This window comes from Paenibacillus mellifer (assembly GCF_023195895.1).
Lineage (GTDB): Bacteria > Bacillota > Bacilli > Paenibacillales > Paenibacillaceae > Fontibacillus > Fontibacillus mellifer.
In genome coordinates, this window is record NZ_JALPRK010000013.1 from 1 (window position 1) to 57,671 (window position 57,671).

General features: G+C 53.8%; 49 protein-coding genes and 1 pseudogene (1 of these 50 running past the window's edge). 16 read left to right on the forward strand and 34 right to left on the reverse strand.

The window, feature by feature from the left end:
* Nucleotides 1-540 precede the first annotated feature (540 nt).
* The gene (locus M0651_RS14385) at nucleotides 541-1,122 is read right to left on the reverse strand and encodes a spore coat protein (protein WP_248552439.1); all 582 of its coding nucleotides are present in this window, start codon (nucleotides 1,120-1,122) and stop codon (nucleotides 541-543) included.
* 166 nt (nucleotides 1,123-1,288) lie between these two features.
* On the opposite strand from M0651_RS14385, the gene M0651_RS14390 reads away from it, so the two are divergent.
* A complete protein-coding gene (locus M0651_RS14390; protein WP_248552440.1) occupies nucleotides 1,289-1,738 on the forward strand; it encodes a MarR family winged helix-turn-helix transcriptional regulator in 450 nt (149 codons plus the stop codon).
* An 88-nt stretch (nucleotides 1,739-1,826) separates the two neighbouring features.
* Here M0651_RS14390 and M0651_RS14395 read toward each other — a convergent pair whose 3' ends face one another.
* The 4 genes from M0651_RS14395 to M0651_RS14410 all read right to left on the reverse strand — a co-directional run bounded on the left by M0651_RS14395 (nucleotide 1,827) and on the right by M0651_RS14410 (nucleotide 6,315).
* Nucleotides 1,827-2,096, reverse strand: a complete 270-nt coding sequence (locus tag M0651_RS14395) for a hypothetical protein (protein ID WP_248552441.1) — start codon at nucleotides 2,094-2,096, stop codon at nucleotides 1,827-1,829.
* A gap of 69 nt (nucleotides 2,097-2,165) precedes the next feature.
* Nucleotides 2,166-3,716 carry an acetate--CoA ligase gene (locus M0651_RS14400; protein ID WP_372490964.1) on the reverse strand — a complete coding sequence of 517 codons (1,551 nt, stop codon included), beginning with the start codon at nucleotides 3,714-3,716 and terminating at the stop codon, nucleotides 2,166-2,168.
* A gap of 256 nt (nucleotides 3,717-3,972) precedes the next feature.
* A complete protein-coding gene (locus M0651_RS14405) occupies nucleotides 3,973-5,148 on the reverse strand; it encodes a glycosyltransferase family 4 protein (RefSeq protein WP_248552443.1) in 1,176 nt (391 codons plus the stop codon).
* A gap of 18 nt (nucleotides 5,149-5,166) precedes the next feature.
* Nucleotides 5,167-6,315 carry an NAD-dependent epimerase/dehydratase family protein gene (locus M0651_RS14410; protein WP_248552444.1) on the reverse strand — a complete coding sequence of 383 codons (1,149 nt, stop codon included), beginning with the start codon at nucleotides 6,313-6,315 and terminating at the stop codon, nucleotides 5,167-5,169.
* Between the two features lie 190 nt (nucleotides 6,316-6,505).
* Here M0651_RS14410 and M0651_RS14415 point away from each other — a divergent pair, with 190 nt between their 5' ends.
* Nucleotides 6,506-7,735 carry an aminopeptidase gene (locus tag M0651_RS14415; RefSeq protein WP_248552445.1) on the forward strand — a complete coding sequence of 410 codons (1,230 nt, stop codon included), beginning with the start codon at nucleotides 6,506-6,508 and terminating at the stop codon, nucleotides 7,733-7,735.
* 59 nt (nucleotides 7,736-7,794) lie between these two features.
* On the opposite strand, the gene M0651_RS14420 is transcribed toward M0651_RS14415, so the two are convergent.
* The 3 genes from M0651_RS14420 to M0651_RS14430 all read right to left on the reverse strand — a co-directional run bounded on the left by M0651_RS14420 (nucleotide 7,795) and on the right by M0651_RS14430 (nucleotide 9,918).
* A complete protein-coding gene (locus M0651_RS14420; protein ID WP_248552446.1) occupies nucleotides 7,795-8,559 on the reverse strand; it encodes a MerR family transcriptional regulator in 765 nt (254 codons plus the stop codon).
* 113 nt (nucleotides 8,560-8,672) lie between these two features.
* Nucleotides 8,673-9,614, reverse strand: coding sequence for a glutaminase A (gene glsA / locus M0651_RS14425; RefSeq protein WP_248552447.1), 942 nt, complete (start codon nucleotides 9,612-9,614; stop codon nucleotides 8,673-8,675).
* A gap of 22 nt (nucleotides 9,615-9,636) precedes the next feature.
* Nucleotides 9,637-9,918, reverse strand: coding sequence for an alpha/beta-type small acid-soluble spore protein (locus tag M0651_RS14430; protein ID WP_248552448.1), 282 nt, complete (start codon nucleotides 9,916-9,918; stop codon nucleotides 9,637-9,639).
* A gap of 146 nt (nucleotides 9,919-10,064) precedes the next feature.
* Here M0651_RS14430 and M0651_RS14435 point away from each other — a divergent pair, with 146 nt between their 5' ends.
* The 4 genes from M0651_RS14435 to M0651_RS14450 all read left to right on the forward strand — a co-directional run bounded on the left by M0651_RS14435 (nucleotide 10,065) and on the right by M0651_RS14450 (nucleotide 14,955).
* Complete coding sequence (locus M0651_RS14435; RefSeq protein ID WP_248552449.1) at nucleotides 10,065-11,189, forward strand: GerAB/ArcD/ProY family transporter; 1,125 nt, start codon at nucleotides 10,065-10,067, stop codon at nucleotides 11,187-11,189.
* A gap of 15 nt (nucleotides 11,190-11,204) precedes the next feature.
* On the forward strand, nucleotides 11,205-12,746 hold the full coding sequence (locus tag M0651_RS14440) for a spore germination protein (RefSeq protein WP_248552450.1): 1,542 nt from the start codon (nucleotides 11,205-11,207) through the stop codon (nucleotides 12,744-12,746).
* A gap of 4 nt (nucleotides 12,747-12,750) precedes the next feature.
* Entirely contained in the window at nucleotides 12,751-13,971 is a 1,221-nt protein-coding gene (locus M0651_RS14445) for a Ger(x)C family spore germination protein (RefSeq protein ID WP_248552451.1), read from the forward strand.
* Between the two features lie 111 nt (nucleotides 13,972-14,082).
* Nucleotides 14,083-14,955 (forward strand): YitT family protein, encoded by an 873-nt coding sequence (locus M0651_RS14450; protein ID WP_248552452.1) that lies wholly within the window; start codon nucleotides 14,083-14,085, stop codon nucleotides 14,953-14,955.
* A 6-nt stretch (nucleotides 14,956-14,961) separates the two neighbouring features.
* On the opposite strand, the gene M0651_RS14455 is transcribed toward M0651_RS14450, so the two are convergent.
* Nucleotides 14,962-15,981: an ABC transporter substrate-binding protein gene (locus M0651_RS14455; protein WP_248552453.1), complete on the reverse strand. Its 1,020-nt coding sequence runs from the start codon at nucleotides 15,979-15,981 to the stop codon at nucleotides 14,962-14,964.
* Between the two features lie 195 nt (nucleotides 15,982-16,176).
* Here M0651_RS14455 and M0651_RS14460 point away from each other — a divergent pair, with 195 nt between their 5' ends.
* Together M0651_RS14460 and M0651_RS14465 are read left to right on the forward strand one after the other, a co-directional pair.
* Nucleotides 16,177-17,157, forward strand: coding sequence for a FecCD family ABC transporter permease (locus M0651_RS14460; RefSeq protein ID WP_248552454.1), 981 nt, complete (start codon nucleotides 16,177-16,179; stop codon nucleotides 17,155-17,157).
* Nucleotides 17,157-18,206, forward strand: coding sequence for a FecCD family ABC transporter permease (locus M0651_RS14465; protein WP_248552455.1), 1,050 nt, complete (start codon nucleotides 17,157-17,159; stop codon nucleotides 18,204-18,206). Before M0651_RS14460 ends, M0651_RS14465 begins: the two co-directional genes overlap by 1 nt.
* 159 nt (nucleotides 18,207-18,365) lie before the next feature.
* On the opposite strand, the gene M0651_RS14470 is transcribed toward M0651_RS14465, so the two are convergent.
* From M0651_RS14470 to M0651_RS14515, 10 genes are all read right to left on the reverse strand, one after another.
* Complete coding sequence (locus tag M0651_RS14470) at nucleotides 18,366-19,151, reverse strand: ABC transporter permease (RefSeq protein ID WP_248552456.1); 786 nt, start codon at nucleotides 19,149-19,151, stop codon at nucleotides 18,366-18,368.
* A 6-nt stretch (nucleotides 19,152-19,157) separates the two neighbouring features.
* Nucleotides 19,158-19,961 carry an ABC transporter permease gene (locus M0651_RS14475; protein WP_248552457.1) on the reverse strand — a complete coding sequence of 268 codons (804 nt, stop codon included), beginning with the start codon at nucleotides 19,959-19,961 and terminating at the stop codon, nucleotides 19,158-19,160.
* Nucleotides 19,954-21,006: an ABC transporter ATP-binding protein gene (locus tag M0651_RS14480; RefSeq protein ID WP_248552458.1), complete on the reverse strand. Its 1,053-nt coding sequence runs from the start codon at nucleotides 21,004-21,006 to the stop codon at nucleotides 19,954-19,956. Before M0651_RS14480 ends, M0651_RS14475 begins: the two co-directional genes overlap by 8 nt.
* 203 nt (nucleotides 21,007-21,209) lie before the next feature.
* A complete protein-coding gene (locus tag M0651_RS14485) occupies nucleotides 21,210-21,902 on the reverse strand; it encodes a response regulator transcription factor (RefSeq protein WP_248552459.1) in 693 nt (230 codons plus the stop codon).
* Complete coding sequence (locus M0651_RS14490; RefSeq protein WP_248552460.1) at nucleotides 21,899-23,422, reverse strand: sensor histidine kinase; 1,524 nt, start codon at nucleotides 23,420-23,422, stop codon at nucleotides 21,899-21,901. The genes M0651_RS14485 and M0651_RS14490 overlap by 4 nt, the downstream gene beginning before the upstream one ends.
* A 26-nt stretch (nucleotides 23,423-23,448) precedes the next feature.
* Complete coding sequence (locus M0651_RS14495; RefSeq protein WP_248552461.1) at nucleotides 23,449-24,198, reverse strand: DUF2705 family protein; 750 nt, start codon at nucleotides 24,196-24,198, stop codon at nucleotides 23,449-23,451.
* Nucleotides 24,179-24,928 (reverse strand): ABC transporter ATP-binding protein, encoded by a 750-nt coding sequence (locus tag M0651_RS14500; RefSeq protein WP_248552462.1) that lies wholly within the window; start codon nucleotides 24,926-24,928, stop codon nucleotides 24,179-24,181. Before M0651_RS14500 ends, M0651_RS14495 begins: the two co-directional genes overlap by 20 nt.
* Before the next feature lie 92 nt (nucleotides 24,929-25,020).
* The gene (locus M0651_RS14505; protein WP_248552463.1) at nucleotides 25,021-25,965 is read right to left on the reverse strand and encodes a hypothetical protein; all 945 of its coding nucleotides are present in this window, start codon (nucleotides 25,963-25,965) and stop codon (nucleotides 25,021-25,023) included.
* Nucleotides 25,966-26,119: 154 nt separating this feature from the next.
* Nucleotides 26,120-27,115 (reverse strand): glycerophosphodiester phosphodiesterase family protein, encoded by a 996-nt coding sequence (locus tag M0651_RS14510; protein WP_248552464.1) that lies wholly within the window; start codon nucleotides 27,113-27,115, stop codon nucleotides 26,120-26,122.
* A gap of 32 nt (nucleotides 27,116-27,147) precedes the next feature.
* Entirely contained in the window at nucleotides 27,148-27,858 is a 711-nt protein-coding gene (locus tag M0651_RS14515; protein ID WP_248552465.1) for an FHA domain-containing protein, read from the reverse strand.
* 175 nt (nucleotides 27,859-28,033) lie between these two features.
* Between M0651_RS14515 and M0651_RS14520 the strand changes: the two genes are divergently transcribed.
* Nucleotides 28,034-31,375: a DEAD/DEAH box helicase gene (locus M0651_RS14520; RefSeq protein WP_248552466.1), complete on the forward strand. Its 3,342-nt coding sequence runs from the start codon at nucleotides 28,034-28,036 to the stop codon at nucleotides 31,373-31,375.
* 64 nt (nucleotides 31,376-31,439) lie between these two features.
* On the opposite strand, the gene M0651_RS14525 is transcribed toward M0651_RS14520, so the two are convergent.
* Both M0651_RS14525 and M0651_RS14530 read right to left on the reverse strand, forming a co-directional pair.
* Complete coding sequence (locus M0651_RS14525; RefSeq protein ID WP_248552559.1) at nucleotides 31,440-31,850, reverse strand: discoidin domain-containing protein; 411 nt, start codon at nucleotides 31,848-31,850, stop codon at nucleotides 31,440-31,442.
* Between the two features lie 12 nt (nucleotides 31,851-31,862).
* Nucleotides 31,863-33,020: pseudogene (locus M0651_RS14530) on the reverse strand (family 8 glycosyl hydrolase); the annotation flags it as partial.
* A gap of 309 nt (nucleotides 33,021-33,329) precedes the next feature.
* Between M0651_RS14530 and M0651_RS14535 the strand changes: the two are divergent.
* Both M0651_RS14535 and M0651_RS14540 read left to right on the forward strand, forming a co-directional pair.
* Nucleotides 33,330-33,506: a hypothetical protein gene (locus M0651_RS14535; protein ID WP_248552467.1), complete on the forward strand. Its 177-nt coding sequence runs from the start codon at nucleotides 33,330-33,332 to the stop codon at nucleotides 33,504-33,506.
* 144 nt (nucleotides 33,507-33,650) lie between these two features.
* Nucleotides 33,651-34,508, forward strand: a complete 858-nt coding sequence (locus M0651_RS14540) for an SDR family oxidoreductase (RefSeq protein WP_248552560.1) — start codon at nucleotides 33,651-33,653, stop codon at nucleotides 34,506-34,508.
* An 11-nt stretch (nucleotides 34,509-34,519) separates the two neighbouring features.
* Here the strand turns inward: M0651_RS14540 and M0651_RS14545 are convergent, their stop codons facing one another.
* The 5 genes from M0651_RS14545 to M0651_RS14565 form a co-directional block, all read right to left on the reverse strand.
* Nucleotides 34,520-35,617 carry a GerAB/ArcD/ProY family transporter gene (locus M0651_RS14545; protein ID WP_248552468.1) on the reverse strand — a complete coding sequence of 366 codons (1,098 nt, stop codon included), beginning with the start codon at nucleotides 35,615-35,617 and terminating at the stop codon, nucleotides 34,520-34,522.
* A 24-nt stretch (nucleotides 35,618-35,641) separates the two neighbouring features.
* The gene (locus M0651_RS14550; RefSeq protein ID WP_248552469.1) at nucleotides 35,642-36,877 is read right to left on the reverse strand and encodes a Ger(x)C family spore germination protein; all 1,236 of its coding nucleotides are present in this window, start codon (nucleotides 36,875-36,877) and stop codon (nucleotides 35,642-35,644) included.
* Nucleotides 36,878-36,889: 12 nt separating this feature from the next.
* Nucleotides 36,890-38,449: a spore germination protein gene (locus tag M0651_RS14555; protein WP_248552470.1), complete on the reverse strand. Its 1,560-nt coding sequence runs from the start codon at nucleotides 38,447-38,449 to the stop codon at nucleotides 36,890-36,892.
* Nucleotides 38,450-38,554: 105 nt separating this feature from the next.
* Nucleotides 38,555-39,844, reverse strand: coding sequence for an MFS transporter (locus M0651_RS14560; protein WP_248552471.1), 1,290 nt, complete (start codon nucleotides 39,842-39,844; stop codon nucleotides 38,555-38,557).
* 27 nt (nucleotides 39,845-39,871) lie between these two features.
* Nucleotides 39,872-40,318, reverse strand: coding sequence for a MarR family winged helix-turn-helix transcriptional regulator (locus M0651_RS14565; RefSeq protein ID WP_248552472.1), 447 nt, complete (start codon nucleotides 40,316-40,318; stop codon nucleotides 39,872-39,874).
* Nucleotides 40,319-40,495: 177 nt separating this feature from the next.
* Here M0651_RS14565 and M0651_RS14570 point away from each other — a divergent pair, with 177 nt between their 5' ends.
* The gene (locus tag M0651_RS14570) at nucleotides 40,496-41,266 is read left to right on the forward strand and encodes a YheC/YheD family protein (RefSeq protein WP_248552473.1); all 771 of its coding nucleotides are present in this window, start codon (nucleotides 40,496-40,498) and stop codon (nucleotides 41,264-41,266) included.
* Nucleotides 41,267-41,333: 67 nt separating this feature from the next.
* Here the strand turns inward: M0651_RS14570 and M0651_RS14575 are convergent, their stop codons facing one another.
* From M0651_RS14575 to M0651_RS14605, 7 genes are all read right to left on the reverse strand, one after another.
* Nucleotides 41,334-42,413, reverse strand: coding sequence for a glycosyltransferase family 4 protein (locus tag M0651_RS14575; RefSeq protein WP_248552474.1), 1,080 nt, complete (start codon nucleotides 42,411-42,413; stop codon nucleotides 41,334-41,336).
* 84 nt (nucleotides 42,414-42,497) lie between these two features.
* Nucleotides 42,498-42,914, reverse strand: a complete 417-nt coding sequence (locus M0651_RS14580; RefSeq protein ID WP_248552475.1) for a PaaI family thioesterase — start codon at nucleotides 42,912-42,914, stop codon at nucleotides 42,498-42,500.
* An 80-nt stretch (nucleotides 42,915-42,994) separates the two neighbouring features.
* On the reverse strand, nucleotides 42,995-44,683 hold the full coding sequence (locus M0651_RS14585) for an AMP-binding protein (RefSeq protein ID WP_248552476.1): 1,689 nt from the start codon (nucleotides 44,681-44,683) through the stop codon (nucleotides 42,995-42,997).
* Nucleotides 44,684-44,709: 26 nt separating this feature from the next.
* Nucleotides 44,710-46,494 (reverse strand): acyl-CoA dehydrogenase FadE, encoded by a 1,785-nt coding sequence (locus M0651_RS14590; RefSeq protein ID WP_248552477.1) that lies wholly within the window; start codon nucleotides 46,492-46,494, stop codon nucleotides 44,710-44,712.
* Nucleotides 46,495-46,511: 17 nt separating this feature from the next.
* Nucleotides 46,512-47,699, reverse strand: a complete 1,188-nt coding sequence (locus tag M0651_RS14595; RefSeq protein ID WP_248552478.1) for an acetyl-CoA C-acyltransferase — start codon at nucleotides 47,697-47,699, stop codon at nucleotides 46,512-46,514.
* A gap of 23 nt (nucleotides 47,700-47,722) precedes the next feature.
* Nucleotides 47,723-50,119, reverse strand: coding sequence for a 3-hydroxyacyl-CoA dehydrogenase/enoyl-CoA hydratase family protein (locus M0651_RS14600; protein ID WP_248552479.1), 2,397 nt, complete (start codon nucleotides 50,117-50,119; stop codon nucleotides 47,723-47,725).
* Between the two features lie 28 nt (nucleotides 50,120-50,147).
* Nucleotides 50,148-52,337 carry a (Fe-S)-binding protein gene (locus tag M0651_RS14605; protein WP_248552480.1) on the reverse strand — a complete coding sequence of 730 codons (2,190 nt, stop codon included), beginning with the start codon at nucleotides 52,335-52,337 and terminating at the stop codon, nucleotides 50,148-50,150.
* Nucleotides 52,338-52,621: 284 nt separating this feature from the next.
* Here M0651_RS14605 and fadR point away from each other — a divergent pair, with 284 nt between their 5' ends.
* The 4 genes from fadR to M0651_RS14625 all read left to right on the forward strand — a co-directional run bounded on the left by fadR (nucleotide 52,622) and on the right by M0651_RS14625 (nucleotide 57,260).
* Nucleotides 52,622-53,206 (forward strand): fatty acid metabolism transcriptional regulator FadR, encoded by a 585-nt coding sequence (gene fadR, locus M0651_RS14610; protein ID WP_248552481.1) that lies wholly within the window; start codon nucleotides 52,622-52,624, stop codon nucleotides 53,204-53,206.
* Nucleotides 53,207-53,277: 71 nt separating this feature from the next.
* Complete coding sequence (locus tag M0651_RS14615) at nucleotides 53,278-54,048, forward strand: electron transfer flavoprotein subunit beta/FixA family protein (protein ID WP_248552482.1); 771 nt, start codon at nucleotides 53,278-53,280, stop codon at nucleotides 54,046-54,048.
* Nucleotides 54,049-54,068: 20 nt separating this feature from the next.
* Nucleotides 54,069-55,061 carry an electron transfer flavoprotein subunit alpha/FixB family protein gene (locus M0651_RS14620; RefSeq protein ID WP_248552483.1) on the forward strand — a complete coding sequence of 331 codons (993 nt, stop codon included), beginning with the start codon at nucleotides 54,069-54,071 and terminating at the stop codon, nucleotides 55,059-55,061.
* Nucleotides 55,062-55,451: 390 nt separating this feature from the next.
* Nucleotides 55,452-57,260, forward strand: a complete 1,809-nt coding sequence (locus M0651_RS14625) for an ABC transporter substrate-binding protein (protein WP_248552484.1) — start codon at nucleotides 55,452-55,454, stop codon at nucleotides 57,258-57,260.
* A 45-nt stretch (nucleotides 57,261-57,305) separates the two neighbouring features.
* Here the strand turns inward: M0651_RS14625 and M0651_RS14630 are convergent, their stop codons facing one another.
* Nucleotides 57,306-57,671, reverse strand: the 3' portion of a protein-coding gene (locus M0651_RS14630; protein ID WP_248552485.1) for a nitroreductase family protein. Its footprint extends 231 nt past the window's final position; the window shows 366 of its 597 coding nt (coding positions 232-597); its start codon lies off the right edge, out of view — the gene reads right to left on this strand; it ends in the stop codon at nucleotides 57,306-57,308.

Below are 57,671 nucleotides of genomic sequence, written 5' to 3' on the forward strand. Positions count from 1 at the left end.
CAAGGTGTTTGACTTGCTCATTTAAAACAAACTGACGAGATTTAAAATCTCAGTTATTACTCACTCGTTGTTCAGTTTTCAAAGATCAACTTCGTTTGCTGCCGGCCATTCAAGCGCCGGAAGACTAATATATCATTTCAGCAAGCTTCGTTACAAGAAGTAAATCCTGCCATTTCGCTTACCGCCTACCGTTTATCCGGCAGGACATTTAATATAACATAGGAACAACGCTCACATCAAGGCGTAAGTTTTTCCATTTCTTCCTTCTCGCTTTACTTGTTTACGCATCCTCCGCCCTATTCGAAGCAATCATCTTTCGATGACCACCGTGGGCCGGACAATTAATATATCACTCTTTCAATCTTGCGTGCAAGTAGCAAATCTTACCACTTCCGCCGCCTACCGTTTAACCGGCAGGAGAATCAGTTTAACCTATCGGCTAGGCTCGGTTCAAGTCGTAAGTTTTTCCAAGACGGGCGCGACCCCATAATACAAATAGCCCTCGAAAGGGCCATTTGTAGGAGGTCACCTGCATTTTGATTATAGCGGAGAACTCATGTACCCCGCCGGAGAGACGTATTGATAAAGCGAAGCCATCCGGGAGACGTCCGCTTGCGGCATCGCCGGAACTTCATAATATCCGCGTTCGTTCATGAATTGAAACATTTCATAGGCCATCTGTTGACAGTTATTAGCGCACATCACATGAAGCGAACGCACGTCCGGATCCACGCATTCGGCTGCCCATAACATTCCGATCGCCGAGCCTGCTTTATGGGAATTCAAAAGAATCGTCGATATGGTCATGTCGCTTAACTGCTGGACATTCACGGACGGAGCCGGAATCGATTGCGGTTGTTGAAAGCCGACATGAGGCGTTTGTTGGAGGTTGAGACGGTGTGCAGCCGTGGTTTTGGACACGTCCATCCCTTTAAACTGCATGAGACGGATCACTTGATGATAAGCTCCATCCATCATTTGAATATGGCGCTGTAAAATCGTTCGTAACGCTTGGTCGTTCGTCATTCCGGCAAACAGCGCATGAAGCTCGATATCCGCCGTTAATTTTCGAAGCAATTCGTTTGTTTCCAGAAACTCATGGGCTCCCCAATTTCTCATCATCGTCAATCCTTTCATTGATATGGATATATGGATATCCTGCAGTGGATACCAACGTAGTATTGAACTTACCCGGTCCCCCTTATCCTCCACCATTTGATGGAAACCACACAAAACTTGCATCTTGCAAACAATTGATGATATAAAAGAAACAAGAGGTGAGTTCATTATGGAGAATCCACGTGAGTTGTTTCAAATCATGACCCGCCGTTTCGGGCTGTTAAACAGGAACTGCTGCACCGTTGGCGGCTGCGACATTTCTCTGGTTCAAAATCATATCTTATATGAGATCGACCGCCGCCATAAACCGTCCATGCAGCAGATCGCCGACACCCTGGGGACCGATATTACGACGTTCAGCCGGCAAATCCAGTCGCTGATGAAGCTGAACCTGGTTGAGAAAACGACCGATCCCGACGACCGCCGGGTACAAACCTTATCGCTGACCACCGAAGGCAAATACGTTGCCACGACCATCGATACGCAGATGAACGAATATTTAGAGGAAGTCTTTTCCTTTATGAGCGAATTTGAAAAAGAGACCGTCCTCCGTTCCGTCAAGCTGTTTAATGAAGCGATGGCCAAATCCAGCAAATGCTGCGCTCCGATTTCCGTTTAACCCTTCATAAATTGAAACCAAATAAGCCGGTCAGCGACCCCATGTTATTGTGAGATCGCTGCCGGCTTTTTCACCATCCGCCAGATATTCAAGATTTCAGTTGATTCTCCGCTTCCGCCAAAGCTGCCTGGTCTTCGGCCAAATCCTCTTTAGCCCGTTCCATCGGCTCGGTATTCATCCGGCCGTCGGCTTGGGCGATGGCGTGTTCCGCTTTTTCGATGGCGTTGCGGGCACCTTCCACCGTTTCGTCGCTAGGATGCGATTGAGCTTGGGTTACCGCGCGATGCGCTTTTTTGACCGACTGCTGTGCGAGTGAAATCGGATTTTGCGATTGCATGCTGGAAAACGGATTTTCCATGTTCAGCCTCCTCAAGCGATGATGAGGTTAGGATGCGAAAATAAAGCTGAAATCATGCACAAGGCCGCATCATCCGCGCCGGAACGCCTGCTCTTCCCGCTCCCGCAGCTCGACCCGGCGGATTTTGCCCGTGTTGGTTTTCGGCAAATCGTCGATAAATTCGATTTGACGCGGATATTTGTAAGGGGCGGTCCAGGTTTTGACATGCGCTTGCAGCTCTTTGATCAAATCGGCGTTTCCCTCGATGCCTTCCTTCAACACCACGAACGCTTTGACGATATGGCCGCGCAGCTCGTCCGGGCTCGCGACCGCCGCGCATTCCTTGACGGCCTCGTGTTTCATCAAGGCTTCTTCCACTTCGAACGGCCCGATCGTATAGCCGGAGCTGATAATGATATCGTCTCCGCGTCCCTCGTACCAGAAATACCCTTCCTCGTCTTTATGAGCCCGATCCCCGGTCATGAAATAAGAGCCGCAGACATTTTGCGCCTTCCGCTCGGGGTCCAAATAATAGGATTTAAATAAGGCAGGCATATCGACATGCACCGCAATGTTCCCCACGACTCCGGCCGGCAGCGGCAAGCCTTCTTCGTCGACGATTTCCGCCACGCCAGGTGAAATGGCCTTGCCCATCGAGCCAAGCCGCAGCGGGGTGTCCTTCAGGTTTCCAATCAACAGGGTGCTTTCCGTTTGCCCGTAACCATCACGGATCGTGATATCGAATACGCTTTGGAACTTGCGGATCACTTCCTGGTTTAACGGTTCACCCGCGGAGACGGCACTGCGTAATCCGGACAAATCGTATCCCTCGAGCCCGTCGGTCTTGGACATGATCCGATACTCCGTCGGCGTGCAGCACAGCACCTGAATGCCGTGTTGCTGGATCAGCTCCAAATACCGCCCGGCCCGAAAAGAACCATGGTACACGAATCCGGTCACGCCATTGCCCAGAACCGACAGAAACGGGCTCCAGATCCACTTCTGCCAGCCCGGCGCTGCCGTAGCCCAAACGATGTCGTTCTCCCGGATATCCAGCCATGAGCGGGTGATGCGCAAATGGGCATATCCCCAGCCGTGACTATGCATAACGCCTTTTGGATTCCCGGTCGTCCCGGAGGTGTACGCCAACACGGCTAGATCGTCGCGGTGCGTCTTGACGGCTTCAAATACCTCCGGCTGCCCGTCCATCAGCGATTCGATCGGAGTCCAGCCTTTAGGGATGGACGACATTTCCGCTGCGTCCGATCCAACCAGCAAACGGAAGGCCAACGCAGGCAGGTCATCGCCGATTTTTTCAACCTCCGCCGTCACGCCATGCCATACGACGACGGCGCGTGCCTCGGAATGCCGCAGCCGGTAAGCCAAATCCTTGGCACGCAGCATTTCCGATGACGGAATGATCGTCAGTCCCTGCTTCAAGCAAGCCAGATAGATCGCATAAGCCATAATATGCCGGGGCATCATCACCAGTACGCGATCGCCCGGGCGCAACCCCAAGCCACTTAAGCCGCCGGCCAACCGATTCGCCATGGCCAGCAGCTTCCCGTAAGTAATCTCCTCGTATTCTCCCTGTTCGCTAAGCCACTTCAGCGCGATTTTACCGGGATCATGCCGTTCCATCTCCGAGGTCACATTGTAATATTCGGGAGCGATCCATTGCTCATATGGTTTCAATTTATCCTATCCCCTTCGGAACTCGGTTATCGAGTTCTTTTATATAAACTATTGGACTCATTATAGCACGTAATAGTACCAGGTGCTAAATTTAGCCAAACCCAAGTGTGCCAATAAATCGACAATCGATTGCAGGGCAAAAAAACAAAAAACCCGCGAAGTTGCAGGTTTTTGCTAAGCCCTAGTACATCGCTCGGCACGCTTATTGGCTGTTCGTTTTGTTGGCGGCTTCCTCGATCCGTCTGCGCTTTAGCGTCCCTGCACGCCGCTGCTCGCGATCCAACACGGCTTGGCGGTAGAGCTCCAGCAGCTGGCGGCTGGGTTCGTCCCAGCCAAGCCCGCTCGCTTCCGACCGGGCCGCGGCGCCCATCCGGCGCAGCCGCTCGCCGTCCTGCAGCGGCTGCGCGGCCCGCACGAGCCCGTCCGCCGCGCCGGGCTCGTACAGAAAGCCGGTCGTCCCTTCGGCGACCTGCTCCCGGGTAGGCGCGCTGGCGGCGGCGATCACGGGCAAGCCCGAGGCCATCGCCTCCAGCAGCACCAGCCCCAGCGTTTCCGTGGCCGACGGAAACGCAAACACGTCGCTCGAGGCATACGCCTCCGCGAGCTCCGCCCCGTGCAGGAAGCCGGTAAACACCGTGCCCGTACCGGCGAAATAAGCTTCCAGCGCAGCGCGGTGCGGGCCGTCTCCGACGACGGCCAGCCGGAACCCGCTGGAAGCGGCCAGGAGATCGCGCAGCCGCTCGATCTCCTTCTCCGCCGCCAGCCGGCCGACGTACAGCAGGAGCCGCTTCTCCGGCTCCCCGCCCGACAGCCGGAGGCGCATGGCTTCGCTGCGTCGATGCGGGCCGAACAGCTCCGGATCGACGCCCCGCTTCCACAGCCGCACGTTCCGAAACCGACGCGCCACAAGCTCGCCCCGCACGGCTTCCGACGTGCAGAGATTCAGGTCCGCGCGGTTGTGCAGCAAACGCAGGTAACTCCAAAGCGCCGGCTTTAGCCAAGGCAGCTTATAGTAATCGGCGTATTGCGGAACGTGGGTATGATAGGAAGCAACTAGCGGATACCGCCGCCCAAACCAGACTCCGGCGGCACCCAGCATCGCCGGATTCACCACATGCACCACATCCGGCGAGAACGCGCGCAGCAGCTTGCCTACCCTCCGGCCGGGCAACGAAAGCGGAAGATTCGGATACAGGAAGAAACGAAACGAGGGAATCCCGTAGATTTGCGCGCCCGCGTAAGCCCCAACCCCCTGATCGGGCGCAATGACGATCACCTCATGCCCCTGCTTCGTCAGCCAGCGGATACTGTGCGTTAGCCGAGTAACGACCCCGTTCGTCGACGGAAAAAACGTCTCGGTCACGATCGCGATTTTCATGGACGACCCGCCTCCTTGTTATCCCCATTTCACGCCGGGCAACACGTTGTCCTTCACCACGCGGTCTTTATGCTGAACGGCCGTGCGGAAGATGTCCAGCAACACCTCGTCGGTGAGCAGATTCGGCGTAAGGCCCAACTGCTGCAGCTTGGTGTTTTTGGCATGGTAATAGTGGGTCTCTTTTTCGATCCGCGGATTTTCCAAATGGGCGATGCTCACGGGAATCCCTTCCCGCTCGGCCACTCGCTTCACCTTCTCGGCCAGCTCCAGCACGGAGAATTCCTCCGTAAACTGGTTGAACACGCGGAATTCCCCGCGATCGGCCGGGTGATTTGCCGAGATCTCGATGCATCGCACCGTATCCGTGAGGTTCAGGAACCCCCGGGTTTGCCCGCCGCTGCCGTAAACCGTCAAATCATGCCCGATCGCGGCCTGGATCAGAAAACGGTTGAGCGCCGTCCCGAACACGCCGTCATAATCAAACCGGTTGACCAAAAGCGGATCCAGCTGCGTTTCCTCCGTATGCAGCCCGTAAACCACGCCCTGATTCAAATCCGTCACCCGAATGCCCCAAATCCGGCACATGAACATCAGGTTATGGCTGTCATGAACCTTCGACAGGTGATAAAACGACCCCGGCTGCTTCGGATATGGAAGCACGTCTTTCCGGCCGTTATGTTCGATTTCGAGGTAGCCTTCTTCAATGTCGATATTCGGAGTTCCGTATTCCCCCATCGTCCCCAGCTTGATCAAATGGCAATCGGGAGCAAACTCGCGGATCGCATATCCGACGTTTAACGTTCCGATGACATTGTTGGCTTGGGTGTACACCGCATGTTCGCGGTCGAGCATCGAGTAAGGAGCGGAGCGCTGCTCTGCAAAATGAACGAAGGCATCCGGACGTACCTGGCGCATCACCTCGCCCAAAAAGTCGTAATGGTTCAAATCGCCGAGAAATACGCGGATCGTACGTCCTGTCAGCTCTTTCCAGCGTTCCACTCGCTCTTCCAGCGAGGCGATCGGGGTCAAGGAATTGGAGCGCAGCTCGTCGTCCCACTTGCGTCTAGCCAAATTATCAATGATGGCAACCTCATGTCCCCTTTTGGATAAATACAGCGCCGTCGGCCACCCGCAAAAACCATCGCCGCCCGCTACGATCAAGCGCATCGAAATCGACCTCCTCCATGGCGTCATGAAAATATAGGTTAAACATAACACCCGAATATTAAGGAGGCATAAACTGAACGGAACTTTACGGAGAACGTCCGCCGACGCTTTTTCACTCCCCGCCCGTTCGTGCTACAATAAGGGTTGTTTGTACATAGGAAAAAACGAAAATACGAGAGGAGTCACAACGATGGAAGCTTTCGAGGTACTTCTTGAAAAATACGCCGAATTGGTCATCCGGGTCGGCGTCAACATCCAGCCCGGCCAAAACCTGATGCTGACGGCGCCGCTGGAAACCGTGGACTTTGCACGGATGCTGGTAGCCAAAGCCTATGACGCAGGAGCCAAATACGTCCACGTCGACTGGGAGGACGAGCAAACGACCCGCATCCGCTACGAGCGCGCGTCGGACGAATCCTTGTCCTATTATCCGCAGTGGCTCGCCGACATGGCCGAGCAGTTCGGGGAGGAAGGCGGCGCGATCCTTCGGATCAAAGTGCCGGATCCGGAGCTGTTCCGAGGCATACCTTCCTCCAAAGTATCCACCGCGGTCAGGGCGGCGGCCAGGGCGCGCGAAAAGCATTCCGCCCAAACGCGCAACAACCGGATCACCTGGTCGCTGATCAAAGCGCCAACGAAGGCTTGGGCCGACAAAGTGTTTGCTGATTTGCCCGAAGCGCAGCGCATCCCGGCCATGTGGGAGGCGGTATTCCAAATGAACCGCGTTGACCGCGAGGATCCGATTGCCGCCTGGCGTGAGCATATCGGGCAGTTGAAGGAAAAACAGGAACAGATGAATGCCAAGCGGTACAAAAAGCTGCATTACCGCGCTCCGGGCACCGACCTTCTGGTGGAGCTGCCTGAAGGCTATTTGTGGCTGGGCGGCGGAGATAACAATGCGGCCGGCGACTATTTCGTTGCCAATATGCCAACCGAAGAGATTTATTCGATACCGCACCGTAACGGCGTAAACGGCACCGTAGCCAGCACGATGCCGCTCAATCTGAACGGCCAGCTCGTCGAAGGCCTGACGCTGACGTTTAAGGACGGCAAAGTGGTCAGTTATGACGCGAAATCCGGCCGGGAGCATATGGAGAACCTGCTTAGCACGGACGAAGGAGCGACACATCTAGGCGAAATCGCCCTGGTGCCGCATGACTCGCCGATATCGCGGTTGAACCGGATCTTCTACAATACCGGAATCGACGAGAATGCCTCCTGCCACTTTGCTTTGGGCAGCGCTTATCCGGTCAATATCGAAGGCGGCGCCAAGCTGAGCAAAGAAGAGTTGCTGGCTAGGGGCGCCAACGTCAGCCTGACGCATGTCGACTTCATGATCGGTTCCGCGGAGCTCGATATCGACGGCGAGCTGCCCGACGGCACGATCGAGCCGGTATTCCGCCAGGGGAACTGGGCGTAAGCCACGCCCTCCTCAACGCAAAAGCTCTCCTCCCCGCCAAGCGGAAAGGAGAGCTTTTATTACGATTTCATCCCGGTATAAATATGAACCGCATCCCGCAAGAACTCGGCCGTCCCTGGCTGGTCCTTATCGTAATAAGCCTTGAAACGCTCATCGTCGACGTACATTTGCGCCACCCCGGCATGGGCGTCCTTGCTGTACTCGCTCCAGTAGAACGTCAGCCACTGCTTATGCAAATCGGCGGCTTTCTGGGCGAGTTCACCGGCGGGATCGCCCGTCTTGAAGGCCTCGGCCAGCGTGGCATTCACCTCGTTCGCCAGCTGCGTTACCTTCTCGTATTCCTCTTCGGTCATGTTCATCAGTTTCCGATTGGATTTCTCTACCGTGTCTTCCCCGTATTTTTCGCGGATCTCCCGGCCATATTTTTGCTCGTTCTCCTCGATCATCTGTCGTTTGAAGCCTTCGAATTTTTCTCGATCGCTCATCGTGATTCTCCCTTCCTGCGACGCCATCGTTTTTTCCACATTGGCGATTAGCGCGTCCAATTGCTTGCGTTTGTCCAGGAGCTGATTCCGGTGTTCCCTCAGCGCACGGGCACCGTCGAATCCGGGATCGGTCACGATGGACCGGATGTCCTCCAGGCTTAGGCCAAGCTCCCGATAGAACAAGATCTGCTGCAGCAGATCGACTTCCCGCTGACCGTAAATCCGATACCCTGACGAGCTCGTTCTTGCCGGCTTCAGAAGGCCGATCTCATCGTAATAACGCAGCGTTCGGGTGCTTACCCCGGCGAGGTTACCCAGTTTCTGAATGGTGTATTCCACACGCTCACCTCCTGACAACACTCATGATAAACGTTGACGTAACGTGAAGGTCAAATCTTTTTTTTAAAACATTTTAAGGCCCCGCTCGGACGTGCGGCAACCCCATTTCTTAATTAAAATAAGCTCCAATCAAAGGTTCGCGACAACCGCTCGATCAACTGGACCCCGGCGATGCTGTTGCCTTTGGGGTTTAGTGCAGGCCCTACGACGCCAATGCCGTATCGTCCGGGCACCAGCGTCAAGATCCCGCCGGACACGCCGCTTTTAGCCGGCAGCCCCGCGCCGATGGCGAACTCGCCCGACCCGTTGTACATCCCGCAGGTGACCATGAATGTTTTGGCAATTTGTACATACCGCCGCGGAATCAGCGTTTTGCCGGTCGTGGGATCGGTTCCGTCGAATGCCAGCACCAACGCCATCCGCGCCAGATCCTCGCAGCAGACTTGAATCGAGCAGTGGCGGAAGTAGATGTCCAGCACTTCCTCCACGCCGCAGCCCAAGATTCCTTTATCCAGCAAAAAATAAGCCATCGATCGGTTCAAATGCCCCGTCTCTGACTCCGAGCGGTAAACCTGCAAATCGTAATCCAAACCGGGGTTTCCGGCCAACTCACGAAAAAAGGATAAAATTCGCGCCGATTTCGCCTCCGCATTCTCCCCCTTGATCATCGAGGAGACCACGATCGCGCCGGCGTTGATCAATGGATTAAACGGAATCGCCGGCTGCGCCAGCTCCAGCTTCATGATCGAGTTGAACTGATCACCGGTCGGTTCCATCCCCACTTTGGAGAATACGGCGGATTCCCCATGGTCCATGAGCGCAAGGATCAACGTAAACACCTTCGAAATGCTCTGCATCGTAAAACCCGTCCGGGCTTCGCCGGAGGAAATCGATTGCCCCCGGGGATCCCGAAGATGGATTCCGAGCATATCCTGCCTCGCCTTCGATAGCTCCGGAATGTACTCCGCTACCTTGCCTGCAGCGCTTATTGGCCGGCATTCCTCCACCCACTCTTGAAGATGGAGCTTCAGTTGATCCCACTCGTTCACGACCATGGCAAACCTCCGTATGGTTTATTTATGGCTGATCGTTTAAGCGCTGCTTCGCCAAACGGATCATTTCCTTGACCATCGATCCGCCGATCGCGCCGCCGACCTTGCCGGCTTTCGCCGTCGTCAACTCGCCGTTATCGCCTTCCCGCAGCGTCACGCCTAACGATTGAGCCACTTCATATTTCACGTCATCCGGCCGCTCCGGATTGACGTTGTACCCCTCACGCATCATGACTTCCGCCTTAAACCGGCTTAGGCGCAGCGCCGGATCCGTCTCTTGGCGGCCGTTCCCTTTTGGTTGTACCATGGATATCCCTCGCTTTCAAGTGAGAATTATCCAATAAGATGCCCGGATTGTCGACCGTCAATCCGGTAAACCCAGCTTCATAAATTTAGCGGAATATGGTAATAGTAGGATCATTGTTTTTGGAATGCGTAGGAGGAGGAGTCATCTTGCACGAAAAAATCAGCGCAGGCCAACTGGCTTCGATCGTCATCTTGTTTCAAATCGGCAGTTCCTCTTTATTTTTGCTGGCCAGCGAAGCCAAACATGACGCTTGGATCTCCGTCGCCATAGCGATGGTCCTTGGCATGGGCATGCTGTTATTCGTCACGATACCGATTCAGAGCCGAGCCCCGCATTCGGACTTGATGGAAATGCTAACCCGCTATTTCGGCAAATATCTGGGTTTTATCGTAGGTTTGGCTTACATCGGATATTTCATTTACAAATCGGTACGTAATGTGAGGGAGTTCGGGGATCTGGTGATTCTGTACCTTCTTCCTGGAACCCCGCTGGACATCGTGATGATCGTACTGTTGGCTGTAGGGGCTTACGCCATCATCCAAGGGATCGAAGTGTTTTTTCGGGTAGGACAATTAATGCTCCCTTGGCTGCTGTTGATCTACATCCTCTTGTTCGGCCTTATGTTGATTTCCGGTCTTGTTGATCTCAAGAAACTGCTGCCTCTATTCGAACGAGGATGGATACCGGTATGGAAGGCCGCCGTCCCGGAGGTCATTTCTTTTCCTTTCGGAGAGATGATCGTATTTCTTATATTCTGGAAACATGTCGTCCGGTTTAGCGATATCAAAAAGTTCACCCTGATTCCCTATACCTTCTCCGGCCTCTTTATTGTCCTCACCAACATGCTGATCATCGCCGTCCTCGGTGATTTGTCGGGAGCTTATGTCATCCCGTTCATGTTTGGGACCAGCTTGATCGAAATCGGCGGGTTTCTGGAACGGATGGACCCATTCGTCAGTTTGTTGCTCTTCGGAGGCGTTTTCTTCAAACAGGCGACCTATTATTTGGCGGCGGTCCTGGCGGCGGCAGAGTTGTTTAAAGTAACTCGGCATATTGTGGTCGTTCCCGTTGGTGCCGTCATCTTTGTCGGAGCCAAAATGTTCAAAAGTTATATGGAGCAAATCCAGCTTGGCTTTGAACATAATCTTAAATTTCATTTTCCGATTTTTCAGATCGTTTTGCCCATCATCCTGCTGCTGGTTATGGTCATTAACCATGGATTCAAGCGCAAAAAGGAAAAACGCCAGTTAGACGCCCCTTCAAACGAATAGAAAGGAGAAAAAGCCGTGGGTCAAAAGCATAGGGAGAAGATGCCTCAACCATTATCATTGCATCTGGAAGATAATCTGGCCAGCCTGCGAGCCGCCGCAGACAAACGTTCGGATATGGTGATCCGATCTTTTCACGTTCCTACTGTTAATCAAATGGAATACGCGCTTGTGTATATTGAAGGGCTTGTCGACCTAACCTCTATCAATGAATCGCTCCTTCGCCCGCTCATGTCCGTCCTTTCCGTCCATGACGGGGATTCGGCAGAACGCTTCGCCGCAATTCAAAACTGCGCTTCCGCCGCGGGGCCGACCGTCATCGTTGAAGATATGGAATCGCTGTGGCAGCAAATTATGCAGGGGGATACCGTCATTCTCGCGCAGGGGTATCGTCAAGCCGTCGCTTCCGGTACGTCCGGCGGCGAATGGAGAAGCATCGCGGAGCCAACGACGCAAAATGTGATCCGCGGTCCAAAGGAGGCATTTACAGAAAGTCTGCGCACCAATACGTCCATGATCAGCCGCAGGCTCAAATCCCCGAATCTCCGTATCCAGAACAAAATCATCGGAGAGCAAACCCAAACCAGCGTATCCGTCTTGTATCTAGAGGGTATTGCTGATGACTCCGTTGTCCATGAAATTCAACGTCGCCTTGACCGTATTCAAATTGACGGTATCCTGGAGGGGGGATATATCGAGGAATTGATCGGGGATGCCGCGTTAAGCCCTTTTCCTACGATGTTCAACACGGAACGTCCTGACGCTGTAACCGCCGGCTTGCTGGAAGGACAAATCGCTATTGTTGTCGACGGCTCCCCGTTTGTGCTGCTCGCCCCCGTCACCTTCTTTGCTTTTTTTGAATCCAGCGAGGATTATTATCAGCGGTTTTACATCGCTTCGTTCCTGCGTTTGCTCCGCTTCGGCGCTTTTTTCATCTCCTTGCTGCTGCCCTCATTGTATATCGCCGTGACAACGTATCACCAGGAAATGCTCCCCACGACTTTGCTGGTTAGTTTAGTCGCCCAGCGGGAGGGCGTTCCCCTCCCTGCTTTGATCGAAGCCTTCTTGATGGAAATTACGTTCGAAGTCTTAAGGGAGGCCGGTGTTCGCATGCCAAAAGCCATCGGCTCCGCTATATCGATCGTGGGGGCGCTCGTACTGGGGCAAGCGGCTGTGGAAGCCGGCCTGATCTCCGCCGCTATGGTCATCATCGTGTCTTTTACGGCTATTTCGAATTTCGTGATCCCGTCTCCCAACTTGTCGGTCACGGTAGGACTTATCCGTTTCACGATGATGTTGCTTGGAGGAACCTTGGGACTATACGGCGTTATGGTGGGGTTGATGCTGCTTTGCATACATCTTGCCTCCTTGCGCTCATTTGGCGTGCCGTACCTCATGCCGGTTGCTCCGCTCATTTGGTCGAACCTGAAGGACGTATTCATTCGTTTTCCTTTATGGAGCATGCGTACCCGTCCCGACGGCATTGCGGGTAAGAACCGAATACGGCAAAAGAAAACTCTTAAACCCCAACCGCCCCAGCCAAATCCTGGAAAGGAGTGAAATCATGCTTTTATCGCCCCAAAGGATGAAACCGATTTTTGCGTTTATGATTTGCATCTGCCTTTGCGGATGCTGGAGCCGGAAAGAACTGACGGATTTAGCGATCGTATCGGCGACCGGAGTCGATAGAAAAGATAACCAATGGGAGCTGACCTACCAGCTCGTCACTCCGGCAGCTTCTGCTTCAGGCACGTCAGGGGGGAACGCAAGCTCCGGTCCGCCTATCAGCGTGCTTTCGATTCAAGGAGACACGTTGCGGAAGGCATTTGCTAACAATGAACTGGAGAACACGCGCCAACTGCATATCGGGAATAACCGCGTATTTGTGATCGGCGATGCGGCCGCTAAATATGGGCTGAACTCGCTGATTGACACCTATTTACGGAATCCTCAAGCCCGGGAAACCGTCAGTCTGTTCGTGACCAAAAATAATCCCCGGATCGTCGTGTCCCAATTGATGTATCTTGAAAAAAACACCGGCGAGGGCATTCACAAATTGATTGAAAAAGAAACCCAAAATACGTCCATCCTGCCTAAAGTCAATATGTTCGATTTGGCTACGGAATCGGCAGGTGCGTCCAAATGCGCCGTAATCCCGGAACTGAGGATCTCCGGTAAAGGCGAGCCAGGTTCGACCAAGGCGCTCGAAAACACAACGACGGCTTCAAAACTAAAGTTGGGCGGTTTGGCCATTCTCAATAAAGGAAAGCTGGTCGGATGGCTAAACCAAAAAGAGGCGCTTGGAATCGCCTTTATCCGCAATCGCGTGAACAGGGCCGTCATTTCCTTCGAATTTAGCGGAGGCAAGGAGGGAGACAAGGCAAAATCCACGTTTGAGGTCTCCGACACCACTACCCGGCTAAAGATGAAACGAAAAGAGGGGCGAATCATCGTGACCGCAAACATCAAAGCGAAAGGCATGATCACGGATACCGGTTCCCAACTCGATGCGATCGATCCAAAGGTAGTACGGGAGTTGGAGCAGGGTGTCGGAGACGAATTGCTGCGCATCGTACTAGAGGGATGGCATGCCATACACGGCTTGCGGACGGATGTCGTGGGATTCGCCGATCTATTCCATCGCAAATACCCGCGGGATTGGCAAGAAATTAAAGAGGACTGGGCCGTAGCTTTTGCCGGAATCGAATTCCAACCTTCCGTTGAGGTAACGGTTGAACGCGTGGGATTGATCAACCAATCTTATCAAAAACTTTTGGAGGAATAAACGATTGTTTGTCTAGAGGTTGATAAATGTCATAGTCCAACAGACTGATAAAAAAGATAATTTAAGCCGATAACAATATTTTATAACAATGATCGTAAGGAAGGCATCGACATGAATTTGGACCAGTACCGCCCGATAATCGAAAAACCGCTTCGGGCATCCCTAAAACCCGCGCAGGAGGTTGGAGTCATCCTGCTTTCGGCCTTGCTTGTCGCTGCAGGGCTCGACTTGTTCCTGATTCCGCACAAGTTGCTGTCCGGCGGCGTAACCGGCGTCGCTTCCATCATCAGTTATTTGACCGGATGGAACATCTCGATCGTCTACTTTCTGTTAAACGTTCCGTTGATTTTATGGGGATGGAAAGCCGTAGGCCGGCGTTATATTGTGCTCAGCTGCGTCTCCGTCGTTAGCACCACCTGGTTTATCTCGATCATCCCGGAGGTACAGGTCACGCATGATCCGATTCTTGCCGCGGTGTTCGGCGGGATCATCTCGGCGGCGGGCATCGGATTTTCGCTTCGCGTAGGCGGCTCGACCGGCGGTTTCGATATTCTCGGGTCCATCGTAACGCGAAAAAGGGACGTCCCCATGGGGAACATCCTCTTTCTGCTTAACGGGCTCGTCATTTTGGCCCTCGGCTTTTTTCAAAGCTGGGATCTGGCCCTGTATTCGATGTTATCTACCTTCGTGAAAGGCAAAGTCGTGGACATGATCCACGTCGGGCATATCAAGGTGACCTGCTTTATCATCACGAAGCGCAAAGATGAGGTGCTCTGCCAGCTGCGCAAGCTGCATCACGGCATCACCTGCCTTCATTCCGAAGGCGGTTACCGCGAAGAGCAGAACTATACGCTGATGACCGTAACGACCCGGTACGAGCTGGCGGCCGTTCGAAAAGCGGTGGTCGACACCGATCCTCACGCGTTCATGAATGTGGTCCAATCCATCGAAATCCTCGGACGGTTTGCCAGACCGGTCAAATAGACTTTTTTACTCTAGTTCATAGATTTTATAAAGCTCGTCAAGCAGCAGATTAGCTGCTTTGATGCCGCCGGCCGTGTTCCAGATCGCATCGTCGACTTTGTAGGTCTTTCCGTTCTTGACGACGTTCAAATTTTTCCACAACGGGTCGTTTGTCCAGTCCAGTTCAGTTTGATTCGCTTTGCCGTCGCCCGTCTCATAGGTAAAGTAGAACAACCGGTCGGCATCCACTTCCGGCAGCCGTTCTTTGGTAATCTCATCGACGAACGTATCCTTGGCGTTCAGCGTCATCTGATTTCGGGCCAGGCCCAGCTGTTCAAAAATAATGCCGGAGAACGTGTTCGTATGGTAGACGCGCGTTTTCCCGTCCATGAACCGGACGACCGATACGGTTTCTTTCGCCTTATCGCCGGCTTTGGCTTTAAAGTCCGCGATCCGCGTTTCGAAAGCGCCCAGCAGCTCGTTGCCTTTATCGGTTTGTCCCAACGCTTCCGCATAGAGCTTGAAGTTGTTCATCCAATTCCCTCGCAGGTCCTCGGACATCACCGTTGGAGCGATCGCCTGTAATTGCTCGTATACCTTCTCCTGACGCATCTTGTTGCCGATGATGAGGTCGGGCTGCAGTCCGGCGATCAGCTCCAGGTTCGGTTGGCTTTCTTCGCCTACGACCGTAACCCCTTCCATCTCGTCTTTAATATGCGGATACCAGGGGTCCCCTGTCCAGGAGCGGACCGCTCCAACCGGCTTGATGCCCAAAGCCAACAGCGCTTCCGTTCCCTCATTGGTCAAAACGACGACTTTTTGCGGCGTCCCGACGATCTCGGTCTCTCCCATCGCATGCTTCACGATACGTTTGCCTTCGGCCGACGCGTTATTGTTTCCCGCCTGGTTCTCCGCCGCCGCGCTGCCGTTCGTATCGGCATTGCCGGACGCTCCTTGATTTCCGCCATTCCCGCAGCCCGTGACAACCAGCACAAGCGCTAGCACAACGAAGGCCCACCATATAGAGCGGTTACGAGTTGGATTCATGATTCAATTTCCCCCTTAAAATGAGTCTGCGTGCACAGATTGATAATGATTATCATCTTCACGAATATAGGGCATGATCCTTCCGCTTGTCAATACACGAAGAGAATGATTCTCATACTCATTGACAGTGTCTTCCCCATCTTCTAAGATTTAATGGACATGATCTATTCGATCTGGAAAGTGGGAAACTACCTCATGAAAGGACTCGGCTTGTTGGTTTGCGCTTTGGCGTTGGCCGCAGCGCTCGTATGTAGCATCAGCTTCGGCGTGACGGACATCCCTTTCCCTGCCGTCTGGGAATCCTTCGTTCATCTGAACGGCAGCAACGAGCACCTGCTCATTCAAACGGCCCGCGTGCCGCGCGCCTTTATCGCTGCCGCCGTCGGAGCCTGCCTCGCTGTTGCGGGCGCGCTGATGCAAGTGATCACCCGGAACCCGATCGCTTCGCCCAGCACGCTGGGCGTTAATTCGGGGGCCGCTTTCTTTATCATCCTGGCCACCGGATGGCTGGGCTTATCCGGAATGCAAGCCTTAACCTGGGTGGCCTTGACCGGTGCCGCCCTCAGCGGCTCGGTAGTGTTCCTTCTCGGAAGCTTGGGACGCGACGGCATGACGCCGCTGAAGATTACGCTCGCCGGCGCTTCGATGGCGGCGTTCTTCTCCTCGCTGACCCAGGGCTTGATGCTGTCCGACGGCAAAATGTTCGACCAGGTGCTCGTCTGGCTGGTCGGATCGGTAGCGGGACGGGGGACGGATCAGCTCCTTAATGTGCTTCCTTATATGGGAGTCGGGATCATCATCGCCTTATTATTGGCGGGACAACTTAACGTGCTCGCCATGGGCGATACCGTGGCGCAAGGGCTTGGACAACGCACTGGCCTGATCAAGACGTTGGCGGCAGCCGCCGTGATCCTGCTGGCCGGGGGCTCCGTGGCCGTGGCCGGACCGATCGCGTTCGTCGGCATCATCATTCCGCATATTATCCGCCATTTCGTCGGAACGGATCACCGCTGGATTTTGCCTTATTGCGCCCTGTCCGGGGCTCTACTGCTCGTGTCCGCCGACATCGGCTCCAGATACATCGCCATGCCGAAGGAAATCCCGGTCGGCGTCATGACCGCGATATTGGGCGTCCCGTTCTTCGTTTACATCGCCAGGAAAGGGGTGAAGAACTGATGGCCAAATCCGGTAAAATTACGGTGTTACCCGTTCAATCGCTCGTGCAGGCGAAGAAGAAAAGAACCTTGTGGATATGCCTGCTCTTGTCCGTTCTATGTCTGGGAATGATGGTCATCAGCGTAGGGATCAGCAGCCACTACCTCCCTCCCCTGACCGTTTTAAAATCCATATTCGGCATGGCCGAACCCGGGGATCAGGTCATCGTAGTCAACCTCCGCCTGCCGCGTATCCTGATTGCCGTGTTGGTCGGGGCTTCCTTGGCCGTGGCCGGGGCTATTTTACAGGGCGTCATCCGCAACCCGCTGGCTTCGCCCGATGTTGCAGGAATTACCGAAGGTGCTTCGCTCGGCGCCATTCTGTTTATTTACTTGTTCCAAGGCACGATTTCGATTCACTGGATGCCGCTCGCGTCGATTCTCGGCGCGTTCCTCGTCACGGCGTTGCTGTACGTCTTAGCCTGGAAAAAGGGGGCATCCCCGCTGCGGATCATCCTCATCGGGATCGGCGTATCCGCCGCCATCAAATCGCTGTCCTTTATGCTGATTATCTCCGGACCGATGCAGCAGGCCAACCAGTCGCTCACGTTCATGACCGGCAGCATCTATGGCGTCTCCTGGGAGAACGACGTGCTGACGCTGCTGCCTTGGACGGCCGTCCTGCTGATCTTGACCTGGCTGCAAGCCCGCCAGGTGAACATCCAGGCCTTGGGTGACGATATCGCCACCAGCGTAGGCTCCCGCGTACAGCTGCAGCGCTTGCTGCTGATCGTGCTCAGCGTATCGCTCGCCGGTGCCGCGGTGGCGATCGGCGGCGCCATCGCCTTTATCGGACTGATGGCGCCGCATATGGCCCGCCGGCTGACCGGCCCGTCGTTTTCCGGCGTGCTCCCGGTCAGCGCATTGCTGGGAGCGTTGATCCTGCTTGTCGCGGATCTGGTCGCCCGCACGGCTTTTCTGCCCCGGGACGTGCCTGCCGGCGTGTTGACAGCCGCCATCGGAGCACCGTTCTTTATGGTGCTGCTGTACCGGAACCGAAATCGGCTTTAAACTTTAGCTCAAAACAGCGATAATCGCCTGCATTTTACATCTGGTACGCCTAAATAGCTCCTTTCTGCGAGATTGAAATGCACTTTTGCATTTGAATCGCCTAGCGAACGAAAGCCGGCGCCCCCTCAGGGACGCCGGCTTAATTTATTGATGTGTGATTTACGACCCAGCCCCTCGGTACCGCTTAACACCGTAATTCCAGGAAGTCAAACCGATCGCAAGGAATACGAGGCCCACCAGTGGGGTCAGCCAAGCCATTTGCCGCATCTCCTCGCGTTCCAGGAACAACGAAGCTGGATAGACGCCAACGAAAGCAAACGGCAAAATCCAGGTCAACAACACTTGAATCGCCCGGTTGTAAATCGTCACCGGGTAACGCCCATACCCCTGCACGTTATACATAAGTGGCAGGATTCCGGTTGGCGCATCGGAGTAAAACGACAACGAGGTTAACGTTGTATAGATTCCGGTATAAATCGCTACTGCGCTGAGCGTAAACAGCAGCATAGCAGGAATCGTCCACCATTCCAAGGTAAGTCCCAACTGCCCGCCGCTGATCGCCATGATGATGCCCCCGATGATCGAGCCGACGAGAGCCGGCGGATCGACGTTTTCCAGGAAGATCTGGAATAGGTTATACGCCGGACGTGTCATGATCCGGTCCATTTCGCCTTTGACGATATACCGTTCGCTGAAATTCCAGAGGTTAACAAAGCAGCTAAACACACCGAACGGCACCATGAAGAAGCCATATACGAACACAACTTCGCTTTCGCTCCACCCGCCCAGACTGTTGGTGTGCATGAAGATCACGAAGATAAAGATCAGGTTAGTCGCCTGAAAAAGCAAATCGGAGATGACCTCCACCCAGAAGTCGGCGCGGTAAGTCATGCGGGTTTTCATATAATTTTTCAAGTATTCGCCCATGAGGCCCAAGTAGTACATACTTCCTTAACCCCCTTGCACGAACAGGCGTTTCCGCGAAGCACGGTATAAGCCAATCATCGGTATGAGCAGGATAACAAACCAGACGACCTGAATGCCTAGCACGTTCCAGATCGAAGACCCTTGAATCCGGCCGGTGAAGACCGAACCCGGCAAATACGTGATCGCCTGGAATGGCAGGAACGACATGATACCGCCAAGCCACGCTGGAAACAGGCTAATCGGAATAATCAAACCCGAAAATAAATCGACGACTACGCGTTTCATGCGCATGAAGCCTTCGTTATTTTCCACGAAAAAGGACATGAGTCCTGTGATGACATTTAACTGCGAGTTGATCAGAAAGCTGAAGAATAACATTACGAGAAAACCGATCCATGCGCTTGCCTCCGTCGGCAGCTTGACCGGAAATAACAGCATGGCGATGGCCATACCGGGAACCATTAGCATGATGAAGCGGAACATGCCTTCACCGAAACCTTGCATCATTTTGACGATGAGGTAGTTATAAGGGCGGATGAATTGAATGGCGATGCTTCCGTCGCGGATGTCCGTGGAGATCTCCCGGTCCAGGTTATTGAAATAAAACGCCCGTGCCATCCAGGATACGGCCAGATAGGTCGTCATCTGCGAGGCGGTAAACCCACCCAACTCGCCGCCGCTTCCGTAAATCGCCTTCCACGTAAAATAGTAAACCCCTATGTTGAGCGAATAGATCAAAATGCCCGAATAATAGTTCACCCGATACGCCAGCATCGTCAAGAACCGGATGCGGATAAAATCGAGGTACGCCCCCCATTGGTTAGACATGGATGACCGCACCTTCCTGGCTCTCCATTTCCGCGTCCGTCGGTTTGTCCGCCGAACCGGATTGGTAAATGCTGCGTACGATTTCGTCGGTGTTGGTTTCGATGATTTTGATGTCGGTGATATCCGCCTGACCCACAACCTGTCCCAGCACCTCAGAGACGCCGATATCCCGCGGAATCCAGACTTTGGCGTTCAGGTCGTTTTCCGCCGTCCAGATCACAGGTTGCGCTCCCGTCCATCCCCGCAGCTGGTCGAGCTTGGTGGCCGTTCCGAACTGGAACAGTACCTCCTTGCCCGTACCCCAGCGGTCCTTCAGCTCTTCCAAGCCGCCGTCATAAATGATCCGGCCGTCGTCGAGCATGATGACCCGGGAACACAGTGCTTCGATATCCTGCAAATCATGTGTGGTCAACAGTATTGTCGTGCCATACTCACGGTTCATGTCCTTTAGGAAATCGCGAATTTCCGATTTGACCACGATGTCCAGACCAATCGTTGGCTCGTCCAGGAAGACAATCGACGGATTATGCAGCAACGCCGCAACCAGCTCGCAGCGCATCCGTTGGCCCAAGCTCAGCTTACGAACCGGGCGGTTTAACAGCTCCTGCAGCTGGAGGCGCTCCACCAACTCATCCAGACGTTTCTTGTATTCGTCCTGTGGCACGCGGTAGACCTTGCGCAGCAGCTCGAACGACTCGATTACGCCGATGTCCCACCAGAGCTGGCTGCGCTGGCCGAAAACAACCCCGATATGCTGCACGAACTTCTCGCGTTCGGCGTAGGGCACGTAACCACCGACTTTCAAATGCCCCGATGTCGGCACGAGAATGCCGGTGAGCATTTTGATGGTCGTCGACTTGCCAGCCCCGTTCTCGCCGATATATCCGCAGATCTCCCCCTCCGGAATCTGAAACGAGATATCTTTCACGGCGGCCACTTCGTTGTATTCCCGCTTGAATAAATCAAGAAAGGCCCCTTTGAGGCCTTCGCGGTTTTTCTGCACCTTAAATGTCTTGCGCAAATCGCGCACTTCAATGGCAGCCATGGTATCCCTCACTTATAGAAAATTTTGAACCCGTTATAGAAAATGATAGTCCGCTAAAAATTATATAGTAACTTCCAACAAAGCACCATACCCTCTTTCCACCATTATCCCTTTTGATCAGAGAACAAGAGCACGCCCGTACGTCCCTTGACTTTGCTCCCTTAAAGAAAGGGATAATCATGCAAAACAGCAAACCGAAGCACTTATAGGTTGAAGCGATAACCAACGCCCCAGATCGTCTCGATAAACTGCGGCTTTGATGGATCACGCTCGATTTTCTCTCTTAATTTGCTTATGTAGACGGTGACGGAAGCCAGGTCTCCCAGCGAATCCATCCCCCATATTCTTTCGAATAGATCATCCTTGGAAAATACCCGGTTCGGGTGCATCGCCATAAACAGCAGCAAATCGTATTCTTTACCCGTCAGTGCAAGCTCTTCACCGTTTACCGATACCTTCCGCGACATCTTATCGATATACAAACCGCGAATGCGAAGTTCGTCTTTGTCAGCCGGGCGGGATTGGTTCGTTAACCGAGCATACCGCGTTAGATGCGCCTTGATCCGGGCCATGAGCTCACCCACGCTGAACGGCTTGCTCACATAATCGTCGGCGCCTAATCCGAGTCCACGGATTTTATCAATGTCTTCCTTCTTGGCGGAGACCATCAGGATGGGGATATCCTTGGCCTCCCGTACTTGCTTGCAGATTTCATAGCCGTCCACCCCTGGTAACATCAGGTCGAGCACAAGCAAGTCGTACGGCTCCGAAAGAGCACGCCTCAACCCCTCATCTCCATTAACGGCGATATCCGCCGCATACCCGCTCGCCTGCAAATAATCCCGCTCCACCTCCGCAATCACAGGATCATCTTCAATAATTAATATCCGTTTCATTTACGTTCACCGCCCGTCCGTGAATATGTCTGCAATGGCAGCGTGAATGAGATAGCCGTTCCTACGCCGGCCCGGCTGTCTGCTCGAACGATGCCGCCGTGTGCCTCGATGATCTGCCGAACGATGGCTAAGCCCAAACCGCTGCCGCCGCGGCCGCTAGAGCTGCTCCGTGAAGCTTCGGCGCGATAGAACCGCTCGAATACCTTTGGTAATGCCGCTTCATCTATGCCTGCTCCATTGTCTCGGATGCGTACGAGAGCCTCACGAGGACTAGCTTCGAGCTCCAGGGACAAGCGTTGGTCGGGCTTATTCATATAATGCAAACTGTTGTCCGCAATATTCATGAGTACCCGCTTGAGTTTATCCCGATCGGCGATGGCATACAGCGGACCCTCTACGGCGGTGATAAGTTCAATCTGCACCTGTGCAAAACGCGGGTCGGCTTTCAACTCTTCGCTGCAGCTCTGCAGGAATCCCAGTACATCCACCGGTTCAAAGTCAAATGGCAGGCGCTTCAGATCCAGCTTGGAGAACAAAAACAGTTCCTCAATCATCCGGTCCATATCATCCGCTTTTTGTCCGATCATCGTGATGTATTTGTTGCGTTTCTCCTCCGTATCGGCCACACGGTCGCGCAACCCCTCGACGCATGCTTTAATTCCGGTGATCGGGGTTTTCAGATCATGTGAAATATTAGACAGCATTTCCTTGCGGTTCTCCTCGTACTGGAGCTGCAAATGGATGGAATGCTTCAGTCGCTCGCGCATCTCCTCGAAAGCTTCCCCCACTTCACCGAATTCATCCTTGCGCTGCATCAGGAGAGGATGATCCAGCTCGCCTTCCTTAATCCGTTCCGCCGCGCGTTTCAGCGTGTACAAGGGCCGAAGAATGCTGCGGGATACAAAAAACGTTAGCAGCAAGTTCGTAAATGCAACAATAACCAGCAACGAAAAAAACATCAGTGGCATAAACCGCGACATTTTGCCGAGCAGCGGATTTAAATCGGATAAAAGGTATAGCGTTCCCACGCCTTGGTCGTCAAAGGTAAAATCCACGCGCTCAGCCGTATAGCGGCCCCCAACTTCCGGCCCTCGGCTCATCATCCATCTTGAATGCCCTTCCTGAGCCGTATCGATCCGAGCTAATTCCGCTTCTAAATATTCTTGATCCACATCGGCGGAAGCATAAGTCACTTCACCGTTTCTGACGATCACGAGTCCCGCTTGAAGTTCCCGCAGCGTCTCCCCCGTATCCGCTAGGAAATTCGGGTCAGCCAACAATTCGGGATCCTGCTCGGCAACGAACTTGACGCCGTTCATCAGCTGTTCACGTTCGTTGATCTTCTCCCAAAATTCTGACAGCGCATGTCCATGGAACTGAAAGCCGTCTCCACCGCGGACAGAGGTATCCTCCGTGCCGAAGAAGACGCGCGTCAGCACCATAGCGGTGAGCAGCGTCAGAAATATGGGGATCAACACCATCGCAATGTAAGATAATATCAGTCTTAACCGGATCGTCATCAGCGGCCGTTCCTTTCAAGGAAATCTCAGAATGACTTGCGTTCAAAGCGGGTGACGCTGCTTACATATGCCATCATACTATAAGCCAGCAAAATGAAAAACGATTGCAGCAATTTGCCGTTCCCGGCTCCACTGCCCACCCATAACGCGTACCAATCCGTGTAGGCAAACGGCGACCAAATCGCAAGTGCCGGGAACAAGACCGGCAGCAGCTTCGCGGCGGCAAAAACAAGAATCATGGAGCCCAGGGCCGCGGCGCTGCTCGAGAAGAACATCGCAACCCATACGGCGATGAGACTAAGTGCCGCCATCGGAACAACGGACACCACATAGGCGATCAGGCTATCCGTCCATTCCAGCATCGATGAGGATGAGATGGTCAGCAAACCGCATATCGCGGAAGCCACTCCGGCAACGACCAAGATCGCGGCAGCAGCTGAGCCAAGCGCCAAAGCCTTGGCTGCGAACAGCTTGGCGCGGGTCACCGGACGCACCAGAGTTAATTTCATCGTTCGCGCGGCTGTTTCGCCAGGAAATAAATCGGCGGCCGAGATAAACAAATACAGGGGCAGCAGGAATCCGGTCAGCAAATTCAGGGTGATGATAGAGACCTGGCCGCCCAGCGCTGAAGATAGCCCCATCATACGGCCAAGAGATGAGATGCCCAATGTTAAAACCACAGGGACAAGGATGGCCAGCGCCAGAACCGCCTTGGTTCTTTTTCGCAGCCACAGTTTCTCCACCTCGTTTCGCCAGCTAGCCAGCAGTGCGTTCATGTACATCTTCTCCTTTCCCTGATTGAATCGCCTCCAAATAATAATCTTCTAATGTCACGTCCGGCGGCACCAATTCAAAACGGCGGCCAAAACGTATCAAGTCCCCACGGTGAAGGATTCCAACCGTAGTCACGATCGGCTCAAGATGGCTTAGCATATGGCTGGAGATCAGAAAGGCAATCCCCTCTTCACGTGCCAACCTGGCGATCGTTCCGCGAAGCTCGACCATTCCTTCGATATCCAGGCCGTTCGTCGGTTCATCAAGGATCACGAGCCGCGGCTCCGGTAGTAAGGCTGCCGCCAGCGCTAGTCGCTGCTTCATCCCTAACGAGTAGTGCTTCGCCCGTTCGTTCTGATAAGGCGCCAACCCCGTCATTTCCAATACTTCCTCGATCCGCGAAGCCGGCACATCCGGATAGTAGCGGGCGGCCTGACGAAGGTTCTGCTTCCCTGTCATATAGTCGTACGCATCCGCCGCCTCGATCACGCAACCTACTCGGGTCATTGCCTGTTCGAAGTGTGTATTCAGATCGAAGCCGAACAGCCGGATCGTGCCTTCGTCAGGTCGGCATAAACCCGTCACCGCCTTGAGCATGGTTGTTTTTCCGGCCCCGTTTTGCCCGAACAAGCCAACGATGTCCCCGGCATTGACGGTAAGACTTATCTGGCCGATTCCGCGTCCATTGCCGAAACGTTTGCTTACCCCTTGTGCCTCCAAAATCGTCTCCACATCCATCAACTCCTATCGATCCATTCTAGAAAACGATGCCGGGCCGCCTGGCCCGACACCCGGTAACTTCTTTATTATCGATGCCAACGTGATTATCGATGCCAACGTGGCATATGTTCTTGGCGCTCGATCGTTTCAACCTGCTTCCCGCTCAAGTCCACGGTATCCGGCGTTGTTTGTCCAAACCCGGATAGATCAAAGCTGGCTTTGACGACGAGTTCATGTGTTTGACCCGCCTCGTCTGTTCCCCGGACAATCATCTGTCCTTGCTGGTGTTCTACATATTGTTCCTTGTTGATCTCCGCGTCAAAACGGATATCCTCCACCTTCACGTCCTTCGTTAAAGCCGGAATATCGAAATCCGTCAGAGAAGGATGCATCGACATCATCTCGTCAGAGGGCGCTCCGGTCATGCCATGACCCATGTGCGCATTCTGGCCGCCTTCGGCCATCATCTGGTCAGCCGCTGCCATATGTCCGGCTGCGAGGGAACCTACTGCTTGCACAATTGCTGGAATTTGGCTGCCGGTTAAATGCAGCGACGTTTGTTTGCCGCCCGACGGCAGCTCCTGCACCGTAGCCAAATCCGTGATGTTGCCTATCAAAGCCTCCATCAACTGCTCTGCATGCTGCGGAGGATCAAAGTCCCCATCGTGGAACCGCTGTTCATCTTCTGCAAGTGGCAGAACCCGATAAATATCGGCATCGTCGCCGCCGACGAACACCATTTTTCCGTCTTGCTTATACGCCTGGAACGTTTGGGTTCCCGAAGCTCCAGTCACCTCGATATCCGCGCTCAGGGTGTTCTTCTCTTTGTTAAGCTTGACCTCCAGCTTCGCGTTCGCAATCGTCTTGCCGTTGTCGGTCACTACAATGCTTCCTTGGTTAGTCAAGCTTGACGCAGCATACGTCTGCTTGATCGCGGACTTGTAGGTTTCGTACCCGGACGTTCCCGCCATGGCAGACAATCCGCTGCCGAGCAGCAGGGCGGCCCCGATTCCGAACACCGCTCCACGCTTCATCCATTTTTGATTCATCTTCTTCTTCCTTTCCGTATGGTTTGGTCTTTCCTTTATTAGCTTAGCCCCCGGCTCTAAAGCGCTTCTAAACGAATTCTAAAAAAAGTATAAAAAAGCCGTCCTAAAGTCGATTTTTTCAGACTTTGGGACGGCCATTCACTTGTTGTTATTCTCAATCGGGAGTATCTCTTCGCACCGCTGCTGCAATTCGATCAATCCGGTTGGTCCAAATCCAACCGGTATACCCCGCCGGCAGACGTTTGACATCCTCCAGCGTATCGAAGCCGCTGGAGAAGTCGCTGCCGTCGCCGCCAACCACGATGACGCGCGTGTTTGCTCGTTCCATGCGGCTCAGGAATTTATCCGGCCAGCCCCACAACCAGGGCGCTATTTTCTCGGGAATATGCAGCTCTGTGTTACGGCAAGCGTCCGGGATGTAACCCGACCAGCCGGAAGCTTCATAGGAGAGCATACATTGCTTTAACGTCGCTTTAGACATGACCCGCATCTCCGGCAGCTGTTCCTTCAAGACCGCGATGGGCTGGTCACCGCCATAAATGGTCAGCAAGGCCCGCTCCTCCTTGGACAGGGTCGAAAGGTAGGCTGCCAGCTGCTTGCCTTCTTCAGGATCGTCGCTTTTGATGTGAAGCAATAAGGCTTTGCCAGGAAAATGCTCCACAACCTCGGGTAACGACGGCATCAGCCCAACGCCTTTGCCGCGGAACGGATATGTCTTGCCTTGATCGGCCGTATATCCGTACCCGATGTCCAGCATTTTCAGCTCAGCCATCGTATAGTCTTTGGTCGTTCCTTCGGCATGGGTACGGCAATCCAAGGTCCAATCGTGGAACACGGCGAACTGCCCGTCCTTGGTTGGCTTCAGATCCAGCTCCACCATATCCGCGCCTGCCGCAAACGCCGCTTCCATGGAAGGCAGCGTGTTCTCCAGATATTCGTGCTCCGGCTCGTAAATCCGCTCGGCCGTACATGTATCATTCTCAATTCCCTCCATCGGGAAGGTTTGCGCTAGCCCGCGATGGGCTAACAGCTTCGCCTCACCGCCGCGAGCGGCGATCAAATGCGGCGTATTGTTCAAGTAGACAAATGCGATAAAGACAAGCACGATCCAAAACGTTCTCGTTCTAAAGATATTTTTGAACCTACGCAAACCAATCCCCCCCGATCCTCCCCATCCAATTCTTACTCTGTCTCTAAAATATATCCGCTCCCTCGGATCGCATTGATCTGGAACGTGTCTCGACCGAATTTCTTGCGAATCCGGTAGATCAGCGTCGTTAGCTCGTCGATCGTCACATCCGGCAGCCCGTCCGGGCCAGGATTGCGGTCGTACCACACCTTCTGCTTGATGTCATGAATCGTCACCAGACGATTCGGGTGCTCATGCAGCAGTTTCAGCAGCAAATATTCTTTTTCCGACATCGAAATTTTGACCCCATCCACGACACACTCCCGTTTCTCCCAATGAATCGTAACGGGTCCCTCTATCGGCTCCGGGTGCGCCGAGCTAACGACCGGCTCAAACTCCAGCGTCTGTTCCCCAGGCGAATAGGAGAAATGCAGTACGCTCGTACCCCGTGCCAATTTCAAGATATCGTTTGTTTCAAGTACGTAAGGGGCATGCGCGATCATCCGCACCCCGTTCAGCTCCGTGCCATGACGGCTTCCCATATCGTAAGCAACTGCCCGGTCCCCTTCCTTCCGAATCAATAAATGCTTGCGGGAAATAAAAATGTTCGTAAACGCCATATCCGGAAAGTTATCCGAAGAAGTGCGACCGATTTCCGTCACATCTTGATCCAGATACAAGCAGGTTCCCGGACGAAACGGGTCGCCGCGAAGAATATAAATACAGGCAAAGGTATCCACACCTAGTCCCCTCCATTTTATCATCCATCATCATCTTATCTTAAGGGACGGGCGAAGAATATGGCAACCGCAGTGATATTATCCTCACAGCTGGCTGATAGAACCACTCGTTTTTCAACCCGCGTTTTTCTGTTATCATAAGAGGAGAACAAAAGGCGAACACTTGACGAACGGAAATGAACGAGAGAGGAATCAGTCCATGAGCTTTCAATTAACGCAGCGCGTCATCAAATTGTTATGCGGCCGGATCTCTTACGAGCGCGGAGAAGCCTATTACCGAACCGGTAAAGTTACCTTTCTCCGAATGGACCACAGCTCCCGCGTTTATGAAGCGGCGGTGTCCGGGACCGGTCACTATCATGTCGCGCTGCAGATCGATCAACATGGCGACGTGCATGCGGAATGTAATTGCCCCGCCTTCTACTCCTATAACAACTATTGCAAACATATCGCCGCCGTCTTGCTGGGAATTCATGACATGCTGCAAGGCGGCAAGGCACCTGTTCGTCCTTCCCCCTCATTACAGCATGAGGACTGGACGCAGGGCGACGACCTGAATTTCGCGGGGGACACTTGGAACGGATCTCTAAGCGAGCTGCAGAAGAAACAACCCGGCGACATCCCCTCCCGTGATATCTGGATCGCACGCGACATGATGCGTCTGTTCGAAGAGAACGCTCAGCCTCCGCTGCGGACCGGCTTGAGATTCGATCAGCGAACGCCGCTGGAAGCGGAATTTACGCTCCGTCCGTTGCCGTACGGATACCGCAAATATCTGTTTGGACTGGAGTTAAAGATCGGCGAGAGACGGCTTTATATCGTCAAGAACATTCGGGATTTCCTCGATAAACTCTCACGACGTGAGCCGTACAGCTTCTCCAAGCATTTTAACTACGACCCGGAACGTTACGCCTTCAAACCGGAGGATGAAGCGATCCTGCAGAAACTGGCGGAAATCCAGCGAAATGAACAAATGTACCAGGAGAGCTTAGGGGGCTACACGGCCAAATCTTACGGGCACTCCGATCGTTTGCTGCCGGTACCTCCATTTTTTTGGGACGGGTTATTGCCTCTGCTGACCCTGGCACCGCTCGTACAGCTGGAACAGGACGGTCAAATTTGGCCGGGCCTTACGGTAACAAACGAACCGCTGCCATTAAGCTTTGATCTCGGTCAGGCTGGGGATGAGAGTTATCAATTTTCCGCTCAGGGCCTCGACGACGTGACAGTGATGGATGCCTACGGTGTCATTCTGTCGGAAGGCAAGCTGATCCGGCGGCCACCCGCGCAAACTCGGCGGCTTGCCGAGATGAAGCACATGCTCGCCACCGCACGCAAGCAACACATCTTGATTTCTCCCGACCAAATCGAGCCGTTTGTTGAACGGGTGTTGCCTGGACTGCTTAAGCTGGGGACCGTAAATGTCGAAGACAAGGTAGCCAGCCGGATGGTGCGAACCCAACTCAAAGCCCGCTTGTATCTTGACCGGGTCAAGGATCGGCTGCTGGCCGGCTTGGAATTTCAATATGGAGATGTTGTGTTTAACCCCTTGGAAGAGCATGGTCCTAAGAGAGGGACCGATTTGATTCTCCTGCGCGACAGTGAACGAGAGCGGCAAATTCTGGACTTGCTGGAGTCCGGTTTGTTTGCGAAGACGGAAAGCGCCTATTTCCTCGACGATGAGGAAGCGGAATACGAGTTCCTGTACCATGTCATGCCAGAGCTTGAGAAGCTGGCGGAAATCTATGCCACCTCCGCCGTGAAGACGCGACTCATTTCTGACCTCCGCCCGCCGAAAATCTCTGTAGAGGTGGACGAGCGTACGGATTGGCTCGAGTTCCGATTCAGCATGACCGGGATCGGCGAATCCGAAATCCGCGGCCTGCTGGAGGCGCTGGAGGAGAAACGTCGCTATTACCGGATGCCCAACGGGGCGCTGATGCCATTGGAAAGCGAAGAATTCCAAGATATCGTCCGTTTCCTGAACGAGTTTGGCTTGCGTCAAAGCGAGATCCACGGACCGGAGTTCCGGCTGCCGGTTCTCCGGGGATTGCATATCCGGGACGAGCATGGACAAGGCAGTCCAGTGAAGCTCGGCAAGGCCTACCGAGAGCTGCTGCATAACTTGCAGCAACCCGGGAATCTGGACTTCCCGGTGCCGCCGCAGCTCTCCGAAGTGCTGCGCGATTACCAAGTCCACGGCTATCAATGGCTAAAGACGTTAGCCCACTATTGCTTTGGCGGCATTCTCGCCGACGACATGGGACTTGGGAAGACGCTGCAAAGCATCGCCTTCCTCGTCTCCGTATTACCGGAAATCGCCGAATCCGGACAGCCGGCACTGGTCGTCTCCCCGGCTTCACTCATATATAACTGGCGAAACGAACTCACGAAATTTGCCCCGGACATTAAGGCGGTCATCGCCGATGGGAGCAAAGCCGAACGGGTGCGGACGCTGCGCGAGGCGTCGCAGGCCGACGTGATCATCACCTCCTACCCGCTGCTGCGCCGCGATATCGAGCAATTTGCCGAGTTGTCGTTCCATACGTTGATCCTGGACGAAGCCCAAAGCTTCAAAAATTACGCCAGCCAAACGGCCCAAGCGGTGAAGAGCTTGCAGGCGAAATACCGTTTCGCCTTAACCGGCACTCCGGTGGAGAACTCGCTGGAGGAGCTATGGTCCATTTTCAGCGCGGTGTTTCCCGATTTATTCCCGAGCCGACAAGCGTTTAACGATCTGTCCCGGGAGACGGTGGCGAAGCGAATTCGCCCCTTCCTCTTACGGCGGTTGAAAATCGACGTGCTCAAGGAGCTTCCGGAGAAAATCGAGTCCCTCCAGGCGTCCGAGCTGCTCCCGGAACAAAAGAAGTTGTACCTTGCCTATTTGGCCAAGCTGCAGCAGGAGACACTCAAGCATTTGGACGAGGACACTTTCGGTCAAAACCGCATTCGCATTCTAGCCGGATTAACCCGGCTGCGGCAGCTTTGCTGTCACCCGTCGCTGTTCGTTGACGGCTATGACGGCGGTTCGGCGAAGTTTGATCAACTGATGGAAATGATTGAGGAATGCCAGAGTGCCGGCAAACGTGTGTTGATCTTCTCCCAATTTACGGAGATGCTTGGGCTTATCGGCCGTGAGCTGGGTTATCGGGGGTTGCCTTTCTTCTATCTCGACGGAAAGACCCCGGCGGCCGAACGGGTGGAGCTCTGCAACCGATATAACGACGGTGAGCGCGACATGTTCCTCATCTCGCTGAAGGCCGGCGGCACCGGCTTGAATCTGACCGGTGCGGATACTGTCATTCTCTATGATTTATGGTGGAACCCCGCCGTCGAGCAACAAGCCGCTGACCGGGCCCATCGGATCGGGCAGAAGAAGATCGTTCAGGTCATCCGTCTGGTCGCGCAAGGCACCGTGGAGGACAAAATGTACGAGCTGCAGCAAAAGAAAAAAAACCTCGTTGAAGAGGTGCTGAAGCCTGGGCAGGAAACGTTATCCGCCCTCACTGAGCAGGAAATTCGCGAAATTCTGATGATATAGTTTACGACGCAAATAAGGGTTCGAGACCGCCAAACTGAAATGGCGGACTCGAACCCTCTTATTTTTACTGCCCCGTAATCTCGAACTCGTAAAGCGAATAGCCGTACGGTGTCCCCCGTTCGATGCCGTACATGCGAACATACCTCGCCGCCTGCGGAGCCAGCGGAATCTCGTCGAGTCCTCCGTTCCCGCTTGCGGTCGAATACACCTCTTGCCAATGCTCTGGAGATCCGCTGTCGGTGGAGATTTCGATCTTATATCGCTTGGCGTATGCTACCTCCCAGCGCAATTTGACCCCGGTGATTTGCTGTACCGATCCTAAATCCACGTAAATCCATTCGGGATCATTGCCCTCCCGGCTGGCCCATCTCGTGATTTGGTTACCGTCCAGCGCTTTGCCCGCCTCAAACCCAACGCCTTCGTCCGTGCTGGAGACGGCTGATTTGTTTAGCGCCAAATTTGGCGCTTCCGGCACCGGTGAGCCGCTAGGTTTCCACCAGTTGCCCGTCAGGAACAGTAGATTCAACAGATTGTAGCTATCGCTAAAGTAATCCTCTTTCTTGTTCTTCATCCAATCCCAGCCGGCATTCACCCACGCCTGGTTAGCCGGATTCGCGGTTCCCGCTGAGATCAAAGGTGAGACGAACACCGCGGTGGCATAATCGCCGAAGGCCGTGCCGTCCAGCTTATATCCGTTTTTGATGTTTGCCGGTGATCCGCCGGTTTTGCCTTTGATCCAGCCCGCCATTTTATCAGCTAGTGTTTTCGCCCGCGGGTCTCCATAAAATGCATAATCCATGACGATGCGTAGCGGAACCCGGCTGGCGTTATAGGAATATTGATTCGTTTCTTTGAATTCGTCCAAATACCACTCCGGCGCCGGCTTCGGCGGATTCCCAACCACAAAATCGGAAATGAGTCCCGTATTCGGCGAATAACTTGCCGTAAACTGCTGGTACACCTCGTATAGATTATCGATGACACGAATCCAAGTCTCATCTCCGGTCACCTCGTAGAAGGCTCGCAGATGACTGAACATCCAATCGGATGGGCGCGTATTTAGCGCGTCCTTGCCGTCCCAATCGCCTATATTCAGACGGTACCCCGTCGTTACGTAGCTGGCTTTGATGCCGTCGGTGATCATTTTCTTCGCTTCCTGCAGATAGTTTACGGACCCGCCCGATCCCCATTGGTTATGCGCCAAAATCAGCGAGTAGGCAATATCGAGGTCGCCGTCGGTGGCCGAGCCAAAATGTCCTTGGGCCGCTTTGCTGTCAGCCACAACCCAGCCCATCAGGTTCGGGTTGCCGCTGCTCTTAAACGCGCGGGCCGTTTGGAACAACCCGTCATAAATCGCCCGGGCGTTTGGATCATATCCGGCCATCAGCACGGTGATAATCATGCCGTAACCTTGGCTTTCCGAGGAGCCCAGTGCCGTAAAACCATCGGGATCGCCGGTGATATTCCCCTTCACGTAATTACCGCCAGGCAAGGAAGCCAAATTACTCTCGAGATAAGTCGATTTCCAATAATCATAGTAGGCTGTAACCGCCTGATTCATCGCGGCTTGAGTCACGTGGCTGGGCTTCAAGACGCCCGGATAGCTGACCTGCTGCGGGAAAGGTTTCAGTTCGCCGACGGCGGAAGCCGGTGAAGCCGGACCTATCGCCCCTACTGAGACCGTAACAAACAGGCATAACAACAAAAGACAAACCTTTTGGAGCATCATCTCATTCCTCCTCTAATCGAAAGTGCAAACCTTCATCTTTCGTTAAGCGTCTTCGGAATTGCTTATCATGAAGCAGCAAGGATGTCTTATTTGTATTTTATTACAAATCACTACGATAATAAACCGGACGGCCCCTCCCGAAACAGGATGTTTGTAAATGCAGCGATCGGGATACCCTAATGAAGGTACTAACCACCCTAGCAGACCGACATAAGGAGGATCAACATGGAACATCAAAATGGACAAACCCGCGATGAGGCCGAGCTGCGTAACAAGCTAGATCAGCAAGGCGATTCGTTAGCCGAGAAGAAGAAAATGAAGAACGGCGTGGATATCGAACCGGAAGCGGATGAATGGGTAGCCAAACCGGTACCGTTCACCGACACGGATTCCGCGAAATAATCGGCACTTCCACGAAGCTGTCCGCAGGGCCCGCATGGGTCCTGCTTATTTATGCCTGAATTCGCCCCCAGGGAACAGGATAATAAGCTTGGCAGGCGAATATCTTTGTATCAGTAGCAAAAATGGATCAAGGAGCGTGGAATGATGGAAGCGTTTGCGAAGGACCTGCTGAAGGAGAAAACAATCCTGGTAACCGGCGGCGGCACAGGACTGGGCCGGGCTATGGCGGAACGGTTCCTGCAGCTTGGGGCCAAGGTTACCATCTGCGGACGTCGCGAGGAGGTATTGCGCAGTGCGGCGGAGGAAATGATGGAAGGCAGCAGCGGCGAGGTGCTCGCGTTGCCCTGCGACGTACGCGATCCCGAACAGGTACGCGCCTGTGTCGACGCGGTATGGCGGCATTTCGGGAGCATCGACGTGCTGGTCAACAACGCAGCCGGCAATTTCATCAGCCCAACCGAACGTTTGTCGCCACGAGCTGTTGATGCGGTGCTGGGCATTGTGTTACACGGCACGTTTTACATGACATTGGAAGTTGGGAAACGTTGGATTGAACAGGACCACTCCGGGACGATGCTGAATATCGCTACCACCTACGCATCAACCGGTTCGGGTTACGTCGTTCCCTCTGCAGCTGCCAAAGCCGGTGTGTTAGCCCTGACCCGATCGCTGGCCGTCGAATGGGCACCCTACGGTATTCGCCAGGTCGCGATAGCTCCCGGTCCGTTTCCGACCGAAGGAGCCTGGTCCCGCCTGTCCCCTACGCCGGAGCTTGAAGCAAAGATGTTGGGACGCATTCCTCTAGGCCGGACCGGACGCCCTGAGGAGTTGGCGGACCTAGCCGCCTTCCTTATATCGGACGCCGCAGCCTATATTAATGGTGAGGTCATCACCATAGACGGCGGCGAATGGTTGCGGGGCGCTGGCCAGTTCAACGATCTTGCCGAGGTCACCGAGGAGGCATGGAACCGTCTCTCCGAGCTGACACGCAAGGGGAAATAATTAGCTCCTTTTTACGAAGCGACATCAGATCCCCTTTTATTTTTGCGAACCAGCATAAGTATCATGAGGATAACCGGCAACCCTATTTGGATGATGGGGTACCATTTCAGGACGACGTCGATCCCAACCCACAAATGATGCGTAAAATTGGGGGAAATAAACGACATCCCAAAAATGGCGATCCCAAATGGGATCACCCACTTCTTATAAGGGGTGCCGGTAATTCGCGAGCCTCCCGCAACCGCGCCAATATAGAAGAGAACCAGCTTCGTCCCCAGACCGATAAACAGAACGAGCACAAACAAAATATCCATTCTTTCAAAGACCTCAACCAATTCGATGAGCTGGACGGACTGCAACAATGGAAAGGTTACCGTCTCAGCCAGTTTAGGCCCCAGAACCAGAACATTCATCTGATTAACGAGAATGAGAAATATCGCGGTTAACCCGTAGGTGACCAGAACCGCTCTGCGCATATTTTTCTGCTGATGGATCATCGGAAAGAAGACCAGAAACAACACGGTCTGTCCAAACGGGAAAGCGATGACGTCCGGAACGTTCTTCAACACCGGCAATACCCCGTTCTCCATCCCGGGCAGCATATTCTCGAAATGAATCAGACCCACGCCGGCAATCATCGATATGAGCACGAAATAACTCACGATAATAAATGGAATCATCACCAGGCAGCTTAGAAACACCACTTTGGCTCCATATCGGACGCTGTTGGCAATCACCAGTGCGGCAATCAGGATAATGATCCCAATCGGGGTTCGATTTAATAGCACATACGAGGCGAGTTCACCTAAATCTCTCAGGTTGCGCGAAGCCTCATAGGCGAAATACGCCGCAAAAATACTACCAAAAAACATACCGGCGACCTTGCCGAAGTAGGTTAGGCATAATTCGTACAAATCCCGTTTCGGGTCGAGGCGGTGAATGAACAGATGCATCAAGAGCAGCAGCAATCCAGCCAACGCCGCGACGAGCATCACCAACCAAGCATCCTGCTTGGCTTCGGCCCCGATCTGGAACAAGGTGGTGCTACCGACTTCAAACAACGCAAAGCTGGCGATAAACTCCGGCAGCCGACTCTTAGCAAAATTCATGAAGTTTACCCTCTTTCCTACGGATCATTCTTGCCTGTTGTCTTGATTCAGCAAGGTGTCGAATGATTTCTTGGTTAAGCCGGGACGCTGCAACTTCACTTTGACCTGGACCTCCAACTCAATTTGCGCTAACTCTTCGCTCCAGTTGTTTTGCAGCCTCTTCCATGCTTTCGGATCTTTGCGGTGAATTTTATCGGCGAATCCGGGTAAATCAGCCCGAAGCTTTCGACTCGCTTCCCATCCCGTTTCGATGGAATAAACGATCTCCGACGCGATCGCCTTTTCAATGCCTTCAATGCTGTTTGGCTTGGATAAATCCTCTTGACAAGTATATTCCATCAGTAGATCCCCGCTCGCTTCAGTTTCCACGTGCATATGATAATGTTCTCCTGCTCGTACCGGCGTCACCTTGGTTTTGGCGCTGGTAATCCGAACCGTTCCGTCTTTTTTCTTGGTGTGAGCGCCTGAGCAAGAGAACGAAAGCGTACTGCCTTTGACCTGGTTTGTTAACCACGAAATGCCATAACTTTCGTTCCGGTTAAGATAACCGATCAATTTGTCTTTATGGAAGACACCTAATCGTTCAACCTTCATCTTCACGGGCGGCGATGTAGTTTTGTTCACGTCAAGAGACTCCAGCACTTTCTGGTCACCGGGGGTAACAATAATCTCAGGCACTCCGACCGTCTGGGCATCTGATACCAGCTTCTGGGCCATTCGAAAGACATTAACGATCGGGAAATAAGAAGAGAAGCTATTTTGCTTCCGCAAAATATCGGCCAACGCCGTTCCTGGAATTTTCTCCGGCGGGACCATCTTCCGCATAATATTGCTAGCTTTCCCGTCCGTAATTGCAACGAGTACTGTCTCGCGAGCGTCAATGTTGCGAAAATAGACATCGAGAATTTGCTCGATTCCCTTCTCAGCCGCTTCCTTCCCGATTACGAGGATTTCAGTATGTCCGAAATACAAGCGGCGCGGGTTTTCCGTATAACCGCGGTCAGCAGCTTCGCGAATCGTTTTGCCTTTGGTCGAGAATACATACACGCTAGGCTGGGAGCCGCCAGAGCTTCCTCCGCCTTGGCTCGCACCGCTTGCCGACGGCACAATGACCTGGTACGTCATTTCCCAGTCTACTCCGCTGCGGTCAAAGCCGGTGGCAACGGTAATGCCCAATTCGTTTAACTCCGAACGGTTCCAGCAGCCCGCCGTCGCCAAGCACACTAGGATCGCTGCGCAACATAACAGAATACGGCGCATCTGAGCACTCTCCTACGGTTCAGATTGTCCCTCTTCCGGGCCGGAGCCTTGCCTCACTTGGTTATGGAGACTGATGAAATCAGGACGCTTATTCATTCTGGGCCATGGCATACGGATGAATACATCCTTAATGTTGGACCAATTTAGCGGTGCGACCGGCAGGAAATAAGGAACGCCAAAAGATTGAAGCGATACCAGATGCATGAGAAGAGGGATCACGCCGGACAGAATGCCATAAAGGCCAAAAGTCCCGGCTAAAAACATGAGGCCGAAACGGATTAACCGAACGGCCGCCGACATGGCAAACGTCGGGATCACAAAACTGGCAATGGCCGTAAACGACACAATGATGACCATAACGGCGGAGACGAGTCCAGCCTGAACAGCCGCTTGGCCCAGTACCAACGCACCCACGATCGAGATCGCAGGACCTACTACCCGAGGCATGCGAACGCCCGCTTCTCGAATCACCTCGAAAGTAATCTCCATCAGCATCCCCTCAAGCAACGCCGGTAGCGGCGTCCCTTCGCGCTGGGCCGCAACGCTGATCAGCATCGTGGTGGGGAGCATCTCCGGATGAAATGTCGTCACCGCAATATACAGGGAAGGGAGCAGCATCGCGACCAGAAAGGAAAACAAACGAATATTTCGCAGAAAAGAAGAAATATCGTACCTTTGGTAATAGTCTTCGCTGGATAGAAAGAACTTAAAGAACGTCACCGGACAGATCAAGGCGAAGGGAGTACCGTCAATCAGGATGGAGACCTGCCCATCCAAAAGAGACCCGGCCACCGTATCGGGACGCTCGGTATTTAAAATTGTCGGAAACGGAGTAAACGCGCGGTCCTGAATAAATTCCTCGATATACCCGCTCTCCAGAATGCTGTCGGTATCGATGGCATCCAGCCGTTTCAAGACTTCCTCCACCACGGACGTCTGGGCGATTCCTCGAATATAAGCCACGACCACCTGAGTTTGGGTATACGTGCCAATTACACGGTTTTCAAAACGCAAATCTGGCGTTCTCAGCCGTTTACGGAGCAACGATAGATTCGTTGAGATATCTTCCGTAAAGCCTTCCTTCGGCCCGCGGATCACCGTCTGGGAAGACGGCTCTTCGACGGACCGCCGCGAACCTCCAGAAATGGATACAACCCTTGCTCCTTCCACTCCGTCGACAAGAACTACCGCTGCTCCGGATAGCATCCCGGTCAGCATATCTCGTCCTGTGCTCGCCACCTTCACGCTTCCCGCGCTGATGGAATCCGCAAACCGCTCTGTCGAACGGACCTCTTCCCCTTCTTCAAGCATCGATTCAAGGTTGCCCATCAGTTCGCTTAACAATTGGGGATCAATCAAGCTGTCGATATAACTGATGACAAATGTATCGTTCGCCATTTTGCGGATGTGAATATCCGGGCTGCTCCCCAATGCTTCTTGAATCAGTACGACCGTTTCAGCGGGGGAACATCCTAATGGTCGATCAGCCGCTTCACTTAGCCCATCCACGATTCCCTCCGCTTTGTTCTTCCGCCGGATATGGGGCGGACGATTTCGGTTGACTCTTCTCATGCCGTGCCTCCGGATCTTAAGCGTAGTAATTTGTATTATGTGCTTTATCCAAATTATGTATGCGTCAGAACGATCCCGTTGATAAATACAAGAAAAAAGCCCCAGCTAAAAGCTGGAGCTTTGTACGTTGGCAACCGATGGTTTATCGTGCATGGAGCCTTCCCGCTTCGACCGTCGGGTTCGTTTCGCTATCTGTACTGCGAGATAAAACACCAGGAATAATCCCATAAATCCAGCAGAATATCGATACATTACGGCATAGTTAGTCCCGGAAGCAATAGCTCCAAGAATAACGGCGCCAACAGCGACACCCAAATCCATGGAGTTATAAAACATACTGTTGGCACTCCCGTATTGCTCTGGTTTACAGGTACGAAGCATCCAGGCTTGAATCGTTGGCTGAATCGCGCCGAAACCTAGTCCGTAAAGGAGAGCCGATACGATTAACAGTGGCAGCTTTGTCGTATAGGACAGGATGAGCATGCTTGCAATGACGCAGACCGCAGCCGGGATCAGGACGGCGGCGTGACCTTTGGCGTCAAAGATTCGGCCGGAAATCGGACGAATGAGAACCACGGTTACTGCGTTAAACAAGAAAAATAATCCGACCTGCTCCAAATGGATGAACTCGCCAAACAACGCAATAAAACTCAAGAGCCCGCTGTAGGTGATGGCTAGAATCATGTTTAGCAGAGCAGGAAACACAAGCCCACGGTTAAACGACGGACGTTGTTTCGCGTTGGTTCCTTCTCCGCCCTGCGTCGCACTAGAACGCCGCTGCTCCGTCACTTTCATCGGCCGAATTGCGGGAAGTGCTCGAGTTAGCAGCAACAATGGAAACATCAGCAGAACAGCAGTAGTTCCTATCAGCGTGAGTGTGCCAAAACCCAACTCCCGCATGACGTTCAAGCCGATCATCGGACCGATCGACATCGCCAGGCTGCTGGATAACCCGAAGTATCCGATGCCTTCCCCCATACGTTGGAGCGGAATGATCCGCGAGGCAAAGGTTGGCAGCAACGTACTACCGATACCGAAGCCGATCCCGTAGACGGCCCTTACTAGCAAAAGACCCTCTACCGATCCGGCAACACTGTTAAGCCCCGTCGCCACGGCCGCAATAATTAAACCGATGAACAATAGCACATTGGGCGATAGTTTACGCAAGAGCCCCGCCGCCAGAAAACGAGTAAGGATGGCCGACCCGGCAAACACGCTGGTCACGAGGCTAACCTGAAGATCACTGGCTGAAAACTCACTTTTTACATAAGACGAGAATGTAGACAATAACATGTGCAAATTTAAAAACAACAAAAAAGCAGAGATCGTTAATGAAATAAACGATCTCGTCCAAAGTCGTTCCGATTCAGTTTGTAAATTCGATGGTAAACTCATATCTTCTCTCTCTCCTTCTCCTTGCTCTTATTTCTCTATATCGCTGAGATGAATTTGAATCCGTTGAAGCAGCTCCATCAGCAGTTCATATTCCTCTCCGCTCATGATCCCCTTGACCTCTTCGGTTACGCTTTGTTCGATCGGCAACGTCTCTCGGATAATCTCTTTCCCTCGCTCTGTGCTGTAGACAAGAAAGGATCTGCGGTCCTGCTTCCCCGCCTGCTTAAATATGAGTCCCTTGCTCTCCAGAAGGTCGATGATTCGAGTTGTCGTCGGCTTGTCCTTCCCGGTGCGATCTGCGATCTCCTTCTGGATCAAGCCGTTCGCTCTATCGATCTGGTTCAGCACCGACCACTGCTCCGGCGTGATCTCATAACTTTTCAACCGGTGCTGAAGTAAGGCTGCGATTTTCCGGTAAGCGACACCCATGATAAATCCAACCGCCAGTTCGCTTTGCGAATGATCCGTCGTCATACCCAATTCGTCCTCTCTCATATAGTTGTCATAACAATTATATGCCGGTGAACTAATTACGTCAAATGACGACCTACCTAAAGGTGTCTATTTTCCGGTTCGGTAGGTGATTATCTTCTCCCTTTTCAAGACGAAGGAATACACTACCCTATACGAACTTGAAGGGGATATTCACTTATGAAATCTTCACGGCATCCGCGTCATATCACGAGTAAATGGAAAAAAAACGCAGTCTTAATGGAAAGCAGCAAGCTGCGGTCCTACCTCCCCGAAACACGCCGGTTCAGTAAAGAGCATCTGTTGAATATGCTGATGAAATATAAAATGGTCTACGTTAAGCCCGTGAACGGCACCTGGGGAAACGGGGTCATGCGAGTCGAGTACAAACCCCACCAGCGGCAGGGGAGTTACCAATATCAGCGGGAGAAAACCATACGTTTCTGCGGTTCGTTTGACGAGTTGTACACATCGATGTGTAAGCATAAACTTCGTGGAAGCTACCTCGTCCAGCAAGGTATCGACCTGCTCAAATACGACCAACGCCGATTTGACTTGCGCGTTATGGTCCAGCGCACCCCGCAGAAAGTCTGGACTACAACAGGGATCATCGGAAGATTAGCTCATCCGAAGAAGATCGTCACCAACTATCACAGCGAAGGAAAACTCGTAGCTGCTGAGAAGTTGCTCTCGCCGTATCTGAAGGGTTCTCGCCTCAATTCATACATGTATACGCTGCAGGATTTTGGTGAGGATATAGCCAATCACTTGAAGATCAGTTTTCCCGGGCTCCGTGAGATCGGGGTGGACGTCGCCATTGACCAGAAGCTGCGCCCCTGGATCTTGGAGGTCAACACTTCCCCAGACCCATTCATCTTCCGTAAACTGAAAGACAAGCGGCTCTTTCGTACGATCATGAAATATGCCCGGGCATATGGCAAATATAAATAAGCAAAAAACAAACGAAACCGGACGGAAGTGGCATCCTATCGATGCCTTCCGTCCGGTATTCGTTTGTTCAAGTGCCAAACTGTCTGTAGATCCCCATCAATTTACCGGCAGTTTGCTTCCAACTAAACCGCTCTACGGCATCCTTCCGCGCTTGCCTGGACAACTTACCCGCCAGCTCACGATCTCGGGCCAGCTTCACGATCCATTTGGCGTGCTCCTCTGGTCTCGTATACGCATCCACTAGGTACCCGTTAGTTCCATGCTTGACGATCTCCCCAATCCCTCCGATATGGGACGCGACGACGGGAAGCCCGGAAGCCATTGCTTCCACATTCACAAGTCCAAACGCTTCATGCTCCTGGGAAGGACAAGCAAACAGATCGGCCGAACGGAAATTACGGTGAATGGCTTGATGAGGGATTTTCCCGGCGAACTTCACCGGAACTCCCTTGGCCCGCGCCAGTCGCTTCAGTTCCTTCATGTAGCCTGGCCGGCCTCGGCCTATCACCGTCAAATCGATGGCCCGATACTCCTTCCGCGCGAGTCCCACCGCCCGGATCAGTACCGGGACGCCTTTTCGCGGAATCACTCGGCCAGCGAATAACACGCGGAACCGGCTGCCTGATTGGCTGCCCCTCCCCCCTGCAGGTCTGAACCTGCCGGTATCGACGCCTAGATGTATCTTGCGGAGTTTGCCCGCATGACGAGGGAACCGTGCGGCCAAACTCGCTTTTAGCGAATCGCTGTTGGCGATGATCAAATCCGCTTTACCTAGGCTTTCGTTTACCCGCGCCGTCGGTTTTACGAACGTTAAAGAATGCAGAAATAGGGTTACGGGAGTATGCGGAAATACGGCCTTGATTTTGGCCATGTAATGCGGACGATTATCTACTTGGATCAGATCGTAACGCCGTCCCCGGATATATCGAAGCACCGACGCGATATAACGGCTTGGGCTGCCGGTCCTCACACGAACGATCGTTAAGCTCCCCATTCGGCTAACTTGCGGCAGACCTCGGCCTGTTCTACTAATCAGGGTTACCGTGTGGTTAAGCGCCAGCTGTTTGGCGATGGCCAGCATGCTGATTTCCACCGAACCGCTGCCGGGAACCGGAATTTGCTCGGGCGCCACCAATAATAGGTTCATAGGCTCCTCCTTGCGCGTATGGCTTGCGTCTATTTACCATATGCACATTTCGAGCCGCCTGCACCGAGGCAATCACCTAAGCGATCAGGTCACGCGGAACGTTCCCGTCCCAAAAGCGCAGATTTCCCCTTGGTCCAGCCGGGCATACGCCATCGTTGTCACCGATTTGCGAGAGACGTGGACCATCTCTGCTGTCACGATAATCCGTCCCTGTTCGGCTTTAGCCACATAGTTCAGATTCAAATTCGTTGTAACGACGCTCGCTTCCGGTTTGGCGATCATCGCCAGCAGTCCCATGGCCGAATCGATCAGCGTTGCATGGACGCCGCCATGAACGATGCCGATCAAATTCAGATGATGCGGACGGATGTCCAAAGTCATAACAACCCTGTGCTCGTTCGCTTCCTCTACCTGGCAGCCGAGAAAATCGACGAACGAGCCAACCGCGGCTTGATTCCACAGCTCCAGGCGCTGCGGCAGCCCTTCTGAATCCGCTTTCATTTTATGACCTCCCGTTCTTTTGGCCGCATGTTTTCTTCTCGTCATCGGTGTACAGACTTCAAATCCAACCGGTCCTTCGCTTAATTCGCTTGCGGCGGTTTCTGGCGTTCCGCTTCTTCTTCTACGAGCTTGCGGCGCAGTACTTTACCGGCAAGCGTCTTGGGTAGACTGTCACGGAACTCGTAAACCTTCGGAACCTTGTAGACGGCCAGCTTCTCCTTGCACCAGCGCTTGATTGCATCCGCATCCTGTGCGCTGCCTTCTTTCAACACAATGTAGGCTTTGACGGTCTCGCCCCGGTACGGATCATAAATACCGGCTACGATCGCCTCCTCCACATCGGGGTGCTCGAACAGCACCTCCTCGACTTCGCGCGGGTAAATGTTGTACCCCCCAGCGATGATCAAATCCTTGCGACGATCCAGGATGTAGAAGAAACCGTCCTCATCCATCCGCCCCAAGTCTCCGGTCAGCAGCCAGCCGTCACGCAGCGTCTTGTACGTCTCCTCCGGACGATTCCAATATCCCCGCATCACCTGGGGTCCCCGGACGGCAAGCTCCCCGATCTCACCGATTGGAACCTCCTCGAGAGTGTCCGGATGCACAATCATCGCGTCGGTGTCGGGAAACGGGATGCCGATCGACCCGCTCTTCCGTGTCTCCCAAATATTGTTGGCGTGGGTAACCGGTGAAGCTTCCGTCAAACCGTAACCTTCAATCAACTTCCCTCCGGTCACTTCCTCAAACCGAGTCTGGACCTCCAACGGAAGTGGAGCTGCGCCGCTTACGCATACATTGATCGAGGATAAGTCGTACCCCGCGATGTCCTTGTGGTTAATGATGGCCACGTACATCGTTGGTGCACCGGGGAAGACCGTAGGTTTCTTAGAATGGATCGCCTGCAGCACCTGGTTGATATCAAAACGCGGCAGCAACAGTAATGTACCGCCTAAAGCCACCGATTGATTCAGTAACACCGTCATTCCAAACACATGAAAGAAAGGAAGCGCGGCCAAGTATTTCTCTTTCCCCAAGCGCGAACGGTAGAACCAAAGCTGATTCTGAATCGTGTTAGCCACCAAATTCATATGCGTCAGCATGACACCTTTGGCAAACCCCGTCGTCCCGCCGGTATACTGCAATAAGGCTAAGTCCTGTTCGGGATCGAGCTCGACATGACAAGGCTCTGGACTTCCGCTGGTCAGAAACAACGGGAAGGCCAGCAATTGGTCGGTATAGTTCAAATGAACGGCCATTCCGTCTTTCTTCGCTTTGATTGGATACAAGAGGTTCTTGGGAAACGGCAAATAATCCTTAATCGATGTTGCAATGATGTATTCCAGGGGGCACAGCTTCATCGCTGTCCTCACGCGTTCGACGAGCGGGTCGAGCGTGACCATCACGCGCGCGCCGGCATCGTTAAGCTGATGCTCCAGTTCCCTGGGCATGTATAGCGGATTTGTCATCACCGCAATGCCGCCCATCATCAAGGTTCCGTAATAAGCAATCACGGCCTGCGGACAATTGGGCAGCATGATGGCTACCCGGTCGCCCTTGCGAATGCCCAGCTTTCGCAGGGCATTCGCAAACCGGTACGTCTGTTCCAACAAAACGCGGTACGTCATTTTCTTTCCCATGAATTCCAGAGCCGTGACTTCGGGATACCGATCAGCGGAAAGTTCCAGGAAATGAGCGAGATTTTGCTTTGGATAGTCATAGGTGGGCGGTACTTCAGCGGGATAAAACTTCAGCCAAGGTTTCCTTGTCATACGCCAGCCTCCCAACCTCGCAAATTTTACACAACGTATTTCTCTGCCTGAATCACTTTGGCTGAGATTTGCCGTTTTAATGACAGCGTATTCACCGCCGAACGCTTTGTCAATTTCTTGAGGATGGATAGCTGAGTACGCAGCAGGTCCCCTTGTTCCATGTAGCTTAACACCTCTTTGGCCCAAGCTTCGATCTTACCGAATTCTTCGTGGATAAACACACTCGTCATCGCAATCGGCAGCTCCGCTTTGTCTTCACCCGCACTTGCAATGATCTTCTGCGTGCGGAGCAGCGCGCTTTCCATCGCATAAATGGCGATCATGATATCCGCCAAGTGACTCAGCACCTCTTGCTCGCGCTCTAGCTTCAGCTGATATTTCTGCACGGCCTGAGCCCCGGCCATCAGGAAGATTTTTTTGGACATGGATAGCAGGTGTGCTTCCTCCTCAAGCGTCCCTTCGAACGTCCGGCTTGGCATCGGCTCCATCAGCTCCGCTTGCAGCTTCTGGGCGGCGGGAAGCAGCGGCAGTTCACCTTTCATTGCACGTTTCACCAAGCTGCCGGGGATCAGAAGACGATTGATTTCGTTTGTGCCTTCAAAAATCCGGTTGATCCGCGAATCACGGTAAATCCGCTCGATCCGGTACTCCTGCGTAAATCCGTAACCGCCGTGGATTTGCACCCCTTCGTCCGCAACGAAATCCAACGACTCTGAACCAAATACTTTGTTGATTGAGCATTCCAGCTGATATTCGGCGATTGCCTTGGCGGATTGATAACCCACGTCGGCACTGCCGTGATCCACGTCGGCCAAACCAACGTCAAACAGGCCAGCGGTGCGGTACACCATACTTTCCAGCACGAACGTGCGCGTATTCATCTCCGCCAGCTTCTTACCGATCAGCGGGAAAGACGAGATTTTTTGCCCGAATTGGGTCCGCTCATTGGCGTATTTCGAAGCATATTCGATCGCATCTTTGGAGGAACCCAAGCATCCGGCAGCTAATTTGAAACGCCCGATGTTCAAGATGTTAAAGGCGATTAGATGGCCTTTGCCGACTTCCCATAAAAGGTTGTCAACCGGCACCTTGACGTCTTCCAAGATCAACGGGCACGTAGAGGAGCCCTTAATCCCCATCTTTTTCTCTTCCGGTCCGATGCTGACTCCCTCCATGCTCCGCTCCACGATAAATGTACTAAAGTCCGTACCGTTCACCTTGGCGTAAACGATGAATACGTCGGCGAAACCGGCGTTCGTAATAAACTGCTTGGTACCGTTCAAAATATAATGCGTTCCGTCTTCCGACAAAACCGCGGTGGTTTTGGCTCCCAGCGCATCGGAGCCCGAGGAAGGCTCTGTTAGGCAATAAGCCGCGAGCAAATCGCCTGTCGCCAGCTTCGGCAAATACTTCTGCTTCTGGGCTTCGGTTCCAAAGTACACGATCGGCAGCGTCCCGATCCCGACATGGGCCCCGGCTGAAAGTGCAAACGAGGAAGCTTTGGTCAGTCTCTCGCTGATCAGTGTCGTGCTGACCTTATCCAGCCCCATGCCCCCGTATCCCTCGGGTACGTCAGCGCCAAGCAGTCCAACCTCACCCGCTTTGCGCAGCAAATCGGCGGTCAATTCATAATTTAGATGCTCGATCTCCTCGTCCCGCGGGAGAATTTCCGTCTTCACAAATTCCTCCGTCGTCTCCCCAATCATCCGTTGCTCTTCGCTGAAGTCCTCCGGTGTGACAACCTGGGTGAAGTCAATGTCCGCGATGACAAAGCTGCCGCCTGCGATTTTCTCCATCGTTTCGTTACTCATGCGATCCTCTCCTTTATTTAATTAATGGGATGAACTTCTAATACCCCTGCCGCACCCATGCCGCCACCGATGCACATCGACACGACTCCATACCCGCCGCCCCGACGGCGCAGCTCATGAATCAACGAAATCGACAGCTTGGTACCCGTGCAGCCGAGCGGATGCCCCAGTGCGATCGCCCCGCCGTTCACGTTCACTTTGTTTTCATCCAGGCCTAACTCACGTATGACGTGCAAGCATTGGGAAGCAAACGCCTCGTTGATTTCAAACAGATCCACATCGTCCAGCGTAATGCCCGCAGCGGACAACGCTTTCGGAATGGCCTTCACCGGGCCTACGCCCATCAACTCCGGCTCTACGCCGGCCACTGCAAAGGAACGAAACGTAGCCAGCGGCTGAAGCCCAAGCGCTTCGGCCTTCTCTCGGCTCATCACCACGACGGCCGCCGCCCCATCATTCATCGGTGACGAGTTTCCAGCTGTCACGGTCCCTCCTTGCTTAAAGCTTGGTTTCAGCTTGGCTAGAGCCTCCGCGGTCGTGTCGCCCCGTACGCTTTCATCGGTGTCGAAGACAAACCGCTTCACTTTGACTTTCCCTCGCTCATCGAGACTGCGCTGCTCCGCCTCAAACGGTACGATCTCCTCCTTAAACTTGCCTTCGGCAATCGCCCGGGCGGCTTTCACATGCGAGTTCAAAGCAAAGAGGTCCTGATCCTCGCGTGAGACGCCAAACCGCTCCGCCACGCGTTCCGCCGTGTGGCCCATGGCCATATAAGCCTCCGGCAGCTCGGCAACGATCCGCGGATTCGGTGATACCTTAAAGCCGGTCATCGGCACGTGGCTCATGCTCTCCACGCCCCCGGCGATCAGCACATCCGCCTGCCCGAGCATGATCCGCTCTGCCGCGAAAGCGATGGCCTGTAATCCGGAAGAACAGAAGCGATTGATGGTTAATGCCGGCACCGTTACCGGAAACCCGGCGTATAACGCCATGATGCGCGCGAAGTTCAGCCCCTGCTCCCCTTCCGGCATCGCACAGCCGATAATGATGTCCTCAACATCCGCTTTGCTAAGGCCGGGAGCACGCTCCACTGCTGCCTCCAACACGATCTTGCCCAAATCGTCGGCGCGTGTTTGGGTCAAGCTGCCCTTCTTGGCTCTACCCACCGCCGTTCGGGCTGTCGATACGATCACAGCTTCTTTCATCGTCTACTCACTCTCCCCCTCATTTAGTTCCGCAGCGGTTTTCCTTTTCTCAGCATGTGCTGCATGCGCTGACGTGTCTTCGGCTCGCCGCATAAGCTCAGGAATGCTTCGCGTTCCAGATCAAGCATGTATTGCTCCGTCACATACGTTCCCGCCGGCACGTCGCCGCCAGCAAGCACATGGGCCAGCTTGTTAGCGATCAGCAGATCGTGGTCGCTGATGTACCCGCCCTCATGCATGCCAAGTGCGCCCAGCTGGAGCACCGCTTTCCCTTCGGAGCCGACGACGCGGAACTTCGTTTCGGGAATCGGCTCATACCCGCTTCCCGCCAGCTTCAGGACGGCTTTCTTCGCCTCATAGATCGTATGGTCGGGATTCAGCACGACCCGGTCGGAAGGTTTAAGCAGACCTAGCCGTTTAGCATCATGGCCACTGGTTGAGACGGTGGCGGTACCCACCGTTTGGAAATAATGATTGAGATAAGGCTGCAAGTCGGCTTCGGCAAGGGAAACCTGATGGCTGGCCCGCAGCGCCAATTCCTTGCAGCCTCCGCCTGCCGGAATCAGGCCGACGCCGACCTCAACGAGCCCGTAATACGTTTCGGCCGTGGCAATGACCTGATCGGCCGGCATACATGCCTCTACTCCACCGCCCAATGTCATGCGATGCGGTGCGGCGATTACCGGCTTCTCGAACCGCTTCAACCGGTACATCGTGTTCTGGAACAGTCGTATAATGTCGTCGACTTCATCCCATTCCTCATCCTGCGCTTCCATCAAGAGCAACATCAGATTGGCGCCAACGCAGAAATTACGCCCTTGATTGGCTATGACTAGACCTTGGAAGTTATCCCTTACTTCGTCCATGCTGTGCGAGATCATCTGCAAAATATCCGCGCCGATCGCATTGTTCGGCGAATGGAACTCTAGGCAAGCTACGCCGTCGCCGAGGTCGATTAGACTGGCGCCGCTGTTGCTGCGAACAACTTTGTTCTGCGACTTCAGATCGCGAAGCGAAATTTGTTCCTGCGGGAGCTGAACGGGGGTATACCCGCCAACTGCGGCTTGAAAGAGGGAGCCGCCGTCTTTCTTATAGAACGAGGTATTCCCTTCGGCGATCCAATTTTTAACCCAAGCCGGCACCGTCAGCCCTTCTGCTTCCATTTTCTCAACCGAGCGGACCAAACCGATGGCATCCCATGTTTCGAACGGCCCTAACTCCCAGTTGAAACCCCATTTCATCGCCTCGTCTATTTCGCGTATGCTGTCTGCGATTTCGCCCATCTTGGCGGCGGAATAGATCAACACCTGCTTGAGTACGTCCCAGGCTAACTGCGAGTAGCGGTCTTGGGCACCGAGCAACGCTTTTGTTTTGGCAGCCGCGCCTTTCGCCAGCTTAGCGGCCTCCAAGGAAGCCGACGCCACCTTGCGCTGCGGGCCGTAGTCCATTGTCTGGAGGTTCAGAGACAAGATCTCACTCCCCCGTTCCCCTTTGATTTTCCGGTAAAACCCTTGCCCGCTCTTCTCACCCAGCCAACCGCGGGATACCATCTGCTTGAGCGACTCCGGCGCGGCAAACACCACCTTCTCCGCCTCGTCCTTCACGTTCGCGTACACGTTATCGGCCACATGAAGGAACGTATCCAAACCGACCAGATCCAAGGTACGGAAGGTCGCGCTCTTCGGGCGTCCCATCGCCGGTCCGGTGACAGCGTCCACCTCTTCGACGGTGTACCCCTTCTCCTCCATCTCGCGCAAAGTAACCAGCAGCCCGTAAGTGCCAATCCGGTTGGCGATGAAGTTTGGCGTATCCTTGGCGAGTACGACCGTTTTGCCCAACGTGCGCTCGCAGAAACGGCTTAAGTCTTGAATCAGCTCCGGATCGGTCATTTGTCCGGGGATGATCTCCAGCAGCTTCATATACCGCGGCGGATTAAAGAAATGAGTGCCGAGAAAATGACTCCGGAACTCCTCGGACCGCCCTTCCGTCATCGCGTTGATCGAAATGCCCGACGTGTTCGAGCTGACGATCGTTCCCGGCTTCCAGTGACGTTCCACCTGGGTGAGCAGCTTCTGCTTGACCTCGAGATTCTCGACGACAACCTCGATCACCCAATCCACATCGGCGATAAGTGCGAGGTGATCCTCCAGGTTGCCAGGCGTAATCCGCTCAGCGAAAGCGTTGTCATATAGCGGGGCAGGTTTCGTCTTGAAGAGGCCGGCGATCGCCGCCGTTGCTAGGCGATTACGTACGGACGGATGATCGAGCGTAAGTCCTGCGGCCATCTCCGCGTCGGTTAACCGCTGCGGGACGATGTCAAGCAGCAGGCAAGAGATGCCTGCGTTAGCCAACTGGGCGGCGATGCCGGAGCCCATGATACCGGAGCCGATTACGGCTGCTTTCCGGATCCGTTTGTTCATTTGATCTACCTCCTATGACATTGGAATTTCATTGCGATAATACGGGGACCGGCTCGGCTGCCTGTTCGCCAAACACCGAGAGCTCCAGGATTTCTGCGATGTCTCTTGCCTTTACCTGGCCGTCCACTTCCTTCAATTTCGTACCGTCCTCCAGCATCGTCAGGCAGTATGGGCAGGCACTGCTAATCATGCTGGGGCGGACCTCCAGCGCTTGCTCCGTTCGGGCGAGGTTGATCCGTTTACCGGCGTTTTCCTCCATCCACATCAGCCCCCCGCCGGCGCCGCAGCACATCCCGTTCTCCCGCGACCGAGCCATCTCGACCAGTTCCACGCCGGGAACTGCCCTCAGCACCTCACGAGGTGCGTCGTAGACACCGTTATACCGCCCGAGATAACAAGAATCGTGGTAGGCGATCCGCTCGCTCACCCGGTGGGCCGGCTTCAACCGCCCCTCACGGATTAGCTGCTCGAGCAGCTGCGTATGATGCAGCACTTCCACCTCCTCCAAACCGAATTCGGGATATTCGTTTTTCAACGTATTAAATGTGTGCGGGCAAGCGGTGACGATTTTGCGTACCCCATACCGTTGGAACGTCGCAATGTTCTCCTGGCACAACTGCTGGAACAGAAGCTCATTGCCCATCCGGCGGGGCGTGTCCCCGGAGTTTCGCTCCTCATTGCCGAGGATGGCGAAATTGACTCCAGCTTCGTTCAGCAGCCGAACGAACGCCTGCGTCACTTTACGGCTGCGCAGATCATAGGAGCCCATCGAGCCGACGAAAAACAAGTATTCGAAAGACGGATTATCCTTGACGGTCGGCACGGGAATGCCCTCCAGCTCGCCGGTCCAGGCCGCGCGGTCACTCCGGCTGATGCCCCAGGGATTGCTTTGGCGTTCAATGTTTTGCAATGCGCGCTGCCCTTCTGCGGGTACGCTGCCCTGCATCAGAACGAGATGGCGGCGCAGGTCGACGATCTTGTCGACGTGTTCATTACCAACCGGGCATTGATCCTCGCAATTGCGGCAAGTCGTACAAGCCCAGATCTCCTCCTCGGTCATGACATCGCCGACCAGTTCGAGATCGGTTACCGCTTTGCCCTGGGCGATCGGTTGCCAGGTCGCCTTCTGCCAATCCAGCGTCGGACGGATATCCGTGATGCCCGAAGCGCGGCTCCAGGCTGGTACAACTGCGTCCCCTGCACCCGCCGCTACGGTATGGACGCTGGCGGAGCCGAACACATTCGCCGGCACCCAAGGCGATTTACCTGTTACCGCAGCGCCCTTCTCGGTGAGATGATCACGCAGCTTCGTGATCAGATGCATCGGCGACAGCGTTTTGCCGGTGCTGGCCGCGGGGCATACACTGGTGCAACGGCCGCATTCCACACAAGCGTAGAAGTCGAGCATTTGCTTTTGCGTGAAGTCTTCGATGTTGCCAACGCCGAAGCTTTCTGCTTCTTCGTCTTCAAGGTTCAAGCTCTGCAGTTGGCCATGCGGTTCCCGGCGGCGCAGCCAAATATTGAGGGGTGCGGTGATGAGATGGAAGTGCTTCGACTGTGGCACATAGACGAGAAAGGTAAGTAAGATCAATAAGTGCAGCCACCAGAACACATAGAAGACGACTTCCGCAGTGGCGGCAGGCAAACCGGCGAACACGGCGGCGATGCCCGAGGATACAGGACTGTACCAAGAAAATTCAAGCCCCATCCATACGCGTTCGAAAGCTAGCGACAACAGAACCGAAGCCATCAGAGAGTAAATAAAAATCACGACGATGCCGGGTTTCCAACCTTTCTTCAAACGGGGAAGCTTTTCGATATAACGACGGTAAGCGGCGTAACCCATGGCGATCAGAATCGCCAGCGCGGTGAACTCCTGGAACCACCCGAACAGATCATAGGCGGGCAGCGGAAGATGACCTCCGCGCGACAATCCCTTGACGATCAAATCGATCGCCCCGAACTGCAGCACGATAAATCCGTAGAACACAACTATGTGCATCAACCCGCTTTTGCGGTCCTTGAGCAGCTTCTTCTGCCCAAACACTTGCGACCAGAACTCGCCTTGGGCGCCTCCCCGCCTTGCTCGGAAATCGATCGGTCGGCCGAGCCGTAGATAAAGGAATCGGCGGAATACCGCTTGGTAGAACAAATACACGGCGTATCCTGTGACAGCGGCGAACAGTAACGCGTTCAGCGTTAACCAAAACGTGATCATGATTCGCACGTCCCTCCTTTTGGATAACTCTTTGTCATTGGATCGAGTAGTGTTCCTGAATGGTTTGTTCAGATCGTTGTTGGATGGTTGTTCATGGTTGGGGGTTAGTTGTTGCGACTGCGATGAGTTCTAGAGTAGGACAACTGTGGTAAGCGTTTACAAATTGGAATTTAATTAAAATCTTAAGGATTCAACCTTGACAACCAAGGTGTTGTTCCCCTAAGATTAAGAAAATGAATGACGGTTCATTCAGCTGTTTTAAATTTTAACATTGAGGTGGCCCGATGACAAGTAGGAAACAGGAAAAATTTGAAATGATTTTGGATGGGGCGGAAAAAGTCATTGCGGAGAACGGGTTTCACGGCTCCCAGGTGTCCAAAATTGCCAAGGAAGCCGGCGTTGCGGACGGTACGATTTATTTATATTTCAAAAATAAGGAAGATATCCTGATTTCCCTCTTCCAGGATCGGCTGGGCAAGCTCGTCGAGTTGTTCCATCAGAGCATTCGCGAAACGAACACGGCCGAGGAAGCGTTACGAAAGGTATGCGAAATTCATTTCACCCATCTGGAACAGAACGTGCATTTTGCATATGTGACTCAAATTGAGTTGCGCCAAAGCTCCCTCGAGCTGCGCAAAGCGATCGGCGTTGCCGTGAAGCCCTATATCACCCTAATCGAGCATATCCTGAAAAGAGGGATCGAAGAAGGCGCGTTCCGCACCAACCTGGATACGAAGCTTTCTCGGCAGTTGATTTTCGGAGCGCTGGACGAGGTCGTCACCTCCTGGCTTATTTCAGGCATGAAGTACTCCCTTACGGGTCAGGTGGAGAACACCGTAGACTTTTTTCTGCGTGCAATTAAGAAATAACCCTCCGCAAACTCGGTTTTCAGTTTCTGTTTTGCCTCATTCTACTTTTACCTTGAAAGGAGATGGCAAGCATGCAACATGTGGTTGTAATTCTGAAACAAACCTTCGACACGGAGGAAAAAATCGTGATCACCGACGGAAAGGTCAGTGAGGACGGGGTTAAGTTCGTAATCAATCCTTATGACGAATACGCGGTAGAGGAAGCTTTGCGCCTGAAAGAGGCACATGGCGTTTCGGTAACGGTCGTGTCGGCCGGACCGGACCGAGCGGCGGAAGCGCTGCGCACCGCGTTAGCGATGGGCGCTGACGAGGCTGTCCGGATCGCCACGGAGGCGATTCATACGGACGAATACGGGATTTCCCGTCTGCTCGCCGCTTTCCTGCAAACGCAAAGTTATGACCTCATCCTGGGCGGTAACTTCTCGGTTGACAATGGGGCCGGTCAAGTCGCCGTGCGACTCGCAAAGCTGCTTGATCTCCCTCACGTCTCGTCGATTACCGAGCTCACCGTGAATGGAGAGCAAGCCACCGTCGTGCGGGATGCTGAAGGCGATGCTGAAACGCTCGAAGTGAAACTGCCCGCCTTATTGACGGCGCAACAAGGATTAAATGAACCTCGTTATCCCTCCCTTCCCGGAATTATGAAAGCGAAGAAGAAGCCGTTCCGCGAGTTATCCTTGACCGATCTTGGACTAAACGAAGACGAGATTACGCCAAAAACGCAGCGACTTGGAATCTCCTTGCCGCCGGCACGCCAAGCCGGCAAGCTGATATCCGGCACACCGGGCGAGCAAGTGGAGGAATTGGTTCGGTTGCTGCGCTCCGAAGCGAAGGTCATTTAAATCATAAGGAGGCGTTAATCATGAGTAAATCGTACGTGGTGATCGTCGAGACAAAGGAAGGGAAACTTCGCCAGGTTTCTTTGGAAGCGCTTCACGCCGCCAATCTGTTGCGGGAGGATGGCGATCACCTCTCGGCTGTACTGCTTGGTCACCAATTGGATGACGCGGCCGCTGAGCTGGCTCGTTATATCGAGGGCCAACTGCTGGTAATCGATCATGCCGAACTCCATACCTATCAGCCAGAGCTGGCCTTCGAAGCGGTGATACAAGCGTTGAACGCACTGCCGGATGAACCGAAACTGATTCTGCTTGGGCATACGGCCATCGGCCGAGATCTCGCCCCCCAGCTCGCCGCTCGGCTTGCCTGCGGGCAAGTCTCTGACGTTACAGCTATTCATAAAGACGGGAACCGCATTACATTTACACGTCCGTTATACGCTGGCAAAGCCTTTGAACAAACCATTCTGACTGACGGCACCGGAGTCGTAACTCTTCGTCCCAACAACCTCGCCCCCGCTGCCCCAGCCGCTGCTGCAGGCACAATCGTACCGCTGGAGTTCACTCCGCCTTCGACACTGCAAACCATCCTTAAAGACGTAGTGCGCAAGGTGTCCGGCAAGGTCGATCTCACCGAGGCAAAGATCGTTGTATCCGGAGGCCGCGGAGTCAAGAGTGCTGTAGGTTTTAAGGTGTTGGAAGAACTAGCGGACTGCCTCGGCGGAGCTGTCGGCGCTTCACGCGGCGCCTGCGATGCAGGTTACTGCGATTACGCGCTGCAGATCGGCCAGACCGGCAAGGTGGTCACTCCAGAAATTTACATCGCCTGCGGGATCAGCGGTGCGATCCAACATTTGGCTGGTATGAGCCAGTCGCGGATCATCATCGCCATCAACAAGGACCCTGAGGCGCCGATCTTCAAGGTAGCGGACTACGGGATCGTCGGGGATTTGTTCGAAGTCGTCCCTTTGCTTACCGAGCAATTCAAGGAGGTCTTCGCTGAACGCACCTCCTAAGATACGAATGCCTGCATCTTCCGATGCAGGCATTTTTCAACGTTTGGAGTTATTGGAACATTTGAAAAAATGACCGCAGCACCTTGCCAAAGCTGCCCGTTCTAGTGCGGACTTTTCGCGGACGTTCAGAAACGCCTCTCCTCCCAAAGCATAGGGGTCCGCCAGGTCTTTTCAATACCTGATGAAACTCCTGGATCTCTCTTTCCCTCCGGTAAAACTCCTCGTAATTCATAGGACAACCTCCTTGCCTGTCGGGCGGTTGCATCTGCCCTTCTGGATATTTCCATTATCTTCTTCAAAAGCAGGAAGAAAAAGAGTATACTATTCCAAAGTCATTTCCCCTTTTGTGTACAAAAATGAAAAGCGGGAGTCCAACGGAGGTGTATCAGGGTGTTGACCGCAGAGCGTTATATGGTACTGCTTGATCATTATTCCAAGATAGGCGGCGATTGGGCGGAGCCCCGCGAAATCGAGGTGGCGCTGGAGGAGCTAACGAAGCTATTTCATTGTACGGAGCGGAATGTGAAGCTGATTATCCGCAAGTTACAGGAGGAGGGTCTCATCGAGTGGTCACCCGGGCGAGGGCGCGGGCATCGCTCGCGTTTGGTTTTTCGGGCAAACCGGGAGAATTTCATCATCGAACTAGCCCAAAAACTAGCGAAAAAAGGGGAATACCGGTCAGCCTTCGAATTCCTGCACCAGCATGAGGGAGACATCCATGCAAGGGAACGGTTCATTCAATGGCTCAATGACCAGTTTGGCGTGGAAAAGCAGCTGGCCGCGGGCCAAAGCTGCCGGGACATATTCCGCCTGCCGGTGTACAAAGCCCCGCTTACCTTGGATCCCGCTCATTTGTTTTACGGCTTCGACTCCCATCTCGTGCGTCAACTCTTCGACCGTCTAGTTCAATATGATCAAAACCAAGGTCAAGTCTCCGGCATGATCGCGCACAATTGGGAGTCCAACGAAACAGGCACCTCCTGGACGTTCCACTTGCGCAAAGGCGTTCGTTTCCATCATGGAAAAGAGCTCACCGCCGAGGACGTCGTCTTCACCTTTTCTCGGTTAAAGGAGAATTCAACGAACCGTTGGCTCATGTCGACCTTACAACGTATCGAAGCACTGGACTCGCGAACGGTCGTGTTCACGTTGCTTCAACCGAATTGGCTGCTTCCCCGCCTGCTCTGCTCATCTTGTGCCTCCGTCCTTCCTGCCGATTTACTCACCAAGGACGAAACCGCATTTTGGCAGTTTCCGAGCGGGACCGGCCCTTTCCGGCTTACGCATTGGAGCCCGAACCGGATGGAGCTTGAAGTACACGCCGGATATTTTCTCGGTCGACCTTATTTGGACGGCGTAACCCTGGTCTTCCTGCCTGACGATATCCCGAATTCCTCTAAGCTGAAGTGGGAGCAGCTGATTGTTAACGATTCGCGAGTTCCCGCCCGGGCTGAAGACGATTGGAAACGGATCGAGACGTTAAGTCGAGGTTGTAGTTTGATCTCCTGGAACCGCAATCGACTTGGACCGCAGCAATCGCTGGCATTCCGGCAAGCGGTGAACCTGGTGATCGACCGCCCCGGAATGATCCGAGCTTCCGGTAAATCCGGTTATCCAGCGCGCAGCTTCCAGCCGACCGAAGACACGACGCTCGGGATCCACCGTCACGACCCGGCGGCTGCCTGCCAGCTGCTGGAGGAAACCGGATATACGGGCGAGCCTATCCGCCTTGCAGCCCATCATCTCGAACGCGAGGAAGCCGAATGGATTAAGTCGCAATGTGCGGGGATCGGAATACCGGTTGAAGTGATGTACCACAGCAAAGCGGAGATGGCGAAATCGGCTGCGCGGGAATCCGATGCGATCCTGATGTGCCTCGTATTCGCGGAAGATGAGGTATGTGAGCTGGAGAGCTATTTGCAGGAAGACAGCTTCATCCGGCTGCATATGCCACCGGAGTTGAGCCATTGGGTGTTCTGTATCGTGGATGAGGTTTTTGCGTCGAGCAGGCCCGAGAAGCGTCGAGCGCTGCTGCAGCAGATCGAACTTCGGCTGCAGGAAGAGGCGCAGGTCACCTTTCTGGTTCATGGTATGTTGAACACGTACGTTCACCCCTCGATCCGCGGACTTGTGATTAACAACCTCGGTTGGATGGATTTCAAGGACATCTGGCTGACCTCCGCTCCCACAGCGAGATAAACGGATATAACAAAGCGTTTGGCATTAAGCCAAACGCTTTGTTGTCTATTTGAATACCTTCATCCGGCTGTCGATTGGGGCAAACTCTTTGTTGCCTGCCGGAGCTTCGATTTTCCCAAAAGGCATCTGCGCGATCAGCTTCCAGGTCTCGGGGACGCTCCATTCCTTACGCACCTCATCATCAATCAACGGATTATAGTGTTGCAGGGACGCGCCAACGCCTTCATCCGCCAGGGCCGTCCAAACTACATACTGCAGGAGACCGTTGGATTGCTGCGCCCAGACGGGGAAGTTGTCCGCATAAAGGGCAAATTGCTTCTGCAGTCCTTCGATTACCGCCTGATCCTCAAAGAACAATACGGTACCGCGGCCGCTGCGGAAGGAAGCCATCTTCTCTTCCGTCGGACCCAA

Coding starts and splice junctions, on each gene's coding strand:
- M0651_RS14450 (WP_248552452.1), top strand. CDS start 14,083: ATGAATTTGGACCAGTACCGCCCGATAATCGAAAAACCGCTTCGGGCA.
- M0651_RS14535 (WP_248552467.1), top strand. CDS start 33,330: ATGGAACATCAAAATGGACAAACCCGCGATGAGGCCGAGCTGCGTAAC.
- M0651_RS14545 (WP_248552468.1), bottom strand. CDS start 35,617: ATGAATTTTGCTAAGAGTCGGCTGCCGGAGTTTATCGCCAGCTTTGCG.
- M0651_RS14385 (WP_248552439.1), bottom strand. CDS start 1,122: ATGATGAGAAATTGGGGAGCCCATGAGTTTCTGGAAACAAACGAATTG.
- M0651_RS14565 (WP_248552472.1), bottom strand. CDS start 40,318: ATGACGACGGATCATTCGCAAAGCGAACTGGCGGTTGGATTTATCATG.
- M0651_RS14605 (WP_248552480.1), bottom strand. CDS start 52,337: ATGATCACGTTTTGGTTAACGCTGAACGCGTTACTGTTCGCCGCTGTC.
- M0651_RS14505 (WP_248552463.1), bottom strand. CDS start 25,965: ATGAATCAAAAATGGATGAAGCGTGGAGCGGTGTTCGGAATCGGGGCC.
- M0651_RS14575 (WP_248552474.1), bottom strand. CDS start 42,413: ATGAACCTATTATTGGTGGCGCCCGAGCAAATTCCGGTTCCCGGCAGC.
- M0651_RS14415 (WP_248552445.1), top strand. CDS start 6,506: ATGGAAGCTTTCGAGGTACTTCTTGAAAAATACGCCGAATTGGTCATC.
- M0651_RS14390 (WP_248552440.1), top strand. CDS start 1,289: ATGGAGAATCCACGTGAGTTGTTTCAAATCATGACCCGCCGTTTCGGG.
- M0651_RS14520 (WP_248552466.1), top strand. CDS start 28,034: ATGAGCTTTCAATTAACGCAGCGCGTCATCAAATTGTTATGCGGCCGG.
- M0651_RS14600 (WP_248552479.1), bottom strand. CDS start 50,119: ATGAACAAACGGATCCGGAAAGCAGCCGTAATCGGCTCCGGTATCATG.
- M0651_RS14455 (WP_248552453.1), bottom strand. CDS start 15,981: ATGAATCCAACTCGTAACCGCTCTATATGGTGGGCCTTCGTTGTGCTA.
- M0651_RS14515 (WP_248552465.1), bottom strand. CDS start 27,858: ATGATAAAATGGAGGGGACTAGGTGTGGATACCTTTGCCTGTATTTAT.
- M0651_RS14470 (WP_248552456.1), bottom strand. CDS start 19,151: ATGTACTACTTGGGCCTCATGGGCGAATACTTGAAAAATTATATGAAA.
- M0651_RS14555 (WP_248552470.1), bottom strand. CDS start 38,449: ATGAGAAGAGTCAACCGAAATCGTCCGCCCCATATCCGGCGGAAGAAC.
- glsA (WP_248552447.1), bottom strand. CDS start 9,614: ATGGTCGTGAACGAGTGGGATCAACTGAAGCTCCATCTTCAAGAGTGG.
- M0651_RS14485 (WP_248552459.1), bottom strand. CDS start 21,902: ATGAAACGGATATTAATTATTGAAGATGATCCTGTGATTGCGGAGGTG.
- M0651_RS14460 (WP_248552454.1), top strand. CDS start 16,177: ATGAAAGGACTCGGCTTGTTGGTTTGCGCTTTGGCGTTGGCCGCAGCG.
- M0651_RS14405 (WP_248552443.1), bottom strand. CDS start 5,148: ATGAAAATCGCGATCGTGACCGAGACGTTTTTTCCGTCGACGAACGGG.
- M0651_RS14410 (WP_248552444.1), bottom strand. CDS start 6,315: ATGCGCTTGATCGTAGCGGGCGGCGATGGTTTTTGCGGGTGGCCGACG.
- M0651_RS14445 (WP_248552451.1), top strand. CDS start 12,751: ATGCTTTTATCGCCCCAAAGGATGAAACCGATTTTTGCGTTTATGATT.
- M0651_RS14595 (WP_248552478.1), bottom strand. CDS start 47,699: ATGAAAGAAGCTGTGATCGTATCGACAGCCCGAACGGCGGTGGGTAGA.
- M0651_RS14495 (WP_248552461.1), bottom strand. CDS start 24,198: ATGAACGCACTGCTGGCTAGCTGGCGAAACGAGGTGGAGAAACTGTGG.
- M0651_RS14430 (WP_248552448.1), bottom strand. CDS start 9,918: ATGGTACAACCAAAAGGGAACGGCCGCCAAGAGACGGATCCGGCGCTG.
- M0651_RS14570 (WP_248552473.1), top strand. CDS start 40,496: ATGAAATCTTCACGGCATCCGCGTCATATCACGAGTAAATGGAAAAAA.
- M0651_RS14590 (WP_248552477.1), bottom strand. CDS start 46,494: ATGAGTAACGAAACGATGGAGAAAATCGCAGGCGGCAGCTTTGTCATC.
- M0651_RS14560 (WP_248552471.1), bottom strand. CDS start 39,844: ATGAGTTTACCATCGAATTTACAAACTGAATCGGAACGACTTTGGACG.
- M0651_RS14620 (WP_248552483.1), top strand. CDS start 54,069: ATGAGTAAATCGTACGTGGTGATCGTCGAGACAAAGGAAGGGAAACTT.
- M0651_RS14550 (WP_248552469.1), bottom strand. CDS start 36,877: ATGCGCCGTATTCTGTTATGTTGCGCAGCGATCCTAGTGTGCTTGGCG.
- M0651_RS14400 (WP_372490964.1), bottom strand. CDS start 3,716: ATGGAACGGCATGATCCCGGTAAAATCGCGCTGAAGTGGCTTAGCGAA.
- M0651_RS14490 (WP_248552460.1), bottom strand. CDS start 23,422: ATGACGATCCGGTTAAGACTGATATTATCTTACATTGCGATGGTGTTG.
- M0651_RS14540 (WP_248552560.1), top strand. CDS start 33,651: ATGGAAGCGTTTGCGAAGGACCTGCTGAAGGAGAAAACAATCCTGGTA.
- M0651_RS14585 (WP_248552476.1), bottom strand. CDS start 44,683: ATGACAAGGAAACCTTGGCTGAAGTTTTATCCCGCTGAAGTACCGCCC.
- M0651_RS14475 (WP_248552457.1), bottom strand. CDS start 19,961: ATGTCTAACCAATGGGGGGCGTACCTCGATTTTATCCGCATCCGGTTC.
- M0651_RS14615 (WP_248552482.1), top strand. CDS start 53,278: ATGCAACATGTGGTTGTAATTCTGAAACAAACCTTCGACACGGAGGAA.
- M0651_RS14580 (WP_248552475.1), bottom strand. CDS start 42,914: ATGAAAGCGGATTCAGAAGGGCTGCCGCAGCGCCTGGAGCTGTGGAAT.
- M0651_RS14480 (WP_248552458.1), bottom strand. CDS start 21,006: ATGGCTGCCATTGAAGTGCGCGATTTGCGCAAGACATTTAAGGTGCAG.
- M0651_RS14465 (WP_248552455.1), top strand. CDS start 17,157: ATGGCCAAATCCGGTAAAATTACGGTGTTACCCGTTCAATCGCTCGTG.
- fadR (WP_248552481.1), top strand. CDS start 52,622: ATGACAAGTAGGAAACAGGAAAAATTTGAAATGATTTTGGATGGGGCG.
- M0651_RS14395 (WP_248552441.1), bottom strand. CDS start 2,096: ATGGAAAATCCGTTTTCCAGCATGCAATCGCAAAATCCGATTTCACTC.